This window comes from Jiangella gansuensis DSM 44835 (assembly GCF_000515395.1).
Classification (GTDB): domain Bacteria; phylum Actinomycetota; class Actinomycetes; order Jiangellales; family Jiangellaceae; genus Jiangella; species Jiangella gansuensis.
On the sequence record NZ_KI911782.1, the window covers coordinates 3592110 to 3649288 of the forward strand.

Below are 57179 nucleotides of genomic sequence, written 5' to 3' on the forward strand. Positions count from 1 at the left end.
TGGTGACGACGTCGCCGTTCGAGCTGGACGTGGCCGTGCCGGAGCAGACGTAGTCGACCCCGCCGATGGTGAAGAACACCTTGCCCAGCTCCGGCCGCGGATTCTCCGGCTCGGCAGCGCGGGCGATGCCGGCCCGCGACTCAGCCGCCGTGGCGGACGTGCCGTCGACCAGCACCTCGGCCGGGACGGCCGCACGCATCCGCTCGGGCGTCCAGTACTCGATGACGCTGCGTTGTTGCGCCTTCGTCGTGGCCAGTTCCTGATGGACGACGACGGCGGCGTCCGCGCCGGTGTTGCCGGCGTCGGGAGCGGCCACCGCCGGGATGGCGGCAACACCCGGCACCACGAGCGCGGCGCCGGCCAGGAGAGATCGAATGACGGGTTTCCTCATGCCCATTCCTCCCTGTTGAGGCATAACGTCAGATTCGACGCGTTGCTCAACGTACAGTCAACAACCTGTCATGTACAGGTATGTCGCAATTTTCGGGCATGGTAGAGCCGCAGACAACACCGACCACCGGTAGTCAGGTTTCGGTCATGACCGTTGTCGTATCGTCGAAATATGCAGGCCTGACGCGGTGCGGTGGAGCCGGTGCGGTCAGAGCGACGCGAAGAAAATCAACGCCATGCCGACGCTCAGGGCCACCTCGCTGGCGCACCGCCCAGCCGACGACGACAGCAGGCGCGACCCGCCGCGCGCGGATTCCGGCCGGGAGGCCGGCGCCGGCGGCAGGCCGGGACCGGCGGGCATGGCCAAGCGGTAGCTCAGTCGCACGGCCGGTTCGCCCACGCGAAAGCCCAGCGACGTCGCGGCGACCAGGAAATACAGTCCGAGCAGCCAATGGACGCCAGCGGCGGTCGCCACCTGGTGCTGCGTGCTCGCGGCGGTGTCCGCGGCCACCCCATGGCTCGTCGCGAACATGACGATCATGGCGACGCAGCCCACGAGGTGGTGCAGGTTGTAGCCGCCGTGCTCGCGTGCCGCGGCGCCGTCGGCGCTGCTGGTCAGGGGCCAGCCGGCCGCGGTCAAGCCGGGAGCCGGGGCGGCCCGCCGCCGGCGAGCCGCGCGGTCCGGGCCGGGCCAGCCGTCCGGATCGGATGCGCGGTCACCGGCCCGGCTCATCAGGCCGTCGTGCCACAGGATCGTGGCGAACCAGGCCGCCAGAACGCCGAACACGAGCACGCCCAGCGGTGCGGGAACGGGATTCTCGTCGAGCGGCGCGACCGTCAGCGCCATCGCCGCTCCCATGAGGGCATGGGAGATGTCGGCGACAGGTTCGCCCGCGAAGCCGGGCCGGCCGCGGTGGGTGAGCCGCCAGGCGACCACCCGCCCCGTGCAATACAGCGCGACGGCGGCGAGCGCGACGGACAGGGCGGTTCGGGCCAGGTCGATCGACGTCATCGGCGTCACTCCCCGTTCGTTCGGGTGCCAGCGGTCAGGCCGTCGCAGCCGGAGCGGGCCAGCCGTCTCGGTTCATGTGACGGCCTCCCGTGCTTCGCGGCCCGATGACGCCGGCGCAGGTCACGCCGTGGGTTCACCGTAGTGGAGTAGGGGCGCCGAGAAAAGCCTTGAATTCATTCCTGACGCTCAGTAATTTAGCGGTCATGACTGCCTTGACGTCGCCCATCGATGGCTGGAGCGTCATGCTTCCGCAGTACTTCGAGCAACAAACGATTCCCACTGCATCAAGCCACTGCAGATTGGAATCAGAAAACTCTTGTCGGTCATGACTTCGGGTGTCATTGTGGAGTCACAACTGAACACTGGAGTCCCGCTCGGGACGATCAGCTTCACACCTGGTTCCTGAGCGGCTGTGGCTGCGGCTTCTCGGGGGTCTTCCAACCCACAAGGGAGGAACGATGAAGGGTAGGCACAGGCGGCGGCGTCCCACCAGGTCGCGCAGGGGCTGGCCTCTTGGCTGGTTGAAGAGTTCCGCGCGCGGACGTGGGGAAGATCCGAATGCGGTGGTGGTCACCAGGTGACGCCGGGGCACTCCAGGTCCTGAGGCGCCCGTCCCGTCACGGGGGAGGGCGGGCAGTCACAGGACACGAAAGGTCCAGCTCGAAATCGAGCTGGACCTTTCGTGTGTGTGGAGCGATTTTCCCCTCAGCTCTCCTGGATCACCGACATCACGTTGCCGGCGGGGTCGGTGAACCACGCGATGAGCGGGCCGCCGCCGCGGAATATGCCCTTCTCATCGGTTTCGATCGGGGTTCCCTCGTAACGCTCGAACCGCACGCCGCGGCGGGTGAGTTCCTCGACGGCGGCCTCGATGTCGTCGACCGGGAAGTTGAGGATGGTGAACGATGCCGGCGTGTGGTCGTCCTTGGGGTAGACCAGGATCGGCGTCCGGCCGGCGATGCGCAGCTCGAGCATGCCGTTCTGTTCGCCGACATCCAAGCCCAGTGTCTCGGTGTAGAACTGCTTGGCGCGCGGGACGTCGTCGACCGAGAAGCCGCTGAAAGCCTCGCTGTTCTGGAACATGTGGTTCTCCTTCCGTGGCGGTCACGCGGCCGGTGCCGCCGGGCGCGGTGGTGGCCGCGTCGTCGCCCACCTGGTCGGTGGCCTCAGGTGTACAGACCAGACTGGCACCGAAGGCTCATCGATGGCCGGCCCGGCGGCGATCGACTCGACGAAGCGCCACCAGGGCATCTGCCGCGCGGGAGCCCGTCAGGTCCGGGCGGCGTATCGGGCCGGGCCGACACCCAGATACCGGGTGAAGTGCCGGGTCAGGTGGGCCTGGTCGTAGAAGCCGGCCGCCGTGGCCACGTCAGCGGGGCGGTGGCCGTCCAGCAGCAGCCGCCGCGCCAGCTCGACCCGGCGACCGGTGAGGTACCGGTGCGGCGGCAGGCCGAACGCCGTGGTGAATGAACGGACCAGGTGGGTGGGGTGTGCGTGGAGTTCGGCGGCCGCGTCGCGCAGGGTGAGGCCGCTGGTCGTCCGGGAGTCCAGCAGCTCGCGCAGCCGACCCGCCAGCGCGGCCGGTGCGGGTCGCGGGCCGTCGGACGGTTGCCGCAGCCGCTGTCGCAGCCGGTCGCGGATCAGCACCAGGCGGCTCTCGGCTTCCAGGTCGTCGCCGGGCTGATCCAGAGCGCGGTGCAACTGGTGCAGTCGTTGCCGCAACCTGCGGTCCAGCAGCGTCGGTTCGTCCACAGCGGAACCGATCAGGTCGTCGCCGAGGACGGACGGGTCGAGGTACAGCACCCGCTTGCGGAACCCACCGGGGGTAGCGGCACGACCGTCATGAGGCACGTGCGGCGGCAGGAGCGTGACCGCTGAGCCGCCGGCGCCGTGGTGATGACGGTCGAGATCGAAGCGGATGGCGCCGTCGTCGACGATCAGCAGCGTCCACGCGTCGTGCGTGTGCGCGGGGTAGGCGTGATCGGTGAAATGCGCATGGAAGACCTCGACCACCCCGGGCACGGGCGGGCGCCAGGCGCGCACCATGGCTGGAGCGCCGGCGGTGTGCGAGTGCTGCACGCTAAGACCGTACAAGACCCGGGGCCGGCGTCGGCGGCACGCTGGCCGGGTGACCGATGAGATCCGTTTCACCACCAAGATCGCCGTTCTGCTCGCCGAAGACCTCGAGGTCTGGCAGCGGCTCAACGTCACGGCGTTCCTGATCAGTGGCGTCGCCGGCGCGGAACCGGAGCTGCTGGGAGAGCCGTACGCCGATGCCGACGGCACCGCATACCTGCCGATGTTCCGCCAGCCGGTCATGGTGTTCGCCGGCGCCGACGATGTTCTCCGCGCCGCGCACCGGCGGGCCGTGGACCGCGGCCTGCGCCCGTCCGTGTTCACCCGGGAGTTGTTCGCCACCGGCAACGATCGCGACAACCGGGCCGCGGTGCGAGCCGTCCCGCGTGATCAGCTCGATCTCGTCGGACTGGCCGTGCACGGGCCGCGGAACGCGGTGGACAAGATGATCAAGGGCGCTCGCCTGCACCCGTGAGCGGGACGCCCAAGCCGCCGACGAGCCGCACCTCCTGACCGCTGAACTCGCCGGTGAGCATGGGCATCGCCGCGGCGATGGCGGCCTTCGTCTCGGGCAGCTCCAAGGAGGCGTCGTGGTGCTCCTTGCTCTCCCAGATCTCGCTGATCCAGATGACGTCGTCGTCGGTGTCGGAGACGCCCACGGCATAGAGTTGGCAGCCGGCGGCGCGCAGGCCGTCGGTGCCCTCGAGCAGGATGGCGACGACGTCGTCGCGGTGGCCGGGCCGGGTGCGCATACTGCCTTGGTATCCGTAGTTCACGTTGCCGATCGTGTCACGGCAGGTGGGACGGCGGCTTGTATGAACCCGACTTCAGCCGCGGCTGCCGATCTCCGCGACCAGCGCGCAGGTGTCGGCAACCGGGTCGATGTGGTTCACGTGCGCGGCGAGCCGGCCGAGCATCTCCCGCAGCGCCTGGCGATCGGCGTCGTCGAGGCAACCGAGCACGTGGTCTTCGGCGCGCAGCATGCGCCGGTCGACCTCGGCCAGGGCCTCGCGGCCGTGCGCGGTGGCGACGACGCGGCGGTTGCGCCGGTCGGCCGGGTCGGGCTGCCGTTCCACCAGGCCCGCGTCGACGAGGTCGTCGAGCAGGTAGGTCATGACGGTCTTGTCGATGCCCAGCCGCTGGGCGAGGGCGGACTGGCTGCGGGGCTCGTCCCGGACGGCGGCGGCGAGCACGTGCCGGCCGCGGTGCCCGCCGGGGATGCCGGCGGTAGCGGCGTCGGCGGCCTTGAGGTAGGCCCGGAAGACTACGCCGAGCATGAAGCCGACATCGCCGTCCAGCGCATCGGGCGCCGGACCTCCGGGGCGGCTCGTGGCGGTGGTCATGCCTCGAGTCTATGTCTCCGGTGTCTTCGCATAAATTCTTGGCGGCAGAAGATCTGCATATCAGACGGATCGGCGGACGGCGCCGGGCCCGGGAAGCGGCCGGACATCGCGCACGTCCGCGACGTCGTGCCCGTCCTCGCAGCGCACCGTGGCATGCACGGACGCGCCACAGTCCGCGTGCGCGAATCGGGAGGGCGAGCCGGCCGGACCGGTCAGGTAGCGCTCGCCCCAGTCATGTACGGCGAGCAGGACCGGATAGAGGTCGAAGCCCGGAGGCCGAGGAGGGCCGGGTGGTGGTTCACACCAGCCCGCAGGAGTTCCACTACAACCCGCTCGGCACCGTGCACGGCGGCGTGCTGGCCACCATCCTCGACACCGCGACGGGCTGTGCCGTGCACTCCGTGTTGCCGGCCGGGGTCGGCTACACCTCGCTCGACCTGACCACGAAGTTCCTGCGCCCGGTCACCGTCGCGTCCGGCGAACTGCGCTGCGAGGGCACCGTGATCTCCCGCGGTCGCACCACCGCGTTGGCCGAGGCGCGCATGACCGACGGGGCCGGCCGGCTGGTCGCACACGCCGTCTCGACCTGCCTCCTCTTCGAGGCCGCACCGCCCTCCCCATGATCATCAAGACTTGACCCGGCCATGACCGGGACAACTCTTGATGATCATGGGGAGGGCGGGGGCGTCAGGTCGCCGCGATCCCGGCGATGAACAGGATGGTGGCGGCCAGGCTGGCCACCGCGCGCACGTGGTTCCACGACGTCCACTCGCTGTAGTAGCGGGCCCACCGCTCGGGGACCCCCGGCCCGTCGGCGTCGACGGTGCCCAGCGCGTTGTTGCGCGGCACGTGGTAGCCGGCGGTGAGCCCCAGCGATCCGGCCAGGAACAACACGCCCGCCACCAGCAGGTAGACGGCCTCGTCGTTGCCCCACCGGGCGAACGACAGCACCACCGACACCAGCGAGAAGACCGCCGACCCCGTGAACACCACGAGGAACCAGGGGTTCATGACCGCGACGTTGATCGCCTGCATGGAGCGGGTCGCCTCGGCCGGAGCGAGCCGGCGCAGGCCCGGCATCACCATGGCCGAGAACGCGAAGTAGACCCCGGCCATCAGCCCGGCGCCGAGCGCCGAAGCGAACGTCAGGGCAATGAACACGTTGTCGGGCATGGCGACCTCCAGACCATGATCACGGTGATCCTAGAGGCTGCCGTCGCGTTCGCCACGCCCCCACGCCGCACCCTGCCCATGATCATGTTCCCTCGCGGTCACCCACCGACCGCGAGGGAACATGATCATGGGAGAGGCCCGGCTCAGCCCGCGGCGGCCACCAGCGATCGCCGGGTGAGGACGGTCGCCAGGTGGCGGCGGTAGTCCGCCGACGCGGTGCCGTCACTCAGCGGATTGGTGCCGTCGGTGGCCCGGCCGGCGGCTTCGGTCATCGCCTCCACCGTCGCCGGCGCTCCCGCCACCGCCGCCTCGACGGCGCGCGCCCGCACCGGCGAGGGGCCCATGTTGGTCAACGCCACCCGAGCCTCGGCGACCGTGCCGTTGGAGCGGCGGACCGCCGCGGCCACCCCGACCACTCCCCAGGACTGCGCCATCTGGCTGAACTTCTCGTAGTGCACGCGCCAGCCGGGCAGCTTCGGCACCCGGACCGACATCAGCAGCTCGCTCGGCCGCAGCGCCGTCGTCAGGTAGTCGACGAAGAACTCAGACGCCGGCACCTCCCGCGCGCCGCCCGGGCCCATGATCGAGAAGGTCGCGTCCAGTGCCAGCGCCACCCCGGGAAGGTCGGCGGCCGGGTCGGCATGTGCCAGCGATCCGCCGAACGTGCCGAGGTGCCGGACCTGCCGGTCCGCTACCACCGCGGTGGCCTGCGCGATCATGGGCGCGTGTTCGCGCACCATCGCGTTGGTCATGACGTCGTCGTGGGTGGTCATGGCGCCGATGACGAGTGCGTCGCCGTCGTCGCGGACGCCGCGCAGTTCGCCGATGCCGCCGACGTCCACCAGCATGGCCGGAGCGGCCAGCCGCAGCCGCAGCATCGGGATCAGGCTCTGCCCGCCGGCCAGCACCTTCGCGTCCTCGCCCCCGTCCGCGAGAGATGTGAGTGCCGTCTCGAGGTCCGTGGGCCGTACGTAGTCGAACGCCGCCGGGATCATGCGCGGCCACCTCCTTCGCGGATCGCCTGCCACACCCGTTCCGGTGTGCAGGGCATCCGCACGTCGGTGACGCCGAACGGCCGCAGCGCGTCGACGACGGCGTTGACGACGGCCGGGGTCGAGGCGATGGTTCCCGCCTCGCCCACGCCCTTCGCCCCGAGCGGATGCCCGGGCGCCGGCGTCTCGGTGCGGTCGGTGACGATGTCCGGCAGGTCGGCCGAGCTGGGCATCGTGTACTCGACGAACGTACCTGTCATGAGGTTGCCCTCCTCGTCGTAACGGGCCTCCTCGAACAGCGCCTGGGCGATGCCCTGGGCGACCCCGCCGTGCACCTGGCCCTCGACGATCATCGGGTTGACGACGCGTCCGATGTCGTCGACGGCGACGTAGGAACGGATGTCCACCCGGCCCGTCTCGGTGTCGACCTCCAGCGCGCACAGATGCGTGCCGTGCGGGTAGGAGAAGTTCTCCGGGTCGAACGTGGCGTCGGCGTCAAGGCTGGACTCGATGCCGTCGGGCAGGTCGTGCGAGGTGAACACCGCGAACGCGCAGTCGGCGAGCGTCTTGCTCGCCCCGGGTGTGCCCTTGACCCGGAAGGCGCCGTCGCTGAACTCCAGGTCGGCGGGGTCGCACTCCAGCAGGTGCGCCGCCACCGGCTTGGCCTTCTCTACGACCTTCCGGCAGGCGTTGACCAGGGCGATGCCGCCGACGGCCAGCGAACGCGAACCGTAGGTGTCCAGGCCCTTGTGCGACGTGCGGGTGTCGCCGTGCAGCACCTCGACGTCGTCGAACGCGACCCCGAGCTGGTCGGCGGCGATCTGGCTCCATGCCGTCTCGTGACCCTGCCCGTGCGGCGAGGTGCCGGTGATGACCTCGACCTTGCCGGTGGGCAGCATCCGCACCGACGCGGACTCCCAGCCGCCGGCGGCGTAGCGCAGCTGCCCGAGAATGCGCGACGGCGCCAGGCCGCACATCTCGGTGTAGGTGGACACCCCGATGCCGAGCTGGACGGTGTCGCCGCGGTTGCGGCGCTCGAGCTGTTCGCGGCGCAGATCGGCGTACCCGAACAGCTCCATGGCTCGGGCGGTCGCCGACTCGTAGTCGCCGGAGTCGTAGGTTAGGCCGGCGGACGTGGAGAACGGGAACTCGTCGCTGTTGATCCAGTTGCGGCGCCGCAGCTCCAAGGGATCCATGCCCAGTTCGGTCGCGAGCTCGTCCATGATGCGTTCCAACGCGAACGTCGCCTCCGGCCGGCCCGCGCCACGGTAGGCGTCGGTCTTGGTGGTGTTGGTGAACACGCCGGTGCACTCGAACCGATAGGCCGGGAACTTGTAGATGCCGCCGTACATGAACGCACCCAGGATCGGTATGCCCGGCGTGATGATGCCGAGGTAGGCGCCCATGTTGGCCAGCAGTTTCACCGACATCCCGGTGACGGTGCCGTCGCGGCGGGCGGTCACGGTGACGTCCTGGATCTGGTCGCGCCCGTGGTGGGCGGAGAGCATGGTTTCCGACCGGGACTCGACGAACTTGACGGGGCGCCCGAGCCGCCGGGCGGCCGCGAACGCGATGAACTCCTCCGGTGTGGCCTGGAGTTTGCCGCCGAACCCTCCGCCGACGTCGGGCGCTATCACCCGGATCTTGTGCTCGGGCACGCCCGTCGACAGCGACAGCAGGATGCGCAGGATGTGCGGGACCTGGGTGGAGGACCACATGGTGAGTTGCTCACCGGTCGGGTCGACGACGACGCAGCGCGGTTCCATGAACGCGGGGATCAGCCGCTGCTGGATGAAGCGGCGCTTCACGACGACCTCGGCCTCTGCCTCCGCCCGGGCGACGTCGTCGCCGGTGCCGGCCTGGGCGGAGTCGAGCACCCACGTGTAGCACTTGTTGGTGCCGGCCGACTCGTGCACCAGCGGGGCGCCGTCGGCGAGCGCGGCCTCCATGTCGAGCACGACGTCCAGCGGTTCGTAGTCGACCTCTATCGCCTCGATGGCGTCCAGCGCGCTGGCCCGGTCGCGGGCGGCGACGACGGCGACCGGCTCGCCCGCGTGCCGCACCGCGTCCAGCGCCAGCGGCGGGTAGGCCGGCAGCACCGTGTCCTCGGTGACCGGCCAGACGCATGGCATGCTGCCCTGCAGCTCCTCGACGTCGCGGCCGGTGAACACGTCGACGACACCGGGCAGCTCGCGCGCCGAGGACACGTCGATGCCGGTGATCCGCGCATGTGCCATCGGGCTGCGCACGATCGCCAAGTGCAGCATGCCGGGCAGGCTGAGGTTCTCCGTCCACATGGTCCGGCCGGTGATCAGCCGAGCGTCCTCCTTGCGGCGGCGGTCGCGGCCGACCTCGCCACCGGTTCGTTCCTCGGTGACGGTCACGGGGTCACCTCCCGGGCGGCGGGCGGCCCGGCTGGAGCCGTGCCAGCGGGAGCCGTACCGGCGGGTTGCGCGGTTTCGGGCGTGGACGGGATGCTGGTCCGCATGGACGCCGCCGCGGCGTGCACGGCGCGGACGATGTTCTGGTAACCGGTGCAGCGGCAGAGGTTGCCCTCGAGCCCTTCGCGGATCTCAGCGTCGCTGGGGTCGGGTTTCTCGCCGAGCAGGTCCACCGCGGCCATGATCATGCCGGGCGTGCAGAACCCGCACTGCAGGGCGTGACTGTCGTGGAAGGCCTGCTGGACGGGGTGGAGCTCGCCGTCGCGGCCGGCCAGCCCCTCGACGGTGGTGACATCCATGCCGTCGGCCTGCACGGCCAGCACCGAGCAGCTCTTCACGCCGCGGCCGGAGAGCAGGACGGTACAGGCGCCGCAGTTGCTGGTGTCGCAGCCGACGACGGTACCGACCTTGCCGAGGCGGTCCCGCAGGTGGTGCACGAGCAGGGACCGCGGCTCGACGTCGTCGTCGTATCGCACACCGTCGACCGTCATGCTGATTCTGGTCATGGGCACTCCCGCCTACGCCAGGGCCGAGCGGGGCGCGTCGGCCCGACCAAGCGCAACGGGACGGACCGTGCGGCGCGCTTCACCTCCTCGTGTCGGTGATCAGGTGCGGTCGAGGACGTCCGGATCCCGATGCGCGCTGTCTGTGACCAGCAAAGTGCCTCGCCACGCCGACCGCAAGGGGTTCGGGTGAAACGGTGTGACCCAGCACACACGTGAGCGGATTCACCCGCCCGCGACCTGGTGATCATGCGCCCGGCCGCGTCACGATGACGGTGACGACTCGCGGCGAGGACGGCGCGATCCGACGCTCCCGCGAGGACGACGCCATGCTGTTCGACTGCCCGGAATGCGGCCTGCCGGCCACGGTGACGACGCGCGGCCACCTGCCCAGCACCGCGGGGCCGGTCGAACACGTCCAGGTCCACTGCGTGACCGGGCACCGCTTCCTCGGTCCGGCGGAGTCGTTGCGGGTCGTGCTGTCGCCCGACCCGGCCTGAGGCCCGACTCCGACGATCATTGGTCCGGACCAGCGGCTTCACAGGTCAGCGCACAGCCAGTAAGGTCCGAGCGGCGTACCCGGGGGGCGGTGGATCCGCAGTCTGCCCCGGCTCTCGAGTTCGCGGTCGACGTCAGTCGCTGAGCGGACAAGGGAGTCCACGATGGCTGCAGCGCGTTCCTCGTCCCGTCGTCTCTTCGCCGCCGTGGCGGCCGTCGGTCTGGGGGTGTCGCTGCTGGTCACCAGCGGCGCCGGCGCCCAAGAAGACCCGGTTCCCGGCGACGAGCCCGCCCTGGAGGCCTACACCGCGCAGGTCAGCGCGCAGGAGGCCGCGGCGATCGTCGCCGACGGCCTGGACGTGACCGCGACCGAACCCACCGACACCGGCCTCACCGTCGACCTGGTCCTCAGCGACGAGGAGGTCCGCGCGCTGCGTGGCCGGGGCATCGACGTCCGGGTCAAGCGCAACGAGGACGGGCTGAGCGCCAGGCAGCTGACCGCCCAGCAGTCCGCCGACGGCTACGACGTCTGGCGGTCGTGGGACGAGCCGGGCGGCCTGCGCGACGAACTGTACGAGCTGGCGCGCCGCAACCCGCAGATCGTCAAGCTCGTCGTTCTCGGCGAGACCTACAACGGCCGCGAGATCATCGCCGTGAAGCTGACGCAGGGAGCCCGCGGCATCGCCGACGGCACCCGCCCGGCGGTGCTCTACAGCTCGTTGCAGCATGCCCGGGAATGGATCTCCGGCGAGGTCAACAGGCGGTTGCTGAACTGGTTCGTCGACGGCTGGCGGGCGAACGACCGCGAGGTCCGGAGCATGCTGCGGCGCAACGAGTACTGGTTCATGCTGGTCGCCAACCCCGACGGCTACGAGTACACGTTCGACGCCGAGCGGCTGTGGCGGAAGAACCTGCGCGACAACGACGGCGACGGCACCGTTTCGCTGCTGGACGGCGTGGACCCGAACCGCAACTATCCCGAGCACTTCGGGTACGACGAGGAAGGGTCGTCGTCGCTGGTGTCCAGCGACACCTACCGCGGGCCGTCGGCCGCATCGGAGCCGGAGACGCAGGCGATGATGTCGCTCTACGACCGAGTCCGCTTCGCCTTCCACATCAACTGGCATTCGACGGGGGAGTGGCTGCTCTACCCGGAGGGCTGGCAGATCGGCACGCCCACCGCCGACGACCCGATCTACTACGCGCTGTCCGGCAACCGCGACAACCCGACGATCCCCGGCTGGGAGCCCGGGCTGTCGTCGGACGTGCTGTACGTGACCAACGGCGAGACCACCGACTTCGCCCACGCCCAACGCGGCACGCTGGCCTGGACCCCCGAGCTGGGGGAGGGCATTCCGGGCAGCGGGTTCGTCTTCCCCGACGACGAGGCGCTGATCCAGGCCGAGTTCGAGAAGACGCTGCCGTTCGCGCTGGACGTGGCGAAGTCGGCCGCCGACCCGGCCAACCCGGTGTCGCACCTGGGCCTGACGACCAAGCCGTTCTACCTGGAGAGCGAGGACACCTACAAGACCGGCCTGCCGCAGGCGAACTTCACGTTCGACTACTCCTACGGCGACCCGCAGGAGGTACGGGTGCTGGCGCAGCGCGACCTCGGCGAGGTGACGCTGAAGTACAGCGTGAACGGCGGTGCCGAGGTCAGCGCACCCACCGAGGAGTGGAAGGGCGGTGACCGATACGGCGGGACGGCCGTGCACTACCGCGTCATGAGCGGCGTGGTCACCGGCACCGATCCGGGCGACAAGGTCGAGGTGTGGTTCGAAGGTGGCGGCGCTACCAGCGAGTCGTTCACGTACACGGCGGTCGAGGAGTCCGGCGACGACGTGCTGGTGCTGGCGGCCGAGGACTACACCGGCGCGTCCCCGGTGCAGGCCGGCGGGCCGAACCACCTCGACGCGTACACCGACGCTTTGACGGCGAACGGTGTCGCCTTCGACGTGTACGACGTGGACGCGCAGGGCCGGGTGGCGCCCGACGCCCTCGGCGTGCTGTCGCACTACGACGCCGTCGTCTGGTACACCGGCGACGATGTCGTCACCCGCGAGCCCGGGTGGGCGGCCGGCAACGCCTCCCGCCTGGCCATGGACGAACTGCTCGAGGTCCGCGACTTCCTCAACGAGGGCGGCCGGGTGCTCTACACCGGGGCGTGGGCGGGTACCCAGTACACCCAGAACGCCGGGCTGCAGCAGTACGACCCGACGGCGGCGAACGCCCAGTGCACCGCCGACCCGGCCGTCACGGAGCGCTGCCGGGCGCTGGCCGGCTCCGGCGACTTCACCAACGACGTCCTGCAGTACTGGCTGGGCGCCTACCTGGTGGTCGACAACGGCGGGACCGGCGAGGACGGCACCTTGCTCGACGTCCTGGGGGTCGACACCCCGTTCACCGGGCTCGCCTGGGGGTTCGACGGCGCGGGCAACCAGAACCACAGCAACTCGCTGATCACCACCAGCGGCGTGCTCGACCCGGCGCGGTACCCGCAGTTCGAGAGTTGGGTGTCGGCACGCTGGGACCGGGAAGGCGGGCCGTTCGAGCCGCACACCGGCGACTTCTACGTGTACTCGCAGATCGCCGACGTCTCGTACAAGCGGCTGACGAACACGATCAGCGTCCCGGCCGGCGGCGCCACCGTGTCGTTCTGGACGTCCTACGACACCGAGGCCGCCTGGGACCACCTGTTCGTCGAGGCCCGGCCGGTCGGCACCGACGACTGGACCACGCTGCCGGACCAGAACGGGCACACGACGCAGGACACCGCCGGCGGCAGTTGTCCTGCCGGGTGGAACGACCTGCATCCGCGGCTGGAGCAATACCAGACCGTCGTCGACGACCAGACCTGCCTGCCCACGGGTACCACCGGTGGGTGGTGGGCGGCGTCGGGCAACTCCGGCGGCTGGCAGCAGTGGGAGGTCGACCTGTCGGCGTACGCGGGCAGCGACGTCGAGCTGTCCATCAGCTACGCCAGCGACTGGGCGGTCCAGGGCCTGGGCGTGTTCGTCGACGACATCGAGGTGTCGACCGGCGACGGGACGACGTCGTTCGAGACCGACCTCGGCGGTTGGGAGGTCACCGGTGCGCCGGAGGGCAGCGCACCCAACGCGAACGACTATGTCCGCACGACGGCGGCCGGCTTCCCGGAGGCGGCCGTGGTGGCCACGCCGGGGTCGCTGTACGCCGGGTTCGGCCTGGAGGGGATCGACGACCCCGCCGACCGGGCCGCCGTGATGGGCCGGGCGGTGGAGTACCTTCTGCGCTGACCCGACCCGTGATCATGTTCCCTCGCGGCCGCTCAGCGACCGCGAGGGAACATGATCACGGGGTAGCGAGCGCCGCGGCGTCTGCCGCGATGAGTTCGGCGAGCTCGGCGGGCAGTTGCTGGCCGCCGACGCCGCTCCGCGCGATCGAGCCCACCCGCAGCCAGTCCTCGCGGTCGATGGCGCGCAGCAGTTGGTCGCGCAGCGTGCGGTGGACGTCCGGGCCGGTCGCGAGCCGGACCAGCCCGGCGGTGGACGGCTGTACGGTGACCGTCGCGGCGGCGGTGGCGGTGCCGTTGACCCCCACGGCGGTCACCTCGACGACGTGGTCGCCGGCGGTCAGGCTGTCGACGGCGATCGGCTCGCCCTCGGCGACCGGCTCGCCGTCGAGCGTCACCTCGATCGTCTCGGCCCGCTCGGACGTGACCGCCGGGACGAGCATCTCGCCGCGGGTGAGGACGGCGCCGTCGGCCGGCGCGGCGATGGCGACGGTGGGCGCGTCGGGGACGGTCTGGACGTGCCGGGCGTTCCAGCCGACCAGCGCGCCGGGGCGGTTGGTGATGACGCCGTCGACGCCGAGATCACGCAGGATGCGCCACTGCTCGGGGTCGTCGATGGTGTACGGCATCACCGCGATCTCCGCCGCGTGCAGGTCGGCGACGGCCTCGGGCCGGTTCTGCAGCGCCGTCCACGACGGGTTGTATGTCACGACGCCGAAGTCGCGCGCCACGGCGACCGGGTCGGCGTCCAGGGTGGAACGCAGCAGCCCGAGCCGCAGCTCCGGCTCGATCTGGGCGACGTCGCGCAGCACCTGTTCGTCGAAGCTCTGCAGGATGGTCTGCTCGACCAGTCCGTGCTCGCGCAGCAGGTCGACCGTCGTCGTCAGTTCGGCTGCCGTCTCCGGGCCCTTGACCTCCAGCAACAGCATCGGCGCCCGGCCGCGCATCATGGGCAGGATGTCCGCCAGCAGCGGCACCGGCTGCCCGGCGAACGCCGGCGAGAACCACATGCCGGCGTCCAGGGTCGCGACGTACTCCGACGTCACCAGGGGCAGCGCGCCGGTGCCGTCGGTGGTGCGGTCGAGCGTGTTGTCGTGCAGGATGACCGGCACGCCGTCGGCGCTGCTGGCTACGTCCACCTCGACGTAGTCGGCGCCGCTGCGCAGGGCGGATTCCACGGCGGCGAGGGTGTTCTCGGGTGCGACGCTGGAGTAGCCGCGGTGCGCGACGACGGCCGGCACCGACGCCGGTCCGACCGGCCGGGTCACGGGCTCCTCCTCGAGTTCGGAGACGATGACGTCGTCGAAGGATACGGTGGCGCCGTTCACGACGAACCCGAGGACTCCCGCGTCGGAGCGGATCAGCGCGGACGTGCTCATGACCGGCTGGCCGTCGAAGATCCAGGTGGCGCGGCTACCACGCACCTCGACGGCGACCCGGACGTCGCGACCGGTGCCGGCGGCGTGCGGCGCGGCCGCGGTGTTGGTGACGTTCCACGAGTCCGATGCGGTGCGCTGGGCGAACTCCAGGCCGTTCGACGCCGTCGTGCCGCTGCGCATCGTGGCGATCCACCACGGGGTGGCGCCGTCGGGCGCGATGTCCAGTGCGACCGCCGTCCACCGGGCCGCGTTGACGACCTGCTCGAACCGGGCGGTCACCTCGATCCGGTAGTTGCGCAGGTGCGAGCCGAACGTGATGCGCGACTGCTGCGACGACGACGCGCTCACTCCGACGAGGCGTCCGTCGGACACCGACCAGTCACCCTCGGCGGGGTTCCACCCCGCGGGGAGCTCGCCGCCGGAGAAGTCCTCGGTGAGGACCACGACCGGCTCGTCGGCGTCGTCGGCGGCGGATGATTCCGGCGCCGCCGCGGCGGACGACGGCAGCGCCGCCAGGGCGAGCGCTGCCGTCGTCAACGCGGCAGTGAGCGGGGCGAACGGACGTAGTCGGCGCACGAGTGCCTCCAGCGGGCTGTCGGGGTGCCCGAATCATACGGATCCGGGCTGAATGCGCGCCGACGTTCAGGTGAAGCCTTGCCCGGCGATCCGGTCAGGGGACGTCGGTGACGGTGGCGACGACCTCGTCGAAGCGCAGGCCGCCGCTGGTGCGGCCGGAGACGAGGGCGCCCTTGTCGAGCACGAGGGCGACGCGGGTGGCCGGGCCGTGCCAGACGCCGTCGTTCGCGCCGCCGAAGTGCAGGTAGTTGGTGCCGCTGTCGAAGTCGGACACCACGATCTCCTGCCAGGCACCGGACGGGGTGAAGGCGAGGCTCTGCTGGTGGGTCTGGCCGGTGCTGTCGGTGACACGCAGACCCACCCGCTGGGCCGTGGTGGCGCGGACCCAGAACGTGAGCTTGCGCAGGGTGAGGTTGGGGACGGGTCGGGAGACCTGCACCCCTTGGGGGTCGACTGCGCAAAAGGTTTTGTGAGACTACATGATGGACAGTACGAACCCGCAAGAGCGCCTCGCCGCCGGACGGCGGTCGGCAGCGGATGAGGAGACGATCACAGAATGCCGGCATTCCTGATACCCGACTCGACGTGGGGCGAGGCGACACGGGCAGTGGCGAGCGATCCCACGGCGCGCGCCGCACTCGTCGGCGAATGCGCAGCGCTACGCCGGGCACCGTTCCAGAGCGTGACGGACAAGGCCGCGCCGGCACCGGGCGGCTCTCTGCACGACTACCTGAGCATGGCGCCGTACTGGTGGCCCGATCCGGACTCGCCCGGCGGGCTCCCATGGGTGCGTCGCGACGGCGAGGTCAACCCCGGGTCGCTGGACTACGACAACATCCGCCTCGACGCCATGTGCCACGCGGTGACCTCGGCGGTGGTGGCGCACCGGGCGATCGGCAGCGACGAGGACGCTCACTTCGCGGGACGGTACCTCGCGCACTGGTTCCTCGACCCGGCCACCAGGATGAACCCGAATCTCGACCATGCCCAGGCCATTCCGGAGTCACGCAGGGCCGCGGAATCGGGATCATCGACACCGTCGGCCTGGTCTACCTCATCGACGCGGTGGGGCAGCTCCGGCCCGGCCCGACGTGGTCGGCGGAGGACCTCGACGAACTGCGGCAGTGGTTCTCGGACTACCTCGACTGGCTACTCACCAGCGAGAACGGCCGTTCCGAACGCGACGAGCCCAACAACCACGGCACCTGGTTCGACGCCCTGGTGGTGGCGTACGCGATCTTCACCGGCCGCACCGAGGTGGCGGTGCGGCAGCTCGAGCAACACACCGCCGGCCGGCTGGAGACCCAGATCGCCGGCGACGGCAGTATGCCGCACGAGCAGCGACGCACGTTGTCCTTGACGTACTCCGCGTTCAACCTGCTGGGGTTCTTGTGCCTGGCGGCGCTGTCCCGCCACGTCGGGGTCGACCTCTGGCGGCACGGCGACGCTCTGGCGCGAGCGGTGGGCCATCTGGTGCCGTTTCTCACCGGCCGGCGGGCCTGGGCGTATCCGCAGATCGTGCCGTTCGATCGATACGTCGTGCCGCACGTGCTGGCCCTCACGCGGACGCATCGCGAGGACGCGGCCGCATACGCCGAGCTGCCCCAGCATCAGCTGATGTTCTCCCGTTCCAGGATCGCCAGCCGCCGGATCCCGCCGGCGGCGTCGCTGGGTCAGGAAGCCGCGACGTCCCAGGTGCGCAGACGTCCGCACATGCCGTAGCGGTAGGTCTCCTCACGCCGGGCGCCGAGGTGCACCGACGCGCCGGACAGGTGTGGTGCCCGGCCGTCGGCGAGGTCGCCGAGTGCCTGATCAGTGGCGTCGACGGCGGCGCGCACGTTGCGTGCCCAGGTCTCGCGCCAGCCCGGTACGCGCGCCGTCACCAGCGCTGCCGCCGTCTCGTGCAGTGCCGTCAGGGCGCCCGGTCCGTCGGCGGCCACCGCGTCGCGCAGCTGCGCGTACCCCTCCAGGGCGAGGTCGCGCCGGCGCCGGGCGGCGGTCGCGAGCGTGTCGTCGTCGGTGGTGTCGGGGAGAGCCGCGGCCGCGGCGTAGCGCTCGGGGTCGGCGAGGACCTCCGGGGGGAACGTGAACACCGCGTCGCCGGCCTCGGGCAGCCCGGCGTTCTGCATGACGACGACGATCTCCAGGCCGCCGTCGTTGACCAGCCGGTGCACGGTGCCGGGCGTGAACCACAACACGGTGCCGGGGGAGAGCGGGTGCTCGCCGACGCCGGCGCCGCTGAGCGTCTGCAGCCGCCCCTTGCCGCCGACGACGACGTAGCCCTCGCCGGACGCGGTGTGCAGGTGCGGCGAGCCGCCCGCGAGCCCGTCCGCCGTCGGCCAGTCGTAGACGGTGAGGTGACTGACGGCGGTGCCGCCGGGGAAGCCGGGTCGGTCAGCTGTCATGGTGCCTCCACCTGGTCGTCGGTCAGCGCCCGCGTGCCCAGGTTGGCCAGCGCCGCGGCGCGGTCCGGGTCGGCGCCGTCGTCGGCGATCACGACGGCGTAGGAGAACCGCAGCGTGCGGCCAGCCTCGAACGGTAGTTCCTCGCTGAAGAACGGTGCCGGGCAGACCGCCGCGAACGCCTCGGTGCGCACGAACCACTGCGGCGGGTGCGCCGGGTTGTCCGTGTGGTCCACGATGACGACGGTGGACGCGGCGCCGGTGCCGTCGTGCTTGCCGGTGAAGCCCATCCAGGGCGCGCGCTGCCCGCGCAGCTCGTCACCGCCGGCGACGCCCGGAGCGAGCACCGTCCCGCCGGTGAACGATCGCGGGCCGCGCCAGAACAGCCCGCCGTAGCCGGCGTTGTCGCGGCCGGCCGTAGTAGGGCTGCCGATCATGATGGTGGCGTCCGTGACGTTGGTCATGGCGGTGTCGAACCGCAGGGTCCAGGCGCCCTGTTCAGGCGCGACGGTGACGGTGACCGCCCGGTCCTCCTCGACGATGCGGCGGCCGGGCTGAGTGATCCAGGCCAGGTCGTGCCGGATGCGGACCCGGTCCGGCAGTGCGTCGAGCGCGGTGAGCCGCTCGTGCACCATGGCACCGTTGTTGTCGCGCTGCACGTACCCGCCGTCGGCGTGGGAGTAGGTGCGGCCGCCCCAGAAGTTGTCGTGGCCCATGTGCGGCAGCGACCAGGCCAGGCCCTTGTGCCAGACGTGGTCGTGCGGGCGCAGCACGGTGACCAGCTCGCCGGCCAGGGTGCGGATGGGGTGCGCGTAAGGGCGGGGGGACTCCCGCTGCGGGTTATCCGGCCGGTAGACGTAGTCGAGCAGTTCGGCGCCGTCGTAGGTGACGTGGACCGAGATCCCGACGTCGTGCACGCATCCGAAAGTCATCAAGCTCCCCAACAGTTCCGGAAAGCGCTATCCTCTCACAACGCCGATGATCATCAAGGGTTGACCCGGCCAGGACCGGATCAACCCTTGATGATCATGAGATGGGCGGTGTCAGTCCCCGATGAAGGGTCCGCCGGTGGGGCTCTTGCGCCACACGGTCGCCACGGCCGGCCGCGGCTGGTCGCCGTACGGGAACGTCGAGATCGGGTTGTCCGGCGAGGCGCCGGAGCCCTCACCCGGGTGCTGAACGGCGATCGTCGCGGTCCGGCCGTCCGGGGTGATGAACGCACCGCAGCACTCCGCGCCGCGCGGCACCGAAGCGAACCGGCGCAGGTGGCCGGCGTCCTCGCCCTCGACCGGCATGACGAACAGGCCATCGGCCACGCTGGACGCCCCGGGCATGCCGTCGGTCGAGATCCACAGCCGGCCCGCCGGGTCGAACGCCACGTTGTCCGGGCAGGAGATCTGGCTGACCTGCGACTTGTCGAACCCGTCGAAGTAGGTCTCCGGGTCTTCCGGGTCGCCGGCGATCAGCACGATCTTCCAGGTGAAGGTCAACGCCGCCGCGTCGCCGCCGTCCTCGTCGAGGCCGATGACGTGGCCGAACTTGTTGGCCGCCCGCGGGTTGGCCTCGTCGCGCTGCTCCGGCGTGCGGGCGGAGTTGTTCGTCAGCGCGATGTAGACGGTGCCGGTGACCGGGTTCGGCTCGACGTCCTCGGGCCGGTCCATCTTCGTCGGGCCGACCTGGTCGGCGGCCAGGCGGGTGAAGACCAGCACCTCCTCGACGCTGAAGCCGTCGACCCGGCTCTCGCCGTCGACGACCAGCGGCAGCCACTCACCGGTGCCGTCGAACAGTCCGTCGGCCGGCGGGTTCTGCGGGAACTCGGGGCTGTTGCCGGTGAACTTCGCGACGTAGAGGTCACCCTCCTCCAGCAGCCGCAGGTTGTGGTCGCGGTCGCGCTTGGAGTTGCCGTCCCGGTAGGCGTTCTTCGAGACGAACTTGTAGACGTAGTCGAATCGCTCGTCGTCGCCCATGTAGGCCACGACGCGGCCGTCCTCGGCGATCGCGATGGTCGCGCCCTCGTGCTTGAACCGGCCCAGCGCGGTGAGCTTGCGCGGCGTCGACTCGGGGTCGTACGGGTCCACCTCGACGATCCAGCCGAACCGGTTGGGCTCGTTCGGGTCGGTGGCCAGGTCGAAGCGGCTGTCCACCTTTTCCCAGCCGCGCTGGGTGCCCTGGTCGGTGCGGATGCCGTAGCGGGCGTACCGCTCCGCCGTGGTCGCGTCGGTGATGCCGGACGTCGCGCCGAAGTACTGGTTGAAGTTCTCCTCGGCGGTCAGGATGGTGCCCCAGGGCGTGGTGCCGCCGGCGCAGTTGTTCAGCATGCCCTTGACCACGGTGCCGGTGCGGTCGCCGCGGGTCTTGAGCAGGTCGCTGCCGGCCGCCGGGCCGACCAGCCGGAACTCGGTACCGGTGTGGATGCGCCGGTTGTAGCGGCGGCGTCGGGTCACCGGGCGCCACTCGCCGGTGTCACCGACGCGTTCGATCTCGACGACGGAGCCGCCGTGCGCCGCCTGCGCGATCTTCAGCTGCTCGACGGTGGCCGAGGCCGCGCCGGACCAGCCGCGGAACATGAGCTCTTCGTTGGTGTACTCGTGGTTCACCCACAGCAGCGCGCGGTCGAAGTTGCGGTCCAGCGGCACGATCGACACGTAGTCGCAGTTGTAGCCGAACTGCTGTAGCTGCGCCGCCTCGGTCTGGTTGTCGAAGTCGAACTCCGGCGCGCCGTCCAGGATCGGGTCGCCCCACGCCACCGTCACCGACCAGTCGTAGCCGTTGGGCACGACGATGTTGTCGACGTTGTTGTCGCCGACGGCCTGGAAGCCGACCGGGCGGCCGCGCTCAGGCAGGTCCGGGAAGGCCGGCGTCGGCGGCTTCGGGCCGGCCACACCGCGCGACGAGGACGGCGCGGCGGCGGCCGTGAGGGCCCCGCCCGCGCCGGACCCGACGACGAGCGCGGCGGCGGCGCCGGTGCGCAGCAGCCCGCGCCGCGACATCGCCTTGTTCACCACGTCGCCGAAGTACTCGTTGTCGCTGGTGTTCGGCGCCGGGTGGAAGCAGGCGTCGGCGCAACGGTACTTGCACGTCATGGCGCTACGGCCGCCGTGGTTGCCGCCGAGGAGGGGCAGCAGCCGGCGACGCTGGCCGCCTTCGGTTTCGGGCATGGGAGTCCCTTCGTCACGTTTCCAGCACATTCCTCCCGCTGAACCTAGGAATCCGGTGCTGACGTGGGCCACCACGCCTGGACGAACAGAAGATGAAAGGCGCATGAGTTAGGGCACCCTCAGCTACCAGCCAAGATGCGCCGCGGTCGAGCTGCCCCGGCATGGGCACGCGGCGGCGCGATCCCCGCCCAACCCCGGTTGATCTTGGAGTTTCCGCGGAATCTTCCGGGCAAAACGGACCGCGATTCCGCGGAAACTCCAAGATCAACGGGGTGGGGGCGACGGACACAGCGGCGCCTGGACCGACGCGGAAGGCGGATAGGCCTCCAAAAGCGGGGGCTAGTCGCCGATGAAGGGGCCGCCCGTGGGGCTCTTGCGCCAGACGGTGACGACGGACGGCCGCGGCTGGTCGCCGTACGGGAACGTCGACGCCGGCTCCTCCACCGTCGCGCCGTCCTCTTCGCCCGGGTGCTGGACGGCGAGGAACGCCGTGCGCCCGTCGGCGCTGATGAACGGCCCGCAACACTCCGCACCCACCGGGACGGACGCGAAGCGGCGCAGGTGACCTCGGTCGTCGCCCTCGATCGGCATGACGAACATGCCGTCGTTGACCCCGACCGAGCTCGGCATGCCGTCGGTGGCCAGCCACAGCCGCCCGGACGGGTCGAAGGCGACGTTGTCCGGGCACGAGATCATGCTGACCTGCGACTTGTCGAAGCCGTCGTAGTAGGTCTCCGGGTCCTCGGGGTCGCCGGCGAGGATGACGATGCGCCAGGTGAACGTGGTGGCCGCGCCGTCACCGCCGTCCTCGTCCAGGCCGATGACGTGGCCGAACTTGTTGGCCGGACGGGGGTTGGCCTCGTCGACCTCGGCCGGGGTGCGGCGGTCGTTGTTGGTCAGGGCCATGTAGACGGTGCCGGTGACGGGGTGCGGCTCGACGTCCTCGGGCCGGTCCATCTTCGTCGGGCCCACCTGGTCGGCGGCGAGGCGGGTGAACACGAGCACCTCGTCGACGCTCATGCCGTCGACCTGGCTCTCGCCGCCGACGATCAACGGCAGCCATTCCCCGGTGCCGTCGAACACGCCGTCGGCCGGTGGCTCGCCGGGGAACTCCGGGCTGTCGCCGGTGAATTTCGCGACGTACAGGTCGCCCTCGTCGAGCAGGGTGATGTTGTGGTCGCGGTCGCGCTTGGAGTTGCCGTCACGGAACTTCTTCGACGACACGAACTTGTAGACGTATTCGTACCGTTCGTCGTCGCCCATGTAGACGGCCACCCGCCCGTCCGGGGTGAGCGCCGTCGTCGCACCCTCGTGCTTGAACCGGCCCAACGCGGTGAGCTTGCGCGGGGTGGACCGCGGGTCGTACGGGTCGACCTGGCAGATCCAGCCGAACCGGTGCGGTTCGTTGGGTTCCTCGATGAGGTCGAATCGGGGGTCGACACGCTCCCAGCCATGCTCGGTGCCGGCCTCGGTCCGGATGCCGTAGCGGGCGTACCGCTCGGCCGTCGCCGAGTCGGTGACGTCGGCGCTGGCGCCGAAGTACTGGTTGAAATTCTCCTCGCCGGTCAGGATCGTCCCCCACGGCGTGGCGCCGCCGGCGCAGTTGTTGAGCATGCCCAGGACGGTGGTGGCGGCCGGGTCGGCGGTTGTGCGCAGCAGCTCGCTGCCGGCCGCGGGGCCGGTGAGCCGGAACTCGGTGTGCGTGTGGATGCGGCGGTTGTGCCGGGCCCGGCGGCTGACCGGGCGCCACTCACCGGTGTCGCCAACGCGTTCGATCTCGAGGATGGAGCCGCCGTGTGCCGCCATGAGCACCAGGAGCTGGTCGTCGGTGGCGTTCTCGGGGCCGGACCAGCCGCGGAACATCAGTTCCTCGTTGGTGTACTCGTGGTTCACCCACAGCAGGGCACGGTCGTCGTGGCGCTGCAAGGGCAACATGGCCACGTAGTCACAGTTGTAGCCGAACTGCTTGCGCTGGGCCGCGGACGTCTGGGCCTCGAAGTCGAACTCCGGGGCGCCGTCCTCGACCGGCTCGCCCCAGGCGATGGTGACCGACCAGTCGTAGCCGTTGGGGACGATGACCGAGTCGACGGTGTTGCCCTCGACCGCAGTGAACAGCACCGGCCGGCCGTACTCGGGGCTGCCGGGGCGGACCCGGGCCGCGGCGGCCGTGGCGCCGGTCGCTGCGGGAGCAGCCGGCCGCGCGGCGGCTCCGGCCAGGCTTCCGGCGGCACCGGTGCCGACGACGACGGCCGCGGCAGCGCCACCGCGCAGCAGGCCACGCCGCGACACCGCGGCCGTCACGACGTCGCCGAAGTAGGCATTGTCACTGGTATTGGGCGGTTCGTGGGCGCAGGCATTGCCGCAGCGGTACTTGCACGTCATGGCGCTGCGGCCGCCGTGACCCCCGGTGAGCAGGGGAAGCAGGCGGCGCCGGGGCTCCTGAGCGTCGTTGATGTCGGACATGACAGCTCCCTCCGCCGGGGCACGCGTGGTGTCACAGCGTAGGTAATCGTTCACCTGTTGGCCACCGTTCGTTCACAAAATTCGCGGAACTCCCGAAGTCGGGCCTCGTGGTACCGGTCGATGCCGCCGAGGGTGCATGCTGGACACCACGGCCGTCGGCGTCGCCGGCCGGGCGAGAGGGGGCTCGCGTTGATCACCACGTCGCTGCTCGAACGCATCCGCCGCGGCATCATCGGCGAGGGTGAGGTTCTGTACGGGCCGTTCGGAGCCCGGCGCATCACCTACGCCGACTACACCGCGTCCGGCCGGTCCCTGGACTTCATCGAGGACTTCATCCGCGACCAGGTGCTCCCGCTGTACGCCAACACCCACACCGAGAGCTCCGGCACCGGCCTGCAGACCACCCTGCTGCGCGAGGACGCCCGCCGCACCATCGCGTCGTCCGTCGGCGGCACCGACGACCACCTGGTCCTCTTCACCGGCTCCGGCGCTACCTCGGCGGTGAACAAGCTCATCGGGATCCTCGAGCTGAGGCTGCCGGCCGGCGCGCCGAAACGGCACGGCGTGGTCTGGGACCTGCCCGCCACCCGACCGGTGGTGCTCGTAGGCCCCTACGAGCACCACTCCAACGAGCTGCCGTGGCGCGAGACCATTGCCGACGTCGTCGCCGTCGACACCGACGCCGACGGCCACATCGACCTCGATCAACTCGACCGGCTGTTGCGCGAGCACGCCGACCGGCCGCTGCGCATCGGCAGCTTCTCCGCCGCCTCGAACGTGACCGGGGTGCTCACCGACGCCGACCAGGTGGCCGCGCTGCTGCACCGGCACGGCGCGCTGTCGTTCTGGGACTACGCCGCGGCCGGACCGTACGTGCCGATCCGGATGGCCCCGAGCGCGCCGGGTGCCCTCGACCACAAGGATGCGATCTTCCTTTCGCCGCACAAGTTCGTCGGCGGGCCGCAGACCCCGGGCGTCCTCGTGGTCGACCGCGCGCTGGTGCGCAACGCCGTCCCGACGGTGCCGGGCGGGGGCACCGTCGAGTTCGTCAGCCTCGACCAGCACCGCTACCTGGAGGACCCGGTGGCGCGGGAGGAAGGCGGCACCCCCGCCATCGTCGAGTCCATCCGCGCCGGCCTGGTGTTCGGGCTCAAGGACGCCGTCGGGACCGACGTCATCGCCGAACGCGAAGAAGAGCTGTGGCGGCACGCCGTCCGGCGCTGGGAGGCGGTGCAGCAGATCGACGTGCTGGGCAACCACGACGTCGCCCGGCTGTCCATCGCGTCGTTCCGGATCCGCTTCGGCGAGCAGTTCCTGCACCACAACTTCGTCGTCGCGCTGCTCAACGACCTGTTCGGCATCCAGTCCCGGGGCGGCTGCTCCTGCGCCGGGCCGTACGGGCACCGGCTGCTCGCGGTGGGGCCGGCGCAGTCCAACGCCTTCCGCGACGTGGTCGGCGTCGGCTGCGAAGGCATCAAACCCGGCTGGACCCGGCTGAACTTCAACTACTTCATCTCCGACACCGTCCGCGACTACCTGGTGGACGCGGTCGAGCTGATCGCCCGCGAGGGTTACCGGCTGCTCCCGGAGTACCTGTTCGACCCGCACACCGCGTTGTGGCGGCACCGCGACGGCACCACCCGGCCGCCGATCCGGCTGACGGGCCTGCACTGGGACGACGGCGCCCTGATCGAGGCCCGGAGGCACGACCGGATCGGCGAGGACGCGCTGCCGCGGTACCTGGCCGAGGCCCGCGAAGTGCTCGCGTCCCGCCCGGCGCGCCTGCCGGAGGGACCGACCGGGTTGTCGCCCGAGTTCGAGGCACTGCGGTGGTTCGCGCTGCCGCCGTCGTGCGTGCCCGCCGGCGTCGACGCCGTCCCCGTCGTGCACCCCAGCTGCGCCGCCCCCGACCCCGTCCTCCCGTGATCATCAACGGTTGTCCCGGTCATAGTCGTATCAACTCTTGATGATCATGGGGAGAGGCGTCATGCAGCGCGCCGGGCGGCTCGTTCCGTCCTAGGGGTATGGAGCACGAGGATCACGCGGCGGCGCTGGGTCACCGTTGGCGCCGGTTCGGAGCCGGCCTGGCCGGCGGGGTGATGGTCGCGGGCGCGGCGGCCGGAGCGGTCGCCGCCGTCGCGGGTGGCGATGCCGGTCCTGCGGTGCCGCGTGCGGTCGGGACCGCCGACCCGGGTGGGCTGCTCCCCACTTCGCCGCCCACGGAGGTGACCGGGTCCACCGTGAGCTGGGCGCATTCGTACGGCAGCTTCGACGAGCTGCGCCGTAACAGCACGGCCGTCGTGGTGGCGACGGTGGAGTCGGTCGGACCGGCGCCGGGCCCGGAACCGGGCGTGTACCCGGGCAACGAAGTCGTACTGGAGTCCGTGGCACTCCGGGTGCGGGTCGAGGAGACCCTGTGGGGAGCGGTGGCCGGTGAGTCGATCGGCGTCGGCCAGCTGACCGAGGACGTGGTGTTGGGTGGGCCGCCGGTGATGTCCGTAGGCGGCCGGTACCTCCTCTTCCTGGTCGCCCCAGCAGTGGACGAGTGGCGCAACTCGGCCGGCCTCTACTCCATCACCGGATCCGATGGCATCTACTCGTTGGCCGATGGCATGGCGACGCACGCCGGGCGAGCCGAGAGCGTGCTGCCGAAGACGGTGGCGGAGTCCAAAGCACTGCGCGCCGCCACCGGCGACGACGACCTGACGCCCGCGCAGATCGACGAGCTGTACGAGAACGCTCAGCGGTATCGCGGCATCGGTGACCTGCGCGACGCGAGCACGGCGGTGGTGCGGGCCACTGTCGAGACCAGCGATGCCGCGGCCGGCGTGCTCACCTCGCGGGTGGCGGTCGACGACGTGCTGTGGGGTTCGGCCCCGGACGAGCTGGAGATCGAGCAGCCGCTGGCGCCGACCGCGGCCGCTCCCCTCACCACCGGGCGCACCTACCTGCTCTTCCTGACCGCCCACGACGACGCCACATACCGTGTCACGGCTGAGCGTGGGAGCTGGGAGCTGGAACGCGCGCAGGAGCCTCCGGGGTACGTGTTCAAGGGCGCGGGGCCATGGGAGGTGCTCCCGCCCCGCCTCAACGCGTCGCTGGTGACCCAGACGGTGATCCTAGCCCCGTGATCATCGAGGGTTCGCCCGGTCATGGGCGGTCAGGGCCGTGACAAGTCTTGATGATCATGGGGAGACGAGCCAGGCCAGCACGACCAGGACTTGGCCGGCGGCCTGGGCGACGACGAAGCGCTCCAGTGTGGGGCGCAGCGCGGCGCGTTCCACCGCGGTGTTCGCGGGGACGACGGCGGCCAGCGCTGCCAGCACGTGGACGGCGTGCAGGCCCAGGACCGTGAGCGACGCCCACGCCGTCACACCGCGCTCGGCGCCCAGCGCCAGCAGGACGAGGGCCGTCAAGAACGCCGCCGGGACGTGTGTGGCCGGGACGACGGCGGCGGCCAGCCCGAGCGCTCCAGCCACGGCCAGCAGAAACGGCGCGGTCGGCGTCCACATGCCCACGGCGGCGACGGTGCCGGCCGCCACGAGCGCCAGCGCGAGCCGCAGCGCCCACCAGGGGAGGGTCGGGGCCAGCTGCCCGGGCGGGATCAGCCCGCCGGACGGCGTGGGCGTGCCGCCGCCGGGCCGGGCCGGAGTGCCGACCGCCAGGGGTGCGTCGCCGTCGTCGATGCTCATAGTCGCGTCCGCCGCATCGACCGGCGCAACCGGGCCAGGCTGAGCGCCAGCGCCGCCGGCTCGGCCGACGTCACCGGCACGCCGGCCGCGGCGAGAGACCGCATCCGCTCGTCGCGCTCGGCGAGGACGATCCGGGCCGCCAGCGCCACAGCCGGTTCGGCCCGGTCGATCACCAGCGGCGCCGGGAGCACGTCGACCGCGAGCACGGGATGCCCGGCTCGCCGCCAGGACGTCGCCAGCGCGCCGGCGGCGTCGTCGAGGAAGACCGACGTGACGACCACGATCGCGCCGTGCGGGAACCGCGGCACCTTCCGCGGCAGCGGCTGGCTGTCGCCGGACCCTGGGCGGCGGGTGTGCCGGGCCAGCTGGGTGCGCAGCCGCAGCAGGTGCCGCCGTCCGCTGCCCAGGTGGACGTGCTCGTGCGGGCGGGCGAGATCGAGAACGCCGACGCGGTCTCCGTGCTCGATGTACGCCGCGGCCACGGAGGCGACGGTGTCGACGGCGATGTCGATGCTGCTGCGGCCGGCCGGTTCGTCGTCGGCGCCGGACGATCCCAGCCCCGACCAGCTCGCGACCTCGGCCCGCAGATCGAAGCGGTTGTCGAGGCAGCAGACGACGTCGGCGTCGGCGTCCACCTGGGTGTGCCGGGTGTAGAGCTCCTCGCGCGGTCCGGCCTGCCGTGCGGTGACCCGCCAGTCGATGCGGCGCAGCCGGTCGCCGGGCATGAACGGTGACACGTCGTGCAGTTCGGTGCCCTCGCCGGCGCGGCGGGTGCGGTGCGCGCCGACCATGCCCGACGGCCGGGGCGGCAGCGGACCCGGCGGCAGTGTCGTCGTGATGGCCGGCAGCACCTGCGGGGTGTACGGCGTCCCGGTGACCGGGCCGGCGGTGAACAGCCCGTCGTCGGCGACGGCAAGGTGGTCGGGCCGGGCGAGCAGCTGTGACCCCCACACCGGCGACGACGTCTCGGTGACGATCTGCCGAGGCCGGTCGGCCGGTGCGACGACGGCGACCCGCTCGGCCGGGGCGCCCGGTTCCGGCATCGGCAGCACGGTGGCGACGAGCTGCGCGTCCGACGGCGCGATGCGCACGGCGACGGCCACCGGACGCCCGACGGCCAGCACCCGCGGACCGATGGCGCGGACCTCGGGCGGCGGCCGCATCCCGGCCGACAGCGTCCGGCCGGCCGGCCAGCCACCCAGGCTCGGCCGGACCCGTCCGCCCAGGGCCAGAGCGGTGCCCACCGCGAGCGGCACGCCCAGCAGCACCAGTTCGGGCCGGCCCAGCGCGAGCCCGCCGGCGGCCAGCACGGCCGGCAGAAGCACTGCGCGGACCAGCGCCGGGGTGGCCCGCCAGGCCATCTGGTTGGAGGTCATCGTCGCGACGCCGGGCCGGGGACGTGGTCGAGGATCTCGGTGATGATGTCCGCGGTGCGCAACTGCATGGTCCAGGCCTCCGGGGTGAGCGTCAGCCGGTGCGCCAGCGCGGGCACCGCGACCTCCTTGACGTCCTCGGGCAGCACGTAATCGCGGCCGTCCAGCACGGCGACCGCCCGCGCGGTCAGCAGCAGCGCCAGCGACCCGCGCGGCGACGCGCCGACCTCGACCGCCCGGTGTCGCCGGGTGGCCACCGCCAGGTCGACGCAGTACCCGACGATCGAGGGATCGGTGTCGACGGCCTCGACCCCGGCCTGCAGCGCGGTGACCGTCTCGGCGTCGACAACGGGCTCGACGTCGGCCTGCTCCTGCCTGCGGGCCACCCGGCGCGCCAGCACCTCGGCCTCGTCCGGCGGCTCCAGGTAACCGGCCGACAGCCGCAGCATGAACCGGTCGAGCTGCGCCTCCGGCAGCGGATAGGTGCCCTCGTACTCGACCGGGTTGCTGGTGGCGAGCACGTGGAACGGCCGGGGCAGCGCGAACGTCCGTCCCTCGACCGTCGTCTGCCGCTCGGCCATCGCCTCCAACAGTGCGGACTGGGTCTTGGGCGGGGTGCGGTTGATCTCGTCGGCCAGCAGCAGGCCGGCGAAGACCGGGCCGGGGCGGAACGCGAACTCGCGGGTGCCCGGGTCCCACACGAACGAGCCCGTGACGTCGCCGGGCAGCAGGTCGGGCGTGCACTGCAGCCGGCGGAATTCCAGGCCGAGCGCGCTGGCCAGGCTGCGCGCCGCCAGCGTCTTGCCGAGGCCGGGGACGTCCTCGAACAGCACGTGCCCGCCGGCCAGGATGGCGGCCAGCGCGAGCCGCAGCGTGCGCCGCATACCGACCACGGCGGTGCCGACGCCGTCGAGCACGGTGGCGCCGACCCGCGCCACCTCCGTGACGGGTGGCGTGGTGGTGCTGGGCGAGGTCATGGAGTGTTTCCTCCGGGGTCGACGGTGCGGAGCTCTTCGATGGCGGTGACGACGCGGTCCAGGTGGCGCAGGTCGGTGGTGAAGGTGTCGGCCTCGAGCGCGGCGTGGACCTGCGGCCCGAGAGCGCGGACGGCGCGCGGGTCGGACCAGTCGATGCCCAGTCGACGTAGCCGAGCGGTGGCGAGGCGGCGCAGCCGGTACTGCAGCGCCGGGTCGGTCTCCGACGGCCTGGAGCTGCCCAGTCGGTTCGCCAGCCGCCACACCTGGCTGGACCCGCCGCTGGGCGGACGCTCCGGGCGGGCCGGCCAGGGGCCATACCGCGACGCGGGAGCGCTGGTCACGACCAGAATGACGGCCGTGACGCACCCGCCGAGGAGCACCGGGCGGGCACCCTGGACACCGACCAGCCAGCACGCCAGGCCGGTGCCGACGCCGGCCAGGACGCCATGGACGAGCACCTTCCGGGGGACTGCCCGCCGGAGGCGTTCGAGGGCGGCGTGCACCGGCGTGGGGGTCATCGAGGACCAGCCGTCATCGCGGGCCAGCCGGCGCCGGGGCGCCGAGCGTGTCGAGGATGGTGCGCAGCGACCTGCGCGCGGTGGCGACGTCGTCGTCGGTGATGTCGGGGTGGGCCGCGAACCGGGCCCGCTGGTAGAGGCCGAGCAGGGCGGTGGTGGCGTCGTCGTCGGCGTGGTGCCGTCGCAGCAGGGCGGCGGTGAACTCGCTCGGTGTGTGCGCCGGGTCCCGCCCGGCCCCGCTGCCGGCGGCCGCGGACTCCAGCGCCAGCCAGGCGTCGATGACGGCCTGCGCTCCGGTGCCGCCGCGGCCGGACAGCGCGGCGTCGGCGGCCCGAGCGGCGTCACGCAGTTCCTCGGAGACGTCGGCCAGCTCGTCCACCTCGCCGCCGATCACCGTCCGGCGAGCCCGCGCCGACGACACCGATCGCAGCCGCCGGATCAGCGCCATCGCCAGCGCCACCGCCGCGACGGCCAGCAGCGCGGCCAGCACGCCCTGCCACGGCAGGTCCAGGTCCACCGGCTCGTCGCGGGTGCGCTCCGGCAACGGCGTGGGCAACTCCTGCGGCGGCGGCTGGTCGACGGACTCGAGGCGCGGCGGCTCCTGCGCCGAGCCGGACAACCACTCCGGCTCCACCACCTCGACCGGCCCGACACCGGCGGAGAGCACCACGATGATCGCCGCGACGAGCACCACCGCCGCGGCGGCAGGGGCCCTCCCGGAACCGCGCATCGTGTCGATCCTGACATATGGCCCGGACAGCGTCGCCGATTCGTGATCTGTTGCCGGGCACCCGGCGCGGGTAGCGTACGTTTGTTGGTGCGTCGGAACCCTACGAAACCCCGGATGACACATGGCCGTGCAGGAAAAACACGAGCTCGACGATGACGATGTCGTGCTGCCGGAGCGGCGCGCGTCGCTTAAGGTGCTGGGCTGGCTGTTGATCGTCGGCGGTGCGGTCGGACTGCTCGGCTCGGCCATGCTCGTCATCGAGCGCGTCCGGCTGCTCGAGGACCCCGGTTACACGCCGTCATGCAGCTTCAACCCGGTCGTCACCTGTGGCCAGGTCATGGAGAGCTGGCAGGGGTCGCTGTTCGGGTTCCCCAACCCGGTCATCGGGGTGGCGGCGTTCCCCGTCGTCATCACCATCGGCGTCGTGGCGCTGACCGGCGGCAAGCTGCCGCGCTGGTTCTGGCTCGGGCTCAACGCCGGCGCGCTGGCCGGCGCGGTGTTCATCACCTGGCTGTTCACCCAGAGCGTCTACTACATCGGCGCGCTGTGCCCGTATTGCATGGCGGTGTGGGTCGCGACCATCCCGATCTTCGTCTACACGACGGGCTACAACCTTTCCGAGGGGCACCTCAAGGCGCCGCCGGCGTTGCGCCGGGCCGTCGTCGACAGCCGTGGCCTCATCGTCACCGTGTGGTACCTGATCATCGCCATCCTGATCACCATCGAGTTCTGGGACCGCTGGTACCTCGTCTTCTGACCCGCCCCCGCGGCCGGGAAATGATCACGTCCACCTGGGGTACTCCCGCTCCACCATGAATGCTTGCCTGGTGAAGCGGGAGAAGTCCTGCCGGCGGGCCCGACGCCCACTGCGGTGACCCGTCGTGCGCTATCCTGAGAGATGTGCGAGGCCTGCTGCTCCTTACCGGGCCGCGCTGACTGGTAGCGGACGCCCTCAGCGGCGTCACGTCGGCGCGGCTGACCCCTCCTGCGTGAGGGGTCTCTTCTTGTTAGGGGCCTGACGTTCCGGCCCGAAACAGACGACGTAGGGACGAATTCCGATGAGCGAGACGCAGACCGGCACGACCACGACGCCTGCCGAGGACGCACCGTACCGCTACAACGCCGAGCTGGCCGGCACGATCGAGCAGCGCTGGCAGGACCGCTGGGAGCACGAGGGCACGTTCAACGCGCCGAATCCCTCCGGGCCGCTGGCCGAGGGCGGCGACGACCTGCCGTCCAACAAGTTCTTCGTGATGGACATGTTCCCCTATCCGTCCGGGCGGGGGCTGCACGTCGGTCATCCGCTGGGCTACATCGCCACCGACGTCATCGGCCGGTTCCGGCGCATGTGCGGCGACAACGTCCTGCACGCGCTGGCCTACGACGCCTTCGGGCTGCCGGCCGAGCAGTACGCCGTCCAGACCGGCCAGCACCCGCGCAAGACCACCGAGGAGAACATCACGACGATGCGCCGGCAGCTGCGCCGGCTGGGGCTGGGACACGACACCCGCCGCTCGTTCGCGACGATCGACCCGGAGTACGTCCGCTGGACCCAGTGGATCTTCCTGCAGATCTTCAACTCCTGGTTCGACACCGAGGCCGACGGCGGACGGGGCCGGGCGCGGCCCATCGCCGAGCTGGTCGAGCAGTTCGAACGGGGTGAGCGGCCGGTTCCGGGCGGGCGCGCCTGGAGCGAGCTGAGCAAGGCCGAGCGCAACGCCGTCGTCGACGACCACCGGCTGGCGTACGTGTCGGAGTCGCCGGTGAACTGGTGCCCGGGGCTGGGCACCGTGCTGGCCAACGAGGAGGTCACCGCCGACGGCCGCAGCGAGCGCGGCAACTTCCCGGTCTTCAAGCGCAACCTGCGCCAGTGGATGATGCGCATCACCGCCTACGCGGACCGGCTGATCGACGACCTGGACCGCATCGACTGGCCGGAGAAGGTCCGCACGATGCAGCGCAACTGGATCGGGCGGTCCACCGGCGCGACGGTCCGGTTCGCCTCCGACGCCGGTGACGTGGAGGTTTTCACCACCCGGCCGGACACCCTGTTCGGCGCGACGTTCATGGTGGTGGCACCCGAGCACCCGCTGGTCGAGGCGCTGACGCCGTCGTCGTGGCCGGAGGGGACGAAGCCGGCCTGGACCGGCGGGCACACGACCCCAGCCGACGCCGTCGCCGCCTACCGCGCGCAGGCCGCCGGAAAAACAGAGACGGAGCGTCAGGCTGCGACGTCGGAGGGCCGCGACAAGACCGGCGTCTTCACCGGTTCGTTCGCCGTCAACCCGGTCAACGGCCAGCGCATCCCCGTCTTCGTCGCCGACTACGTCCTGATGGGTTACGGCACCGGCGCCATCATGGCGGTGCCTGGTCAGGACGAGCGCGACTGGGAGTTCGCCGAGCGCTTCGACCTGCCGATCATCCGGACGGTGCAGCCGCCGGACGACTTCGACGGCGAGGCGTACACCGGCGAGGGCCCGGCCATCAACTCCGCGAACGACGAGATCTCCCTGAACGGGCGGCCGGTCGACGACGCCAAGGCCGCGATCATCGCGTGGCTGGAGTCGAAGGGCACCGGCGAGGGCACCGTCACCTACCGGCTGCGCGACTGGCTGTTCAGCCGGCAGCGCTACTGGGGCGAGCCGTTCCCCATCGTGTACGACGAGGACGGCGCGCCGATCGCCCTGCCCGACCACATGCTGCCGGTCGACCTGCCCGAGGTGCCCGACTACTCGCCGAAGACCTATGACGCCGACGCCGCGGACACCACGCCCGAGCCTCCGCTGGCCCGGGTGCCGGAGTGGGTCGAGGTCGAACTGGACCTGGGCGACGGCCCCAAGCGCTACCGCCGCGACACCAACACCATGCCCAACTGGGCCGGCTCCTGCTGGTACGAGCTGCGCTACGTCGACCCCACCGCCTCCGACCGGCTGGTCGACCCCGAGAACGAGCGCTACTGGATGGGCCCGCGCACCGACCGCCGGGCCGGCGGCGTCGACCTGTACATCGGCGGCATCGAACACGGGGTGCTGCACCTGCTGTACTCCCGCTTCTGGCACAAGGTGCTGTTCGACCTGGGCCACGTCTCCAGCGAGGAGCCCTTCCACAAGCTGTTCAACCAGGGCTACATCCAGGCGTACGCCTACACCGACGACCGCGGCCAGTACGTCCCCGCCGACGAGGTCATCGAAGAGGAACAGGACGGGAAGTCCGTGTGGTTCTTCGAGGGGAAGCCGGTCAACCGCGAGTACGGCAAGATGGGCAAGAGCCTGAAGAACATCGTCACGCCCGACGACATGTACAGCGCCTACGGCGCCGACACGTTCCGGGTGTACGAGATGTCGATGGGCCCGCTGGACATGTCCCGGCCCTGGGAGACCCGAGCGGTCGTCGGCTCACTGCGGTTCCTGCAGCGCGTCTGGCGCAACATCGTTTCGGAAGACACAGGTGAAACCGTCGTTTCGGTGCGGTCCGCCGACGACGAAACCCGCCGCATCCTGCACCGCACCATCGCCGCGGTCCGTGCCGACATGGAGGCGATGCGATTCAACACCGCCATCGCCCGCATGATCGAGCTGAACAACCACCTGACCAAGCTGGACTCCGTCCCGCGAGAGGCGGCCGAGGCGCTGGTGCTGATGCTGGCCCCCGTCGCTCCGCACATCGCCGAGGAACTGTGGTCGCGGCTGGGCCACCCGCAGTCGCTGGCGCGGGAGCCGTTCCCCGTCGCCGACCCGGCACTGCTGGTCGACGACACCGTCACCTGTGTCGTCCAGGTGGCCGGGAAGGTCCGCGACCGGCTGCAGGTGCCGCCGTCCGTCGACGACGACACCCTGCGTGAGCTGGCGCTGGCGTCCGAGGCGGTGCAGCGCACGCTGGACGGCCGCGGGGTGCGCACCGTGATCGTCCGGGCGCCCAAACTGGTCAACGTCGTCCCGGCCTGAGCCGGGCGGGCTCGGATGCCGGAACGGGTCGCGGTCGTCACCGACTCCACGGCGCACCTCGCCACCGAGGACGCCGTCGAGCGCGGCATCGAGGTGGTGCCGCTGCAGGTCGTCGTCGACGGGTCGGCGATGGACGAGGGCACCGGCATCGGCCCACGTGAGGTCGCCGAGGCGCTGCGCCGGCACGTCCCGGTGACGACGTCGCGGCCCAGCCCGCGCTCGTTCCTCGACGTCTACGAGTCGGCGGCGGCGCAGGGCGCGTCGAGTGTCGTGTCGGTGCACCTGTCCGGCAGCCTGTCCGGCACGGCCGACGCCGCCCGGCTCGCCGCCCGCGACGCCCCCGTCCCCGTGCACGTCGTCGACTCCCGGTCGCTCGGCATGGGGCTGGGCTTCGCCGTCCAGACGGCGGCGAGCGCGGCCGCGCGAGGCCTGACGGCCGACGAGGTCGCCGAGCTGGCGCGGGACCGCGCGGTCCGGTCGTCGGCGTTCTTCTACGTGGACACACTGGAATACCTGCGTCGCGGCGGCCGCGTCGGTGCGGCAACGGCGGTGGTCGGGACGGCGCTGGCGATCAAACCGCTGTTACACCTGCACGACGGGTGGATCGAGCTGCTGGAGAAGGTGCGCACGTCCGGACGGGCGCGAGCCCGGCTCGAGGACCTGGCCGTCGCCGCGGCCGCGGCGGCACCCGGGCCCGTCGACGTCGCCGTCCACCACCTCGACAACGCCACCCGCGCCGGGCAGCTGGCGCAGCGGCTGCGCGAACGGCTGCCCTCGATGAGCACCCTGGTGGTCAGCGAGGTCGGAGCGGTGATCGGCGCCCATGTCGGGCCGGGCATGCTGGCGGTTGTGATCAGCCCGCGGTGACACATGGGTCGCTGTGGGAGCCGCGTCGTGACGGCTCGGAGTTTGTCGGTGACCGTTGACAGGATGTGAGGGCAGCTCCTGCTCGTCTCGCGTCACCCGAGAGGATAGCTCCATGGCTCCGAGATCGTCCGAGGTCTTCAACCTCACCTTCGACGCCGCCGACCCGGACCGGCTGGCCCGCTTCTGGGCCACCGCGCTGGGCTACGAGATGGAACCGCCGCCTGACGGTTTCGGCTCGTGGCCGGAGGCGTTGGCGGCCTGGAACATCCCCGAGGACCGCTGGGACAGCGCCAGCGCCGTCGTCGACCCCGCCGGCGTGCTGCCGCGCATCTTCTTCCAGAAGGTCGCCGAGCCGAAAACCGCGAAGAACCGGGTTCACCTGGATGTGCGGTCCTGGCGGGGCGCCGAAGCGTCACCGGCCGAGCGCCGGGACCTGGTCGACGCCAGGGCACGCGAGCTGGTCGAGGCCGGCGCCACCGTCGTCGGGCCGGTCGAAGACCTCGGTTCGTACTGGGTGGTCATGCTCGACCCGGAGGGCAACGAGTTCTGTGTGACCTGAGCCGGCGGAAAGGCCCCGGTGCCCTGGTTCACTGGTGCCATGACGACGGATCCCTGGCAGGTCGACCGCCTCGACCTCGACGGCTACCTCGCGCGCCTCGATCTGCCGGCCAGTGAGCCGAGTCGCGCGGCGTTGGACGAGCTGCACGAGGCGCACGTCCGCACGTTCACCTTCGACAACATCGATGTCCTGCTCGGGCAACACCCGGGAGTCGACCTCGACGCAGTGCAGGACAAGTTCGTCGGCCGGGGCCGGGGCGGCTACTGCTTCGAGCACTCGACGGTGTTCGCCGCTGCCCTGCAGCGGCTGGGCTACGACGTACGCCGTCACCTCGGAAGGGTCGGCGACCCGGCGGATGGCAGCCAGCAGGGCCGCACCCATATGGTCGTCGAGGTCGTGCTCGACGGGCAGCGGCTGCTGTGCGACCCCGGCTTCGGCATGAGCGTGCTGCGGCCGATCCCATTGACCGACGGCGCCGAGGACGACCACCGCGGCTGGCGCTACCGCGTCGACAGCGGCGACGGGTCATGGGCGATGCGCCGCTGGCGCGACGACGGCTGGCTGATGATGCACACCACCGACGAGCTGTCCGTGCTGCCGGTCGATGTCGCGATCGGGCACCATTACACCAGCACCCACCCCGCGTCGCACTTCAGCCGTACCCTCGTCCTCGCCCGGCACCTCCCGGGCCGGCACGTCACCGTCACCCACGAGACCGTCACCGTGCGCCGCGCCGGCGCACCCACCGAGCATCGCCCGTTGGGCGAGGGCGAGCTGGCCGACTGGCTGCGGGTCCTCGACGTACCGCTCACCGCGGATGAGGAGCGGGGGCTCCTCACCCGCGTCACGGGTATGCGGAGCTGACCCGACGGCGATCCTGGGCGGAGGGGTGCGGATCCCGCCCCGGGTCGCCGCGATGCTCCCCACCGTCAGTGCGCTGGGACGGAGACACACACGAGGACGGTGTCGTCCATCGCTTCCAGCTCGCCCGGTGAGTGCTCGGGGACCTGGACGAAGCCGCCGGCTTCGACCACGATGTCCCTGCCGCCGCTGCGAATCCGGAGTGAGCCGCGTATGACGACCCACACCTCCTCGTACGGCGCCGGCAGGTCTGCGCGTTCGCCGCGACCGAAGTGCGCCGAGTAGGCGCTCAGCGGGCCTCCGTCGACCTTCTCCACGGCTGGGGTGATGAAGATCCGGCGCTCGCCGAACTGCACGGTTCGGTCGTTCTTCGCCGTGTCGAACGCTCGGACGGCGGTTGTCGCGTCCATGCCAGAGTTCCCTTCACGAGTGCGGAGCTTCGGTCGTCAGCTGTGGCACTGATCCGCTTCCTCCGAGCGTCCGGCGACGGGGTCGGCCTCGCCATGCGGTTCCTCGTCGATGCGGGCGGTCCGGAGCCCCCAGAAGACCAACACGGCCAGGACCGCGAGACCGATGGCGGCGAGCAGGTAGGCATCACGGGTCGCGACGGTGAACGCGGCCTGTGCCGCCTCGGAGAGCTGCGCCGCGAGGTCCGGGGGCAGATCCTGCGTTGCGGTGATCGCCCCGCCGATGTTCTGGACGCTCTGCTCCGCTGCCTGGTGGTCCAGCCCGCTCGGGAGGGTGTCCTGGAGGGCGCGGGAATACCCGACGTAGGCGACCGTGCCACCCAGCGCCAGCCCCGCCGTGTTGCCCAGGCTTCCTCCGACTTCCTGCATCGCCTGCGCGGAGCCTGTCTGGTGGACCGGGGCATGTGTGAGCACCACGTTCGTTCCGAGCGCGAACACCGGCGCAACCCCGGCGGCCAGCAGCGCGGCGGCACCGACGAGGAGAAGCGTGGACGACTCCGGCCCGGCGGACACCACCATGAGCATGCTGACCGCGCCGGCGAGAGCCACCAGCACACCCAGTCCTATGGCGTTCCCGGGGCGGAGCCAGCGAAGGAGCACCGGCGATGCCGCCGTGGCCGCCACCGAGACGAGGGCCGGAATCACCAGGAGGGCACCCGCGGCAAGAGGTGAGTGGCCGATCACCACCTGGAGGTGCTGGGCGAACTGCAGGTCGGCGCCGGCGGTCGCCGTGATCACCAGCCAGATGGCGACGAGGCCGAGTGAGAACGGTACGGACCGGAACAGCGTCAGGTCCAGCAAGGGGTCGGCGAGCATCCGCTGCCGGCGGACGAAGGCGGCGATCAGCAACACACCGGCGGCTGCAGCCAGCCCATGTACGACGTTCCATCCACTCGCGGCGAGTTCCTGGACGCCGTAGACGATCCCGACGATGCCCGTCAACGACAGCCCGATGCTGAGGACGTCGACGCGGCCGGTTCCGGTGCCGTCGACGTTCGGCAACAGGCGGCGGGCGAGCAGGGCCACAGCGAGGGCGACCGGGACGTTGACCAGGAAGATGGAGCCCCACCAGAAGTGTTCGAGCATGACACCGCCGACCGGCGGTCCCAGCGCCATGCCCCCGGAGAACGCCGCCATGAACAGCGCCACCGCGGTCGAGAACTGCCGCGGGATCGGGAACATTCGACGGAGCAGGGCCATGCCCGCCGGTGCCATGGTGACCGCCGATGCACCGAGCAGCATCCGGGCCACGATGAGGACCTCGACCGAAGGCGCGAAGGCCGCCAGAGCAGAGGCCAGGCCGTAGGCGAGCATGCCGAGGGTGAGCAGCCGACGGGGGCCGAACCGGTCCACGAGCCGACCCGCCGTGAGGACCAGGCCGGCGCCGGCGATGTCTCCGATGTGCAGGACCCACAGCTGCTGTGTGCCGGACGGCAGCAGATCGGCCGCGATGGTCGGGATGGCGAGGAAGAGCACGGTCATGTCGAGGGCGGTCATGAAGACGGGCACCATCAGCAGACTCAGCCCGATCCATGCGCGACTGTCGACCCTGGACGCTGGTGGATCCTGCATGCCAGCCACGAAACCTCCTTTACGCTACGGTACGTTTCGTATTTATTTTACGGTACCGTGGATGCCATGGCTACCGGCAGAGGCCGCCCCCGGGACACGCAGATCGACGCGGCAGTGCTCCAGGCGACCGCCGAGGTCCTCGACCAGCAGGGATACCGCGGCGTGATCATCGAGGACGTGGCCCGGCGGGCGGGCGTCAGCAAGACCGCGGTCTACCGGCGCTGGCCGAACCGGCACCGCTTGACCCTCGCCGTCCTCGAGGACCGCCTGGGCAGAATCGAGGCTCCGAGCACCGGCTGCACCTTGTGCGACCTGCACGAATGCCTGGCGCTGATCACCAACGCCTTCTGCCGTCTCGGGGCGGGCACCCTCGCTCAACTCATCGCCGAGGGCGACGACGACCCCTCCGCGCACCAGCACCTCACCGAAGCCGTGCTCGACCCTCCACGGCGAGCGGTCCACCGGACCTTGTTCGAGGCACGCCAGCGTGGCGACCTCAGAAGTGAAGTCGATCTGCCGCTCGCTGTCGACGCCCTCAGCTCCCTCGTCTTCTACCGGCTGCTCCTCGGCGCCGATCCGATGGATCCGGACGAGATCGAGGCGGTCGTCATCGCACTCCTGCGCGGAATCGCCGCGGACGCCGACGCCCTGCTGCGCGAGGCCGCCGGACACGAGGAACACCAACCACAGTCCTGAGACCCAGCAGCGGTATGACGGCGGCCGGGGGAGAGCGAGTCGGACGTCCACGGACGGCTCCGGGGCGGGCCGATTCGGTCGGCTGCGGCGCGCAGAGGCCGCTTCGGCAGCCCGACCGGTCGGGGAACGGTGCTGACAGACAGGCTTCTGTCCACAGCCCTTGACCAGCGGCATCGCTTGTCCACATTCGGGCATTCACCCCTGGATCGCGACGCTGCGCCGGCCTAGCGTCGCTGGACATGCGATCGCTGCGCAGCCGCCCCGCCGACCCCCGCACCCCCGCCGTCGCGCGGGCCCGGGTGGCGCGGCTGGCAGGGTCGGCTCGCGTGGTTCCACCCGCCGGTGGTGACGGGACGAGCGGCGAACGCGGCTGGTGGAGCGACGCCGACGGACCGGGCGGCGCCGGCGGGTTGGGTGACGCCGACGGGTGGGACGAAGCCGAGGCTCTGGCCGTCGCCGACGCGCCGACTGGCCACGGTGGTCGACATCGGCGCACGGACGGGCCACCGGGTGCACCGGCCGGCGGCGTCCTCGGCCGTACCGGTGGCGAGGGCCTCGACGACGGACCTGCTCGCGACGCCGACAAGGCCGGGCGTGATGCGGACGGGGCGGGCCGCTATGCCGCCGACGGTGCACGGGGCAGCGAGGGCGATTGGCCGGCGGCGGTCCATGACCACCTGCCGTTGGCGCTACGGGTCCGGCTGCGCCTGGAACGCGGCCACGTCACCGTCGTCGTGCTGGTGGTGCTGCTGGGAGTGCTCGGCGCGGCAGTCGTGTACCTGGTGTCCCGGCCCCAGGTCGTGCCCATCGACGCCGAGATCACGGCCACCGGCACGCCGGCTCATGCGGACGACGACGCCAGGCCCGAGCCGCCTGCCGCCGACGAAGCCGAACCCGGCGGAGCCGGCGACGGCAGCGGCACTGGGAGCGGTGCCGGCGCGGCGCCGGCGGGCACCATCATGATCCACGTCGCGGGGCTCGTGGCCGCACCGGGAGTCGTCGAACTGCCGGCCGGAACCCGGGTCGTCGACGCCATCGAGGCAGCGGGCGGACCGACCGCCGAGGCCGACCTGACCCCGCTCAACCTCGCCCGCGTCCTGACCGACGGCGAGCAGGTCATCGTCACTGCCGAACCGCCGGCCGGCCAGCCGGCGGTGCCGCCACCACCCGATCCCGGAGCCGGCGTTCCCGTAGGCCCACCGGCCGGTCCGGTGAACCTCAACACCGCGACCGCCGCCGACCTCGACACGCTACCCGGCATCGGTCCCACCCTCGCCGGCCGGATCCTCGAGTGGCGCGAGCAGCACGGCCGCTTCACCACCGTCGACGAGCTGCGCGAAGTCTCCGGTATCGGCGAGCAGCGCTTCGCCGAGCTCGAACCTCTGGTGGCGGTATGACCACCGTTCCCGGCGGGTCCTCCACACCTGAACCGCCCGGCCCGGGCCGCTCCGAGGGCCGGTCCTCGACGCTCGGCGGCTCTTCGGCATCAGACCCGGCCGACACCATCGACCTCCGGCTGGTGCCGGTCGCCGTGGCCCTCTGGCTGGGTGCTCTGGCCGGCGTGGCGCTGCCGCGCTGGGTGGGTCTCGGCGTGTGCGCGCTGGCCATCGCAGCTGGCGTCGTGTCGGTCGCCGTCGGCCCTGCCAACAGGCGTGACCCGGCAGTCGGGCGCGACCCGGCCGGTAGGCGCGCCGTCGTCGTCGCCGCGATGTGTCTGCTGGCGGGCGTCGCGGTCGGCACGGCGCGATCGTCGCCGGTCTGGAACGGTCCGGTGTCCGACCTCGCCGCAGCAGGGGCACACGTCCAGCTCGACGGTGTCGTCGCGCGCGACCCCGCGATCCGGCAGAGCGGGACCGCGGGTGACGAACGCGGCGCCGCCCAGTACGTCGTCGGGCGGATCCGGGTCGACGAGGTCATCGGCCGCGGCCGCACCTACGAGGTCCGCGTGCCTGTGCTGCTGGTCAGCGGCGACCTCGGCTGGGCCGATCTCTTGCCTGGTCAACGGGTCCGTGCTGAGGGTCGGCTCGAGGCAACTGACGAGGCCAGACCCGAGGTCGCCGCCGTCTTCCGGCCATACGGCGGGCCGGGGGAGACCGGGCCGCCGAGCCTCGCCAGCCGCGCCACGGAGCCGTTCCGCGACGGTCTGCGCCGCAGCGTCGACGGCGTCCACCGGGACGCGCGCGGGCTGATCCCCGGCCTCGTCATCGGCGACGAGTCGCTCATGCCTGACGACCTGCGCGAGGCCATGACGGTGTCCGGGCTGACCCACCTGACCGCCGTGTCCGGCACGAACATCACCATCCTGCTGGTGGTCGCGCTGGGTCTGGCTCGCTGGAGCCGGGTGCGCGGTTATGTGCTCCCCGTGGTCGGAACTGTGTGCGTGGCCGGGTTCGTGCTGCTCGCGCGGCCCGAGCCCAGCGTGGTCCGGGCCGCGGCGATGGGTGTGGTGGCGGTCGTGGGTGTCGCTCTCACCGGGCGTCGCCGAGGGGTACCGGCGTTGTCGGCGGCGGTGTGCGTCCTGGTGCTGGTCGACCCATGGCTGGCTCGCAGCGTCGGCTTCGCACTGTCGGTGCTCGCCACGGCCGGCATCCTGCTTCTCGTACCGGCCTGGGGCCGGGCGCTGCGCTGGTTGCCGCGTCCGCTGGCGCTCGCGGTGACGGTGCCGCTGGCAGCCCAGGTGGCGTGTACGCCAGTCCTGCTGGCCGTGGCGGGCGAGCTGAGCCTCGCCGCGCTGCCGGCAAACATGCTTGCCGCCCCGGCGGTGGCTCCGGCGACGGTGTTCGGGGTCGCCGCGGCGGCCGTGAGTCCGGTGGCGATGCCGGTGGCGACGGCGCTCGGCTGGCTCGCGTCCCTGCCGGCCTGGTGGATCGGGGTGGCGGCGCGGTGGTTCGCTGACCAGCCGGGAGCGGTGGTGCCGTGGCCGCCGGGCGTCGGCGGCGTGGTCGTGGCCGTCGTGCTCGTGATCCTGGCGCTGGTGGCGGTGCCCATGGTGCTGCGCCGGCCGGTCGTGTCCGCGGCCGCCGGCACCGTGCTGCTTGTCGGCCTGTTGAAGGCGGTGCCCACGCCGGGATGGCCGCCGCCGGGCTGGCTGGTCGTCGCCTGCGACGTCGGCCAGGGCGATGCGCTGGTGTTACGTGCGGGCGAGAGGGCGGCCGTGGTCGTCGATGCCGGGCCGGAGCCGCGCCACGTCCGGCGTTGCCTCGATGCGCTCGCTGTGGAGCATGTGCCGCTGCTGGTGCTCACGCATTTCCACGCCGACCACGTGTCCGGCGTTCCCGGCGTGCTCGCCGGACGCGCCGTCGGGCAGGTGCTCGTCTCGCCGCTGGACGACCCGCCGGCGAACGCCGCGCAGGTCCGGCACTGGCTTGACGCGGCCGGTGTGCCGGTGCGCGTCGCACAGGCCGGTGAACGGCGGCGCATCGGCCCGGCGCTCGAGCTCGAGGTGCTCTGGCCGCGCCGGCTCATCACCTCGGCGGAGTCGGCGTCCAACAACAGCAGCGTGGTCGTCACCGCCGACGTCGACGGCGTCGGCGTGCTGCTCACCGGCGACCTCGAACCGGCCGCGCAGCGAGCCCTGCTCAGCGCCGAGCCAGACCTGACGGCCGACGTGCTCAAGGTCGCCCACCACGGCTCGCCGCATCAGGACCACGATCTGCTGACCGGTGTGGACGCCCGGCTCGCCCTGATCAGCGTCGGCGACAACGACTACGGGCACCCGGCGCCTCGGGTTCTCGATGCCCTGCACGCTGACGGCGTAGGCGTCTATCGCACCGACGAGCACGGCAGTATCGCCGTGGTCAGGTCCGAGCGGGGTGGGCTGTCCGGCGGGCTCGGGGGGCTGGGGGTGGTGACGGGTGGGCCGCGCGTTCCCGCCTCCCGCGGCCGTGGCGCCGAGCGGACCGGTACCGGCGGCCGCGGACCACCAGGCACGTCACCTCGCCCGGCGGACCGGCCACACGGCGAGCTCCGCCTCCGAACCACCGGTCGTGAGATGGGCGCCGAGGTTGTCGGGACCACGTGGCATGCTGTGATGCGACATGGCTGCGCTATCCACCGACCCCCTCGTTCCGGTCACGCTCGTCACCGGTCCGGAGGCCCTGCTCGCCGAACGGGCCGTCGCCGCGGTGGTCCGCGCCGCCCGCGCGGCCGACTCCGACGCCGATGTCTCCCACGTCGCCGGTTCCGAGCTCAACGCCGGCATCCTGGCCGAGCACGCGAGCCCGTCGCTGTTCGCCACCCGGCGGGTGCTCGTGGTCAACGACGTCCAGGACGTCAGCGAGTCCGCCGGCGAGGCCCTGCTGGGTTACCTCCGTGCGCCGGTCGAGGACATCCACCTGGTGCTGGTTCACCCGGGCGGGGTCAAGGGCAAGAAGCTGCTCACGGCGCTGCGGAAGACTGGCGTGCACGAGGTCCCCGCCGAACGGATCACCCGCCCGGACGACCAGGTGAGCTTCGTTCGCGCCGAGGTGCGGCGCGCCGGCGGGCGCATTGACGAGGGCGCGGCACGTCAGCTGGTCGAGGCCGTGGGCGGTGACCTGCGCGGCCTGGCGTCGGCGGCGGGTCAGCTCGCCGCCGACGCGCCCGACGGTGCGGTCACCGGCCAGGTCGTCGCCATGTACTTCGAGGGCCGGGCCGAGGTCAAAGGCTGGGTGGTGGCCGACCGCGCCGTCGAGGGCAAGACCGGCGAGGCGGTGGAGCAGTTGCGGTGGGCGCTGGAGACCGGCACCGACCCGGTGCTGATCACCGGCGCGCTCGCCACCTCGCTGCGTTCGTTGGCCAGGCTGGCTGGATCCCCGCGTGGTCTGCGCGATGCCGACGTCGCCCGCGACCTCGGCATCCCGCCGTGGAAGGTGCGCATCCTGCGTGGGCAGCTGCGGGGGTGGACGCCGGCGGGTCTGGCCGGCGCCATTCGCGTGGTCGCCGACGCGGACCTCGCGGTCAAGGGTGCCGGCAACGACGCGACCCTCGCCTTGACCACGGCGCTCGTGCAGATCGGCATCGTTCGCGCCGCCTGACTCACCGCGGCGCGTCGGTACTCCGCCTCGCATCACCGACCCGGCCAGTCCCACACCCGCTGGGCCGCTGCCGACGACCGGCTCAGCGGGTTCGGCGGGTCCGCCCGAGCCGCATCGCACCTCGCCTGACGGCCCTGGTCGGTGGGCGCACGACAACGGCGCCGTCCGCCCGGAAGGCCGGGGAACGGCGCCGTCGGTGAGCCGAGGAGGCCGAGCCTCAGAGCGAGGCGGCCCGCTTGGCGATCGAGGACTTGCGGTTGGCCGCCTGGTTCTTGTGGATGACGCCCTTGGACGCGGCCTTGTCGAGCTGCTGCGCCGCAGTGCGGGCCAGCGTGGTGGCCTGCTCGGTCTCGCCGGCGTCAGCGGCTTCGTGGAACTTCCGGATGGACGTCTTCAGCGACGACTTGACGGCCTTGTTGCGCAGTCGAGCCTTCTCGTTGGTGAGAATGCGCTTCTTCTGGGACTTGATGTTCGCCACGAAACGTGTGCCTTCGGTCGGTTCGGATGGGTCGTGAGGGCGTCGGGCGTCCTCGGACCTGCGACAGTGGGGGCCATCGCAGCGGCGAGAGGTCGTCCGGGCGCGTCCGCGACCTAGGCAGGCGCGCGACGCCCAACGATACCAGCGACCTGGCCCACCAGCCAATTCTGCCCTGTCGGCACGTCAGCGCCAACCATAACGCTTGCGCAGAACCGCGATGACCCGGTCGAACGGTTCTCGGTCCAGCGCCGCCGCCTCGCGTCGCATGCCGGACCGGTGCAGCCGCAGGACGCGGCTCACATCGACCCAGGACGGCCGGTTCTCGCCGTCCCACCGGCCGGCACCGACCGGCACCCAGTCGGACTCGCCGTCATGGTTCCTGCTGGTCAGTTGGACGGCGAGGAGTGTGCCGGCCGGCTCCAGCGCAACGATGAGCACCGGCCGGTCCTTGCCGCGTCCGTCGTTCTCCTCGTACGGGACCCAGGTCCAGACGATCTCGCCCGGGTCGGGGTCGCCGTCGGTGTTCGGGTTGTAGGAGGTGTGCACCCGGCCGACCGAGTGCGCCTCGGTGGTCGCGTCGGGGCCGTGCCGGCCCGGGGTGTCCTCGCCACCACGAGTGTCGTCCCTGCCGGGCCGCGGCTGCTCGCGTCGGCGCGGCGACCGATCAGCGGGTGCCCGGCGGGTGCGGCGCTGCGGTGGGGTCAGGAGTTGGCGCACGACATCACGGAGACGAGCCACGACGGCACTGTAGCGCCGGCGCACCGCTCCGGGGGCGTGCTCCGCGACTGTTACCGCTTCACCGGGTATGCAGGCGTGGTGAAGCGGGCACACCCATGGTGGACGTGATCATTCACAACAGGGCGGCGGGGAGGGCCTCGTCGACAGGGTGGATGACGTACGCGACCCCGCCGGACCCGCCGGCCGTCTCGCCGTCGGCGGTGCGCCGCTGGGTGCGCAGCCAGACCTGCTCGAACTGCTCGCGCTGGTAGACCCGCCGGACGGTCTCGTTGGACGGCGACGCCGGGTCGTTGACGATGACGTCGCCGTCGTCGGTGAATCCGACCACCACGAACAGGTGCCCGTTCGTGTCGTACCCGGCGCCGTCGAGCTCGTCCTGCCGGAACGACTGCGACGTCACCACCGGGATCCCGGCCGCGATGAGCCGTTCGACGTCGTCGAGGGAGCCCAACCGGGTGACGAACGCGTCCAGCCCGCCGACGGCGGCGGCATACGCGGTGTTGAACGGCCAGTTGCCGGCGCCCCCGTACTCGTGGTCCCACGTCATGCGGGCCGCGTGCGCGACCTGCGGGTCGGTGTAGCCCGGCTCGATCCAGGCCATGTCGTCGTTGGAGGGGGTGACGCCGTAGTACTCCATGACCATGGTCGTGGAGGCCGGGCTGCACCATACGGCGCCGCCTCCGCCGTACTCGGGGTAGGAACCGGCGTGGATGTTCTGCGAGCGACGGGGGACGTCCAGTTCGGTCCCCCAGGCGATGCCGCCCTCGCTCGGCTCGACGGCGAACCGTTCCGGCACGTCCGACGCCATCACGGTCAACCCCCACACCCGGGGAGTGGCCAGCGACCCCGGCGCGCGGTGCAGCGTGAGCCGCAGCTGGTGGGCGTCGATGCGCACGCCGGAGTCGGCGTCGGTGACGGCGACGGTGTCGGTGAGCACGGTGCTGCGCCCATCGGACTGGTCGTCGACGCTGGTGCGCTTGATCGCGCCGTCGCCGCTGGCCCAGACGCCCATGGTGTACCAGGGCGTGGTGGTGCCGTCGCTGTAGGTGCCCTGCAGCTCGACGGAGATCCAGGTGCCGTGCGGGGTGGAGGCGTTCCACGATGCGATGAGCTCGGTGGCGCCGAGGCCTGCGTCCGTCACCGGTGAGGTCCAGGTGGAGTACTCCCAGGTGGCGTTGCGGCCGGTGTGCGGGTCGGTGTAGTCGCGGGTGCCGGCTGGTGCTGTCATGACGACACCTGCGTGGGTGCCGGGCAGCGGCCACAGGCCGTCGGCCTCGCCGCCGGCCCAGTCGGCGGCGGTGGTCCAGCGGGCGAGGCCCACCTGGCTGTCGCCTTCGTCGTCGGCGGCGGGCGCCGACGACGACACGTCACCGTCGGCGACGGGTTCGGCGACAGGAGCGCCGGCGGCCGGCGGGACGGAGGCCGGCAACGCCGCGACCACGAGGGCGGCCAGGCCGGCCAGGGCGACGGTGTACGCGACGCCGCGGGCGAGCAGGGACGCGGCGGCGGGCGGGCAGTACATCGTGACTCCCGGAGACGACGAGCGAACCGGTGGACGCGGGCAGCGGGCAGGCGGCGCCCCGCGCACGGCGGCTCGGACCGCACCCACCCACCGCACACTATGGCTGGTCCGGCGGACCGTTTCCAGCCCGGGTCGCGGCGCGTCGCACGTACGCCCCGGAAGATCGATCCTGGGGCTCATCTCGGAGGAGGCCGGGCTCCGGGGCGTCGAGCGCTCCGCAGGTGGCCGCGTCGTGGAGAAGCGGGAGGCACGGCGGCGGCGCGCTCCACTCGACGCCGGCGCGGTGCCGGATCGCGGAGGAGCATGGGATGATGTCCGGTACGGGCCGGTGTGTTGTTGCCCGACCGCCCGTCATCGAACCGCCTGCGAGGAAGCTGCGTGCCTGTCAGTGAGAACGCGCCGGTTCCGTCGGCCACGCCGCCGGAGCTGATCCGCAATTTCTGCATCATCGCCCACATCGACCACGGCAAGTCGACGCTGGCCGACCGGATGCTGCAGCTCACCGGCGTCGTCGACGATCGGTCCATGCGGGCGCAGTACCTCGACCGCATGGATATCGAACGCGAGCGCGGCATCACCATCAAGAGCCAGGCGGTTCGGCTGCCGTTCACCTCGCAGTCCGGCGACCACGCGGGTGCCACGTACGCGCTGAATCTGATCGACACCCCCGGGCACGTCGACTTCTCCTACGAGGTCAGCCGCAGCCTGGCCGCCTGCGAGGGCGCGATCCTGCTGGTCGACGCGGCGCAGGGCATCGAGGCGCAGACGCTGGCCAACCTGTACATGGCGCTGGAGAACGACCTCACGATCATCCCGGTGCTGAACAAGATCGACCTGCCGGCGGCGCAGCCCGAGAAGTACGCCGCGGAGCTGGCCCACCTCATCGGCGGTGACCCCGACGACGTCCTGCGAGTGAGCGGCAAGACCGGCGAGGGCGTGCTGGAACTGCTCGAGCGCGTGGTCGCCGAGGTGCCCCCGCCGGTCGGCGACGCCGGCGCCCCGGCCCGCGCCATGATCTTCGACAGTGTCTACGACACCTACCGCGGCGTCGTCACCTACGTGCGCGTCATCGACGGCCGGCTCACCCCGCGCGAGCGCATCCTCATGCTCTCCACCAAGGCCACCCACGAGCTACTCGAGATCGGCGTCATCTCGCCGGAGATGCATCCGGGCGCGGGCCTCGGCGTCGGCGAGGTCGGCTACCTCATCACCGGGGTGAAGGACGTCCGCCAGTCGAAGGTCGGCGACACCATCACCGACGCCCAGAAACCGGCCGCCACGCCGCTGGCCGGTTACCGCGAGCCCAAGCCCATGGTGTTCTCGGGCCTGTTTCCGCTGGACGGCTCGGACTACCCCGACCTGCGTGAGGCGCTGGACAAGCTCAAGCTCAACGACGCCGCCCTGGTCTATGAGCCGGAGACGTCCGGGGCGCTCGGCTTCGGGTTCCGATGCGGGTTCCTCGGCCTGCTGCACCTGGAGATCGTCCGGGAGCGGCTGGAGCGCGAGTTCAACCTCGCTCTCATCTCGACCGCGCCGAACGTCGTCTACACGGTCTTCATGGAGGACGGGAGCGAACACACGGTCACCAACCCGAGCGAGTTCCCCACCGGCAAGATCGCCTCCGTCCAGGAACCCGTCGTCCGCGCCACCATCCTGGCGCCGAGCGAGTTCGTCGGCACCATCATGGAGCTGTGCCAAGCCCGCCGCGGCACCATGCACGGGATGGACTACCTGTCCGAGGACCGCGTCGAACTGCGCTACACCATCCCGCTCGCCGAGATCGTCTTCGACTTCTTCGACGCGCTCAAGTCGCGCACCCGCGGCTACGCCAGCCTCGACTACGAGCCCACCGGTGACCAGGAGGCGGACCTCGTCAAGGTCGACATCCTGCTGCACGGCGACCCGGTCGACGCGTTCAGCGCGATCGTCCACCGCGAGAAGGCCTACGCCTACGGCGTCGCGATGGCCGGCAAGCTCAAGGAGCTCATCCCGCGGCAGCAGTTCGAGGTGCCCATCCAGGCCGCCATCGGCGCCCGGGTGATCGCCCGCGAGAACATCCGCGCCATCCGCAAGGACGTCCTCGCCAAGTGCTACGGCGGCGACATCACCCGTAAGCGGAAGCTGCTGGAGAAGCAGAAGGAAGGCAAGAAGCGGATGAAGATGGTCGGCCGGGTCGAGGTGCCCCAAGAGGCCTTCATCGCCGCGTTGTCCTCCGACTCCAACTAGCCGCCCGCCCCGAGCCACCTTGATCATGGCGCTCCTTCTGTCGCCATAGCCGCACTTTGCGCGCCATGATCAAGGACCGTTGCTATCGTGCGAGCGTGCCGACCCCTGTCCACGCTCGGAACCATCCCACCGCCCTGTTCTACGGAGACTCCATCGTGACGGGCTGGCGCGGCACGACCGAACCGCGCAGCAGGTGGACGAGCCGGGTCAGCGACCGGCTCGGCTGGCGCGAGATCAACCTGGCCGTCAACGGAATGGGGTACTTCCGGCGCCGCGGGCCCCGCGACGGCAACGGAGAACTGTCGCCGTCGGCGACGGACACCACCCTGCTGGATGCCGCCATCCGGTTGGCGCCCGACGTCGTCGTGGTGTGCCTCGCCGCCAACGACGTCCAGTTCATGGACGAGCACGGCGAGCAGATCGCCGCCAGCGTCCGGCGCGACCTCACCCGGCTGCGGAGCGAACTGCCCGGGGTACCCGTCGTGGTGACGACGTACTTCCCGACGGCTGACCTGCCCCCGCGGGCCGCGCGTCTGCACACCTGGATCACGGCGGCGTGTACTGAGTTGGACCTCACGTACGTCGAGGACTTCCGGCTGGCCGTGAACGGCTCACCGGCGTTGCTGTGCGACGACGGAGTTCACCCGAACGACGCCGGCCACGCGGCCCTGGCCGACGCCGTCTATCCCACCCTGCACGGGCTGGGGCTCTAGGCGCCGATCAGCCGACGGTGGGGGCTGGCGGGAAGCCGAGATGCGCGAGCGCCTGGCGCAGCACGATGCCGTGCCCGCCCAGCATCTCCTTCTGCACGCCGTCGTCGGCGGCTTCCTCCGGCGACAGCCAGATCAGGTCGAGGGCGTCCTGCTGCGGCGCGCAGTCCCCTGCGACCGGGATGACGAATGCCAGCGCGACCGCGTGCTGCCGCGGGTCGTGGTACGGCGTGACGCCCGGTGTCGGCAGGTACTCGGCGACCGTGAACGGCGATGGCGACACCGGGATGCGCGGCAGCGCCAGCGGGCCGAGGTCCTTCTCGATGTGCCGCAGCAGTGCGTCGCGGATGCGCTCGTGGAACATCACCCTGCCGGCTACGAGCTCGCGTCGGATCACACCCTCGGGCGTGGAGCGCAGCAGCAGGCCTACCGCCGTCGCGACGCCGGTGTCGTCGACGCGGACGGGGACCGCGTTGACATAGAGGATGGGCAGACGACGGCGCGCGTACGCGAGGTCGTCCGGGGTGAGCCAGCTCTCGTGGGAGTCGACGGCCGTCTGGTTCATGGGTCTGTTCTATCTGGCGCCCGCCGATTTCGCCTACAGATGATCACGATCCGGCCGGTCGACCATCGGGCGGAGCGAGCCGCGCCCGCGGGGCGGCGCCAGCCGCAACCGCCGCTCAGGTCCGGTTCAGGAACCCGATGACCGCCGCGCTCCACCAGGCGACCTGCGACGACAGCGCCACGGCGAGACCAGTCCGCACCAACCGCGGCGACGGCGAACGACGTGCCGCCAGCCGCCGACCGACCGCCAACGCCAGCACGCCGGCCAGGCATGTCACCGTCACCATCGCGACCTTCGCCAGGGTGAGCGGCGCCGACAGCTCCGGCTCCAGCAGCATGCCGGAGACCAGGAGGCCGGCCAGGCCCAGCCAGATCGGTACCGCCAGCGCTCTCGCGGTGGCGACCACCGACTCCAGGCTGCCGCGGCCCAGCCGCCACCGCAGCCCGAACCAGTCCACCGCGAGCACGCTGCCCAACCCGACCACCACGCAGGCCAGGTGCGCGAACTGGGCCACCGAGCGCACCCCCGGATGCGGATCCAATAGCTGGCTCACCACGACGACGGCGCCGAGCGCAGACAGGGCCGTGGCGGCGAGCGCCGCCTCGGCCCGCGTGACCAGCGGAGGATCCCACCGGCGGGCCGGCGACGGCGTCGTGCGTTCCGGCGGCGCCGGAGCCGGCTGCGGTTGCGGCTCCGGCACCGCCCCGGCCGACGCGTCGCCCACCGAGCCGGCGTCGGCCGCCGTACCGGTGTCGGCCGCCGTACCGGTGTCGGGACGGGACGCGGCGGGGTCAGCCGCAGCTGGGTGCGTCTGTGAGCTGGTCGCGGGCATCGTTGAAACCCCCGATGTTCGTCGGGGCCGCGGCCCAGGCCGACACCCAGAGTTCCTGGGCTTCGAGACCGTCCATGTCGCCGTTGGCATGGGAGATCATGGCGTTGAGGTGGTTGGCCCAGTCGCCCATCGCTGCGGTGGCGGCGACGACGGCTGCGTCCACGCTCACTTCCCGGGCCAGGCAGTCCTGGGCTCGCTGGACCAGCCGCTCGGTTGCCTCGACGTCGGCGAGGCCGGTGCAGGGCGGCTGCGCTTCGTATGCGTCCAGTGCGGTGTTGGCGCGGGTGACGTCGTCGGCGCCGGCCAGCCGGGTGCGTTTCCAGATCGCGCGCATCTCCTCCTGGCTGATCGCGCCGGCCAGCATGTCGGTTCGTGCCTGGACGTGTTCGTGCCAGTGGCCGATGCCGACCTCGGCGACGGCGACGAGTTCCTCGCCGGCACCGAGGCGTGCGGCGCAGGCCTTGATGGCGTTCTGGGCCTGGCTGGCAGCCTCGTAGGAGTTGATGGATCCGGTGGCCGCACCGGTGGGCGGCGCCGCGGCGCCGTCAGCGCTCGACCCGGCCGATGCCGATGCCGGTGTGGAGTCGTCGGCGCCGGTGCCGGAGTCCGTTCCGGTCAACGCGCGCGCTGCGGCCCAGCCGACGAGCGGGAGAGTGATGACAACAACTGATGCGACGGCGAACCGGCCAATTCCGGATCGCTCGCGTTTTCGTCGCCGTGGCAAAGGAGCCCCCCTTCAATCCACCGGGCATTTTGGCATAAATGTGTGATCAAATACATAGCGGTGAAAAACGGCGTAGATCAGGACGTTCTTGATCTTGAGTTCGCGGAGAATCTCGCACCGCATCCGGTGATTGCCTGAAGTTCTGCATCGTGCGTCGCCTTTGCAGGTCCGGCACACGCGGCAATGCGGGAATTTCATGCGGCCGGATATGACGCATCGTGAAGTGCTCGCGAAAGTGGGCGGGGAATTCACTGGGACGTCACGCCGCGGACGCTTCGGCGCCGCGCCCGGCCGCCAGCATGACGGCCGTGCGCATCCTGCAGGCCGCCAACTTCGTCGCGCCGCACTCCGGCGGGATCAGGACCATGATGCGTCACCTCGCCGACGGTTACGCCGCGGCCGGCCACGAGGTGGTGGCGGTCGTGCCGGGGGAGCGCAGCGCCACCCGCGCCACGCCGTTCGGGCGGGTCATCGAGGTCGCCGCGCCGGTCGTCCCGGCGACCGGCGGCTACCGCGTGATCACCCGGTGGCGTGCTGTCGAGGACTTGCTGTCGGTCGTGGCGCCGGACCGGGTCGAGGTGTCCGACCGATTCACCCTGGCCCGGATCGGGCCGTGGGCGGCCCGCCGCGGCATCCCGTCCGTGGTGTTCTCGCATGAGCGGCTGGACGCGCTGCTGCGCTTTCACCTCGGCCGGATGCTGCCGACCCGTTACGTCGCCGACCGCTGGAACCGGCGGCTGGCCGCCGCGTTCGACACCGTCGTGTGCACCACCCAGTGGGCGGCGGAGGAGTTCGTCCGGATGGGTGTGGACAACCTCGCGCACGTCCCGCTCGGCATCGACCTCGACACCTTCCACCCCCGCCGCCGTGACCCCGCCCTGCGGGCGGAGCTGGCCCGCGGAGCCGACCTCGTCGTAGTCACAGCCGTGCGGCTCTCCCCGGAGAAGCGCCCGGACCTCCTGGTGCCGATGGTGCAGGAACTGGGCCGGCTCGGCGTGAACGTGCGGCTGGTCGTGTGCGGCGACGGGTCGGTGCGTGACCTGGTGGCGGAGCAGGCCGCCGGCCACCCCGTGACCATGGCCGGCTTCGTCCCCGAACGCACCCGGCTCGCCGCGCTGCTGGCCAGCGCGGACGTCGTCGTCGCTCCCGGTCCGTACGAGACGTTCGGACTGGCCGCGCTGGAGGCGATGGCGTGCGGCACCCCGGTGGTGGCAAGTTCGTCCGGTGCGCTCCCGGAACTTGTGGTGGGCGGGGCCGGGCGGACCGCTCCGCCGGACCCGGCCGCGATGGCCGCAGCCGTCGCCGACGTCGTCGCCGCGGGCCCGGCGGCCCGGCACGCGGCTCGCCGCCGGGCGCGGGACTTCTCCTGGTCGGATACGGTTGAAGAGATGCTCGCGGTGCACGGTTTGCAAACAGGTGCGCCGCAGAGGGTGTCGCTGGAAGCTACCAGGTCGTAACCTTCCTCCACCTGGCCGCGACCGGTCGGCAACCGTACGGCTGAATGGGAGGAAGCATGGGCCTGGGCACCACTGACAAGGCGGACCTCGTCGCCGAACGTCCGCCGTCGGTCGGTCGGATGTTCCTGGATCGGGTGGAGGCCACGCCGAACCGCGAGGCGTACCGCTACCCCGATGGTGCCGGATGGTCCTCGCTGACCTGGGCGCAGACCAAGGACCGCGTGTGGGCACTGGGCGCCGGCCTGCTCGACCTCGGCATCGAGCACGAGCAGCGGGTGGCGCTGGCCTCGTCCACCCGGGTCGAGTGGATCCTCGCCGACCTCGCCATCAACGTCGTCGGTGCCGCCACCACCACGGTGTACCCGACCACCACGCCCGAGGACGTCTCCTACATCCTCAGCGACTCCGACACCTGCGTCGTCTTCGCCGAGAACGACGAGCAGGTGCGCAAGGTCCTCGAGCACCGGGCCGAGCTGCCCGCGCTGACGCGCATCATCGTGTTCGACGGCACCGGCGACGACGACCTCGTGCTCACCCTCGGCCAGGTCGAGGAGCGCGGCCGTGCCCTGCTGGCCGAGCGGCCCACCGCCGTCGACGACGCGCTGGCCCAGGTCGGACCGGAGACGCTGGCCACGCTCATCTACACGTCCGGTACCACCGGCCGGCCCAAGGGCGTCCGGCTGGTCAATGACAACTGGGTCTACGAGGGCGTCGCGGTCGATCTGTTCGACATCCTCAGCATCGACGACGTCCAGTACCTGTGGCTGCCGCTGTCGCACTCGTTCGGCAAGGCGCTCGAGGCCATCCAGCTGCGCATCGGCTTCGCCACCGCCGTCGACGGTGACCTCGACCGCATCGTCGAGAACCTCGGCGTCGTCAAGCCGACCTTCATGGCCGGCGCGCCGCGCATCTTCGAAAAGGTCCGCGCCAAGGTCATCACCGGGGTCGAGAACGAGGGCGGCCCGAAGGCAAAGATCTTCGCCTGGGCGTTCGGCGTCGGCGCCAAGGTGTCCGCGCTGCGGCAGGCCGGCCGCGAGCCCAGCGGTGCGCTGGCGTTCCAGTACCGGCTGGCCGACAAGCTGGTCTTCAGCAAGATCAAGGCGCGGCTGGGCGGCAACATCAGGTTCTTCGTCAGCGGTGCCGCGGCGTTGTCCCGCGACGTCGCCGAGTGGTTCCACGCCGCCGGCATGCTCATCCTCGAGGGCTACGGCCTGACCGAGACCAGCGCCGCGTCATTCGTCAACATGCCGTACGACTGCCGCTTCGGCACCGTCGGCCCGCCCGCGCCCGGTACCGAGGTGAAGATCGCCGACGACGGCGAGATCCTGCTGCGCGGCCCGGGCGTCATGCGCGGCTACCACAAGCTGCCCGACGTCACCGCCGAGGTGCTCGACGACGACGGCTGGTTCCACACCGGCGACATCGGCGAGGTCGTCGACGGCTATCTGCGGGTCACCGACCGGAAGAAGGACCTCATCAAGACCTCCGGCGGCAAGTACGTCGCGCCGCAGGAGATCGAGATCATCTTCAAGGCGGTCAGCCCGTACGCCAGCCAGATCGTCGTGCACGGCGACACCCGCAACTACTGCACCGCGCTGATCACGCTGGACCCGGACGCCATCACCGAATGGGCCGAGCACCACGGCATGGCCGGCCGCTCGTACGAGGAGCTGGTCCGCTCCAGCGAGGTCCGTGCCCTGGTCCAGCGGCATGTCGACGAGCTCAACGCCCGGCTCGAGCGCTGGGAGACCATCAAGAAGTTCGAGATCCTCCCGCACGACCTCACCGTCGAGAGCGGCGACCTCACCCCGAGCCTCAAGGTCAAGCGCAAGGCCGTGGAGAAGAAGTACATGGACGTCCTGGACAGCATGTACAGCTGACCGACTCCCAAATGATCACGTGGACCACGGGTGCTCCCGCGCCACCAGGAATGCTTGCCTGGTGGCGCGGGAGAACGCTGGTACCGCCTGGTGACCGCCTGTGATCGCCTGCTGATCGCTCCCGCCCGGGCCGCCGCCGAAGCCGCCCGGCGACAGGGAGACAATGGGTCGTGCCCTCGACCCTGCCCGACGGTTCGCCCGCGCCCGCCGACGGCTCCCTGCCGCCCGCGGCGCTGGCCGGTGTCGGCAGCCGTCCCTTCGGCGTCTACCTGCACGTGCCGTTCTGCACGACGCGCTGCGGCTACTGCGACTTCAACACCTACACCGCCGACGAGCTCGGCTCGGCGCCCGGCGCTTCGCGTGCGTCGTGGGCCGACGGCGCCATCGCCGAGCTGCGGATCGCGCGCCGGGCGCTGGGCGACGCCGACGTCCCGGTCGCCACGGTGTTCGTCGGCGGTGGCACGCCCACGCTGCTGCCGCCGGCCGAACTGGGCAAGGTGCTGCGATTCATCGACGACGAGTTCGGGCTGGCCCCCGGCGCCGAGGTGACCACCGAGGCCAACCCGGAGTCCGTCGACGCCACGTCGCTGGCCCAGCTGCGCGAGGCCGGGTTCACCCGCATCTCGATCGGCATGCAGAGCGTCCGGCCACACGTCCTCGCCGTCCTCGACCGCGTCCACACACCCGGCCGCCCGGCGGGGGCGGTGGCGGAGGCCAAGCGCGCCGGGTTCGAGCACGTCAGCCTCGACCTCATCTACGGCACGCCGGGCGAGAGCGTGGCCGACTGGCGCGACAGCGTCGAGACCGCGTTGGCCGCCGGGCCTGACCACGTCAGCGCCTACGCCCTCATCGTCGAGGAGGGCACCCGGCTGGCGGCCCGGATGGCCCGCGGTGAGCTGCCGCTTCCGGACGACGACGACCAAGCCGACAAGTACGTGCTGGCCGACGAGCTGCTGACCGCGGCCGGGTACGCGTGGTACGAACTGTCGAACTGGGCGACCTCGGCCGCGGCCCGCTGCCGGCACAACGAGCTCTACTGGACCGGCGCAGACTGGTGGGGCGTCGGCCCCGGCGCGCACAGCCATGTCGGCGGAACCCG

General features: G+C 71.4%; 47 protein-coding genes and 3 pseudogenes (2 of these 50 cut by a window edge). 21 read left to right on the forward strand and 29 right to left on the reverse strand.

The genetic code is table 11. The features are described from left to right. From JIAGA_RS0117010 to JIAGA_RS0117025, 4 genes are all read right to left on the reverse strand, one after another. A protein-coding gene (locus JIAGA_RS0117010) for a trypsin-like serine peptidase (RefSeq protein ID WP_051426677.1) crosses the window boundary here: on the reverse strand, positions 1 to 391 show its start. Its footprint begins 530 nt before the window's first position; the window shows 391 of its 921 coding nt (coding positions 1-391); the start codon lies at positions 389 to 391; its stop codon lies beyond the left edge, outside the window. 207 nt (positions 392 to 598) lie between these two features. Then, positions 599 to 1402: a DUF5134 domain-containing protein gene (locus JIAGA_RS0117015; RefSeq protein WP_157553251.1), complete on the reverse strand. Its 804-nt coding sequence runs from the start codon at positions 1400 to 1402 to the stop codon at positions 599 to 601. Between the two features lie 705 nt (positions 1403 to 2107). Beyond that, positions 2108 to 2485 carry a VOC family protein gene (locus JIAGA_RS0117020; protein ID WP_026876597.1) on the reverse strand — a complete coding sequence of 126 codons (378 nt, stop codon included), beginning with the start codon at positions 2483 to 2485 and terminating at the stop codon, positions 2108 to 2110. Between the two features lie 186 nt (positions 2486 to 2671). Then, complete coding sequence (locus JIAGA_RS0117025) at positions 2672 to 3448, reverse strand: AraC family ligand binding domain-containing protein (RefSeq protein ID WP_026876598.1); 777 nt, start codon at positions 3446 to 3448, stop codon at positions 2672 to 2674. Between the two features lie 82 nt (positions 3449 to 3530). Between JIAGA_RS0117025 and JIAGA_RS0117030 the strand changes: the two genes are divergently transcribed. Then, positions 3531 to 3953 (forward strand): DUF2000 domain-containing protein, encoded by a 423-nt coding sequence (locus JIAGA_RS0117030; RefSeq protein ID WP_026876599.1) that lies wholly within the window; start codon positions 3531 to 3533, stop codon positions 3951 to 3953. Here the strand turns inward: JIAGA_RS0117030 and JIAGA_RS0117035 are convergent. Both JIAGA_RS0117035 and JIAGA_RS30410 read right to left on the reverse strand, forming a co-directional pair. Next, on the reverse strand, positions 3928 to 4254 hold the full coding sequence (locus JIAGA_RS0117035) for a putative quinol monooxygenase (protein WP_026876600.1): 327 nt from the start codon (positions 4252 to 4254) through the stop codon (positions 3928 to 3930). The two genes, JIAGA_RS0117030 and JIAGA_RS0117035, sit on opposite strands and share 26 nt — an antisense overlap. A gap of 51 nt (positions 4255 to 4305) precedes the next feature. After that, on the reverse strand, positions 4306 to 4821 hold the full coding sequence (locus JIAGA_RS30410) for a MarR family winged helix-turn-helix transcriptional regulator (protein WP_035812640.1): 516 nt from the start codon (positions 4819 to 4821) through the stop codon (positions 4306 to 4308). Between the two features lie 272 nt (positions 4822 to 5093). Here JIAGA_RS30410 and JIAGA_RS36165 point away from each other — a divergent pair. Continuing rightward, positions 5094 to 5444 (forward strand): annotated as a pseudogene (locus JIAGA_RS36165) (PaaI family thioesterase); the annotation flags it as partial. 64 nt (positions 5445 to 5508) lie between these two features. On the opposite strand, the gene JIAGA_RS0117050 reads toward JIAGA_RS36165, so the two are convergent. The 4 genes from JIAGA_RS0117050 to JIAGA_RS30420 all read right to left on the reverse strand — a co-directional run bounded on the left by JIAGA_RS0117050 (position 5509) and on the right by JIAGA_RS30420 (position 9933). Continuing rightward, positions 5509 to 5994 carry an anthrone oxygenase family protein gene (locus JIAGA_RS0117050; RefSeq protein WP_026876601.1) on the reverse strand — a complete coding sequence of 162 codons (486 nt, stop codon included), beginning with the start codon at positions 5992 to 5994 and terminating at the stop codon, positions 5509 to 5511. A gap of 143 nt (positions 5995 to 6137) precedes the next feature. Beyond that, entirely contained in the window at positions 6138 to 6989 is an 852-nt protein-coding gene (locus tag JIAGA_RS0117055) for an FAD binding domain-containing protein (RefSeq protein WP_026876602.1), read from the reverse strand. Then, positions 6986 to 9370 carry a xanthine dehydrogenase family protein molybdopterin-binding subunit gene (locus JIAGA_RS0117060; protein ID WP_026876603.1) on the reverse strand — a complete coding sequence of 795 codons (2385 nt, stop codon included), beginning with the start codon at positions 9368 to 9370 and terminating at the stop codon, positions 6986 to 6988. Before JIAGA_RS0117060 ends, JIAGA_RS0117055 begins: the two co-directional genes overlap by 4 nt. After that, positions 9367 to 9933: a (2Fe-2S)-binding protein gene (locus JIAGA_RS30420; RefSeq protein ID WP_051426678.1), complete on the reverse strand. Its 567-nt coding sequence runs from the start codon at positions 9931 to 9933 to the stop codon at positions 9367 to 9369. The genes JIAGA_RS0117060 and JIAGA_RS30420 overlap by 4 nt, the downstream gene beginning before the upstream one ends. A 266-nt stretch (positions 9934 to 10199) precedes the next feature. On the opposite strand from JIAGA_RS30420, the gene JIAGA_RS0117070 reads away from it, so the two are divergent. Beyond that, complete coding sequence (locus JIAGA_RS0117070; RefSeq protein ID WP_035812641.1) at positions 10200 to 10430, forward strand: hypothetical protein; 231 nt, start codon at positions 10200 to 10202, stop codon at positions 10428 to 10430. A 162-nt stretch (positions 10431 to 10592) separates the two neighbouring features. Then, a complete protein-coding gene (locus JIAGA_RS0117075; RefSeq protein ID WP_026876605.1) occupies positions 10593 to 13703 on the forward strand; it encodes a M14 family metallopeptidase in 3111 nt (1036 codons plus the stop codon). A 55-nt stretch (positions 13704 to 13758) separates the two neighbouring features. Here the strand turns inward: JIAGA_RS0117075 and JIAGA_RS0117080 are convergent, their stop codons facing one another. Together JIAGA_RS0117080 and JIAGA_RS0117085 are read right to left on the reverse strand one after the other, a co-directional pair. Further along, positions 13759 to 15654, reverse strand: a complete 1896-nt coding sequence (locus JIAGA_RS0117080) for a glycerophosphodiester phosphodiesterase (protein WP_035812643.1) — start codon at positions 15652 to 15654, stop codon at positions 13759 to 13761. Positions 15655 to 15748: 94 nt separating this feature from the next. Further along, positions 15749 to 16093 carry a hypothetical protein gene (locus JIAGA_RS0117085; protein ID WP_026876607.1) on the reverse strand — a complete coding sequence of 115 codons (345 nt, stop codon included), beginning with the start codon at positions 16091 to 16093 and terminating at the stop codon, positions 15749 to 15751. A 297-nt stretch (positions 16094 to 16390) separates the two neighbouring features. Between JIAGA_RS0117085 and JIAGA_RS35725 the strand changes: the two are divergent. Further along, a pseudogene (locus tag JIAGA_RS35725) lies at positions 16391 to 17376 on the forward strand (alginate lyase family protein). Here the strand turns inward: JIAGA_RS35725 and JIAGA_RS0117095 are convergent. From JIAGA_RS0117095 to JIAGA_RS0117110, 4 genes are all read right to left on the reverse strand, one after another. After that, on the reverse strand, positions 17328 to 18059 hold the full coding sequence (locus JIAGA_RS0117095) for a cupin domain-containing protein (protein WP_026876608.1): 732 nt from the start codon (positions 18057 to 18059) through the stop codon (positions 17328 to 17330). The pseudogene JIAGA_RS35725 and the gene JIAGA_RS0117095 overlap by 49 nt on opposite strands. Further along, complete coding sequence (locus JIAGA_RS0117100) at positions 18056 to 18988, reverse strand: DUF6807 domain-containing protein (RefSeq protein WP_026876609.1); 933 nt, start codon at positions 18986 to 18988, stop codon at positions 18056 to 18058. The genes JIAGA_RS0117095 and JIAGA_RS0117100 overlap by 4 nt, the downstream gene beginning before the upstream one ends. Before the next feature lie 111 nt (positions 18989 to 19099). Then, on the reverse strand, positions 19100 to 21214 hold the full coding sequence (locus JIAGA_RS0117105) for a PhoX family protein (RefSeq protein ID WP_026876610.1): 2115 nt from the start codon (positions 21212 to 21214) through the stop codon (positions 19100 to 19102). Positions 21215 to 21553: 339 nt separating this feature from the next. Further along, entirely contained in the window at positions 21554 to 23677 is a 2124-nt protein-coding gene (locus JIAGA_RS0117110; protein WP_026876611.1) for a PhoX family protein, read from the reverse strand. Positions 23678 to 23869: 192 nt separating this feature from the next. Between JIAGA_RS0117110 and JIAGA_RS30430 the strand changes: the two genes are divergently transcribed. After that, complete coding sequence (locus tag JIAGA_RS30430; protein ID WP_342673703.1) at positions 23870 to 25603, forward strand: aminotransferase class V-fold PLP-dependent enzyme; 1734 nt, start codon at positions 23870 to 23872, stop codon at positions 25601 to 25603. Positions 25604 to 25701: 98 nt separating this feature from the next. Next, positions 25702 to 26808, forward strand: a complete 1107-nt coding sequence (locus tag JIAGA_RS0117120) for a hypothetical protein (protein WP_026876612.1) — start codon at positions 25702 to 25704, stop codon at positions 26806 to 26808. A 54-nt stretch (positions 26809 to 26862) separates the two neighbouring features. Here JIAGA_RS0117120 and JIAGA_RS0117125 read toward each other — a convergent pair whose 3' ends face one another. The 5 genes from JIAGA_RS0117125 to JIAGA_RS30435 are packed head-to-tail and all read right to left on the reverse strand — an operon-like array spanning position 26863 to position 30967. Continuing rightward, complete coding sequence (locus JIAGA_RS0117125; protein WP_026876613.1) at positions 26863 to 27369, reverse strand: hypothetical protein; 507 nt, start codon at positions 27367 to 27369, stop codon at positions 26863 to 26865. Continuing rightward, positions 27366 to 28745, reverse strand: coding sequence for a DUF58 domain-containing protein (locus tag JIAGA_RS0117130; protein ID WP_026876614.1), 1380 nt, complete (start codon positions 28743 to 28745; stop codon positions 27366 to 27368). The genes JIAGA_RS0117125 and JIAGA_RS0117130 overlap by 4 nt, the downstream gene beginning before the upstream one ends. After that, positions 28742 to 29719 carry an AAA family ATPase gene (locus JIAGA_RS0117135; protein ID WP_026876615.1) on the reverse strand — a complete coding sequence of 326 codons (978 nt, stop codon included), beginning with the start codon at positions 29717 to 29719 and terminating at the stop codon, positions 28742 to 28744. Before JIAGA_RS0117135 ends, JIAGA_RS0117130 begins: the two co-directional genes overlap by 4 nt. After that, positions 29716 to 30237: a hypothetical protein gene (locus JIAGA_RS0117140; RefSeq protein ID WP_026876616.1), complete on the reverse strand. Its 522-nt coding sequence runs from the start codon at positions 30235 to 30237 to the stop codon at positions 29716 to 29718. The genes JIAGA_RS0117135 and JIAGA_RS0117140 overlap by 4 nt, the downstream gene beginning before the upstream one ends. Before the next feature lie 13 nt (positions 30238 to 30250). Continuing rightward, a complete protein-coding gene (locus JIAGA_RS30435) occupies positions 30251 to 30967 on the reverse strand; it encodes a DUF4129 domain-containing protein (protein ID WP_157553255.1) in 717 nt (238 codons plus the stop codon). Positions 30968 to 31088: 121 nt separating this feature from the next. On the opposite strand from JIAGA_RS30435, the gene JIAGA_RS30440 reads away from it, so the two are divergent. From JIAGA_RS30440 to JIAGA_RS30445, 5 genes are all read left to right on the forward strand, one after another. Beyond that, on the forward strand, positions 31089 to 31724 hold the full coding sequence (locus JIAGA_RS30440; protein WP_051426204.1) for a vitamin K epoxide reductase family protein: 636 nt from the start codon (positions 31089 to 31091) through the stop codon (positions 31722 to 31724). A 301-nt stretch (positions 31725 to 32025) separates the two neighbouring features. Beyond that, the gene (gene leuS / locus JIAGA_RS0117155; RefSeq protein ID WP_026876617.1) at positions 32026 to 34911 is read left to right on the forward strand and encodes a leucine--tRNA ligase; all 2886 of its coding nucleotides are present in this window, start codon (positions 32026 to 32028) and stop codon (positions 34909 to 34911) included. Positions 34912 to 34926: 15 nt separating this feature from the next. Next, positions 34927 to 35778 (forward strand): DegV family protein, encoded by an 852-nt coding sequence (locus JIAGA_RS0117160; protein ID WP_026876618.1) that lies wholly within the window; start codon positions 34927 to 34929, stop codon positions 35776 to 35778. A gap of 112 nt (positions 35779 to 35890) precedes the next feature. After that, entirely contained in the window at positions 35891 to 36337 is a 447-nt protein-coding gene (locus JIAGA_RS0117165) for a VOC family protein (RefSeq protein ID WP_026876619.1), read from the forward strand. A 39-nt stretch (positions 36338 to 36376) separates the two neighbouring features. After that, positions 36377 to 37201, forward strand: a complete 825-nt coding sequence (locus JIAGA_RS30445) for an arylamine N-acetyltransferase family protein (protein ID WP_035814545.1) — start codon at positions 36377 to 36379, stop codon at positions 37199 to 37201. Between the two features lie 65 nt (positions 37202 to 37266). Here the strand turns inward: JIAGA_RS30445 and JIAGA_RS0117175 are convergent, their stop codons facing one another. Both JIAGA_RS0117175 and JIAGA_RS0117180 read right to left on the reverse strand, forming a co-directional pair. Continuing rightward, positions 37267 to 37608, reverse strand: coding sequence for a cupin domain-containing protein (locus JIAGA_RS0117175; protein WP_026876620.1), 342 nt, complete (start codon positions 37606 to 37608; stop codon positions 37267 to 37269). A 36-nt stretch (positions 37609 to 37644) separates the two neighbouring features. Continuing rightward, positions 37645 to 39237, reverse strand: a complete 1593-nt coding sequence (locus JIAGA_RS0117180; RefSeq protein ID WP_026876621.1) for an MFS transporter — start codon at positions 39235 to 39237, stop codon at positions 37645 to 37647. Between the two features lie 66 nt (positions 39238 to 39303). Between JIAGA_RS0117180 and JIAGA_RS30450 the strand changes: the two genes are divergently transcribed. The 4 genes and pseudogenes from JIAGA_RS30450 to holA all read left to right on the forward strand — a co-directional run bounded on the left by JIAGA_RS30450 (position 39304) and on the right by holA (position 44948). Next, the gene (locus JIAGA_RS30450; RefSeq protein ID WP_035812646.1) at positions 39304 to 39933 is read left to right on the forward strand and encodes a TetR/AcrR family transcriptional regulator; all 630 of its coding nucleotides are present in this window, start codon (positions 39304 to 39306) and stop codon (positions 39931 to 39933) included. A 239-nt stretch (positions 39934 to 40172) separates the two neighbouring features. After that, entirely contained in the window at positions 40173 to 41330 is a 1158-nt protein-coding gene (locus JIAGA_RS33220) for a ComEA family DNA-binding protein (RefSeq protein WP_051426206.1), read from the forward strand. Positions 41331 to 42178: 848 nt separating this feature from the next. After that, positions 42179 to 43507: pseudogene (locus JIAGA_RS35730) on the forward strand (ComEC/Rec2 family competence protein); the annotation flags it as partial. A 463-nt stretch (positions 43508 to 43970) separates the two neighbouring features. Then, a complete protein-coding gene (gene holA, locus JIAGA_RS35735; protein ID WP_026876623.1) occupies positions 43971 to 44948 on the forward strand; it encodes a DNA polymerase III subunit delta in 978 nt (325 codons plus the stop codon). A gap of 217 nt (positions 44949 to 45165) precedes the next feature. On the opposite strand, the gene rpsT is transcribed toward holA, so the two are convergent. From rpsT to JIAGA_RS30470, 3 genes are all read right to left on the reverse strand, one after another. Beyond that, a complete protein-coding gene (gene rpsT / locus JIAGA_RS0117210; protein ID WP_026876624.1) occupies positions 45166 to 45426 on the reverse strand; it encodes a 30S ribosomal protein S20 in 261 nt (86 codons plus the stop codon). Between the two features lie 183 nt (positions 45427 to 45609). After that, positions 45610 to 46164: a type II toxin-antitoxin system PemK/MazF family toxin gene (locus JIAGA_RS30465; protein ID WP_211239706.1), complete on the reverse strand. Its 555-nt coding sequence runs from the start codon at positions 46162 to 46164 to the stop codon at positions 45610 to 45612. A gap of 112 nt (positions 46165 to 46276) precedes the next feature. After that, entirely contained in the window at positions 46277 to 47686 is a 1410-nt protein-coding gene (locus JIAGA_RS30470) for a peptidase C39 family protein (RefSeq protein WP_051426207.1), read from the reverse strand. Between the two features lie 336 nt (positions 47687 to 48022). Here JIAGA_RS30470 and lepA point away from each other — a divergent pair, with 336 nt between their 5' ends. Together lepA and JIAGA_RS0117230 are read left to right on the forward strand one after the other, a co-directional pair. Then, the gene (gene lepA / locus JIAGA_RS0117225) at positions 48023 to 49912 is read left to right on the forward strand and encodes a translation elongation factor 4 (protein ID WP_084470364.1); all 1890 of its coding nucleotides are present in this window, start codon (positions 48023 to 48025) and stop codon (positions 49910 to 49912) included. A gap of 95 nt (positions 49913 to 50007) precedes the next feature. Next, entirely contained in the window at positions 50008 to 50625 is a 618-nt protein-coding gene (locus JIAGA_RS0117230; protein WP_026876626.1) for an SGNH/GDSL hydrolase family protein, read from the forward strand. 7 nt (positions 50626 to 50632) lie between these two features. Here the strand turns inward: JIAGA_RS0117230 and JIAGA_RS0117235 are convergent, their stop codons facing one another. From JIAGA_RS0117235 to JIAGA_RS0117245, 3 genes are all read right to left on the reverse strand, one after another. After that, complete coding sequence (locus tag JIAGA_RS0117235; RefSeq protein WP_026876627.1) at positions 50633 to 51187, reverse strand: NUDIX hydrolase family protein; 555 nt, start codon at positions 51185 to 51187, stop codon at positions 50633 to 50635. Between the two features lie 115 nt (positions 51188 to 51302). Beyond that, on the reverse strand, positions 51303 to 52019 hold the full coding sequence (locus tag JIAGA_RS33225; protein ID WP_051426208.1) for a hypothetical protein: 717 nt from the start codon (positions 52017 to 52019) through the stop codon (positions 51303 to 51305). Continuing rightward, the gene (locus tag JIAGA_RS0117245; protein WP_026876628.1) at positions 51979 to 52638 is read right to left on the reverse strand and encodes a hypothetical protein; all 660 of its coding nucleotides are present in this window, start codon (positions 52636 to 52638) and stop codon (positions 51979 to 51981) included. The genes JIAGA_RS33225 and JIAGA_RS0117245 overlap by 41 nt, the downstream gene beginning before the upstream one ends. 413 nt (positions 52639 to 53051) lie before the next feature. Between JIAGA_RS0117245 and JIAGA_RS30480 the strand changes: the two genes are divergently transcribed. The 3 genes from JIAGA_RS30480 to hemW all read left to right on the forward strand — a co-directional run. After that, positions 53052 to 54200, forward strand: a complete 1149-nt coding sequence (locus tag JIAGA_RS30480) for a glycosyltransferase (RefSeq protein ID WP_051426680.1) — start codon at positions 53052 to 53054, stop codon at positions 54198 to 54200. 56 nt (positions 54201 to 54256) lie between these two features. Then, on the forward strand, positions 54257 to 56080 hold the full coding sequence (locus JIAGA_RS0117255) for an AMP-dependent synthetase/ligase (RefSeq protein ID WP_026876629.1): 1824 nt from the start codon (positions 54257 to 54259) through the stop codon (positions 56078 to 56080). Positions 56081 to 56250: 170 nt separating this feature from the next. Beyond that, positions 56251 to 57179: the 5' portion of a radical SAM family heme chaperone HemW gene (gene hemW / locus JIAGA_RS0117260; RefSeq protein WP_026876630.1), read on the forward strand. The gene runs 298 nt beyond the window's last position; the window shows 929 of its 1227 coding nt (coding positions 1-929); the start codon lies at positions 56251 to 56253; its stop codon lies off the right edge, out of view.

Bases quoted from the DNA above. Each gene is read 5' to 3' on its own strand.
- JIAGA_RS0117110 (WP_026876611.1), bottom strand. From the start codon at position 23,677: ATGTCCGACATCAACGACGCTCAGGAGCCCCGGCGCCGCCTGCTTCCC.
- JIAGA_RS30435 (WP_157553255.1), bottom strand. From the start codon at position 30,967: ATGCGCGGTTCCGGGAGGGCCCCTGCCGCCGCGGCGGTGGTGCTCGTC.
- JIAGA_RS30420 (WP_051426678.1), bottom strand. From the start codon at position 9,933: ATGACCAGAATCAGCATGACGGTCGACGGTGTGCGATACGACGACGAC.
- JIAGA_RS0117105 (WP_026876610.1), bottom strand. From the start codon at position 21,214: ATGCCCGAAACCGAAGGCGGCCAGCGTCGCCGGCTGCTGCCCCTCCTC.
- JIAGA_RS33220 (WP_051426206.1), top strand. From the start codon at position 40,173: ATGCGATCGCTGCGCAGCCGCCCCGCCGACCCCCGCACCCCCGCCGTC.
- holA (WP_026876623.1), top strand. From the start codon at position 43,971: ATGGCTGCGCTATCCACCGACCCCCTCGTTCCGGTCACGCTCGTCACC.
- JIAGA_RS33225 (WP_051426208.1), bottom strand. From the start codon at position 52,019: ATGCCCGCGACCAGCTCACAGACGCACCCAGCTGCGGCTGACCCCGCC.
- leuS (WP_026876617.1), top strand. From the start codon at position 32,026: ATGAGCGAGACGCAGACCGGCACGACCACGACGCCTGCCGAGGACGCA.
- JIAGA_RS30470 (WP_051426207.1), bottom strand. From the start codon at position 47,686: ATGTACTGCCCGCCCGCCGCCGCGTCCCTGCTCGCCCGCGGCGTCGCG.
- JIAGA_RS0117025 (WP_026876598.1), bottom strand. From the start codon at position 3,448: ATGGTGCGCGCCTGGCGCCCGCCCGTGCCCGGGGTGGTCGAGGTCTTC.
- JIAGA_RS0117020 (WP_026876597.1), bottom strand. From the start codon at position 2,485: ATGTTCCAGAACAGCGAGGCTTTCAGCGGCTTCTCGGTCGACGACGTC.
- JIAGA_RS30440 (WP_051426204.1), top strand. From the start codon at position 31,089: ATGGCCGTGCAGGAAAAACACGAGCTCGACGATGACGATGTCGTGCTG.
- JIAGA_RS0117070 (WP_035812641.1), top strand. From the start codon at position 10,200: ATGACGGTGACGACTCGCGGCGAGGACGGCGCGATCCGACGCTCCCGC.
- JIAGA_RS0117180 (WP_026876621.1), bottom strand. From the start codon at position 39,237: ATGCAGGATCCACCAGCGTCCAGGGTCGACAGTCGCGCATGGATCGGG.
- JIAGA_RS0117095 (WP_026876608.1), bottom strand. From the start codon at position 18,059: ATGACAGCTGACCGACCCGGCTTCCCCGGCGGCACCGCCGTCAGTCAC.
- JIAGA_RS0117130 (WP_026876614.1), bottom strand. From the start codon at position 28,745: ATGACCTCCAACCAGATGGCCTGGCGGGCCACCCCGGCGCTGGTCCGC.
- JIAGA_RS30450 (WP_035812646.1), top strand. From the start codon at position 39,304: ATGGCTACCGGCAGAGGCCGCCCCCGGGACACGCAGATCGACGCGGCA.
- JIAGA_RS0117120 (WP_026876612.1), top strand. From the start codon at position 25,702: ATGGAGCACGAGGATCACGCGGCGGCGCTGGGTCACCGTTGGCGCCGG.
- JIAGA_RS0117100 (WP_026876609.1), bottom strand. From the start codon at position 18,988: ATGACTTTCGGATGCGTGCACGACGTCGGGATCTCGGTCCACGTCACC.
- JIAGA_RS0117160 (WP_026876618.1), top strand. From the start codon at position 34,927: ATGCCGGAACGGGTCGCGGTCGTCACCGACTCCACGGCGCACCTCGCC.
- JIAGA_RS0117165 (WP_026876619.1), top strand. From the start codon at position 35,891: ATGGCTCCGAGATCGTCCGAGGTCTTCAACCTCACCTTCGACGCCGCC.
- JIAGA_RS0117015 (WP_157553251.1), bottom strand. From the start codon at position 1,402: ATGACGTCGATCGACCTGGCCCGAACCGCCCTGTCCGTCGCGCTCGCC.
- JIAGA_RS0117135 (WP_026876615.1), bottom strand. From the start codon at position 29,719: ATGACCTCGCCCAGCACCACCACGCCACCCGTCACGGAGGTGGCGCGG.
- JIAGA_RS30445 (WP_035814545.1), top strand. From the start codon at position 36,377: ATGACGACGGATCCCTGGCAGGTCGACCGCCTCGACCTCGACGGCTAC.
- JIAGA_RS0117075 (WP_026876605.1), top strand. From the start codon at position 10,593: ATGGCTGCAGCGCGTTCCTCGTCCCGTCGTCTCTTCGCCGCCGTGGCG.
- JIAGA_RS0117140 (WP_026876616.1), bottom strand. From the start codon at position 30,237: ATGACCCCCACGCCGGTGCACGCCGCCCTCGAACGCCTCCGGCGGGCA.
- JIAGA_RS0117125 (WP_026876613.1), bottom strand. From the start codon at position 27,369: ATGAGCATCGACGACGGCGACGCACCCCTGGCGGTCGGCACTCCGGCC.
- JIAGA_RS0117175 (WP_026876620.1), bottom strand. From the start codon at position 37,608: ATGGACGCGACAACCGCCGTCCGAGCGTTCGACACGGCGAAGAACGAC.
- JIAGA_RS0117235 (WP_026876627.1), bottom strand. From the start codon at position 51,187: ATGAACCAGACGGCCGTCGACTCCCACGAGAGCTGGCTCACCCCGGAC.
- JIAGA_RS0117055 (WP_026876602.1), bottom strand. From the start codon at position 6,989: ATGATCCCGGCGGCGTTCGACTACGTACGGCCCACGGACCTCGAGACG.
- JIAGA_RS0117255 (WP_026876629.1), top strand. From the start codon at position 54,257: ATGGGCCTGGGCACCACTGACAAGGCGGACCTCGTCGCCGAACGTCCG.
- JIAGA_RS30410 (WP_035812640.1), bottom strand. From the start codon at position 4,821: ATGACCACCGCCACGAGCCGCCCCGGAGGTCCGGCGCCCGATGCGCTG.
- JIAGA_RS0117050 (WP_026876601.1), bottom strand. From the start codon at position 5,994: ATGCCCGACAACGTGTTCATTGCCCTGACGTTCGCTTCGGCGCTCGGC.